Below are 57,671 nucleotides of genomic sequence, written 5' to 3'. Positions count from 1 at the left end.
CGCCACTTGCGGCAGGCCCGCTCCAGGGTCTCCTGGACCAGGTCCTCCGCGGTCTCGCGGTTTCCCGTCAAGACGAGGGCCCCGCGGAACAGTACGGCCGACCGGGCGACGACGAAGTCGTGGAAGTCGTACTCCGACTCCGACTCCGCCGGTCCGGGCCCACTGATTCCGATACGGACATCGCGCTCGGTTGCCAGGTCCACATCCCCATCCCTTCCTGTCACCCCTCCTCGACGGGAAAGCGGTCCCGTGTGCTGCACGCATATCGTGAGACCTGGGTCACAGCGCCGGACCGCCAGAAGGAACGGGCCCGGCCGGGCGACCGCTGCGGACCATGTTCGAGGCGGAAATGGACGCCGCCCGTGTCCCGCTTGCGGGCTCGCCCGGCCCGTCGTGGGGGAGTGTCCATTCAACGGCCCTGGCTCACATCCGGTGGTGACGTTAAGTAGCCGTCATGGCTGACAGTAAGCACCGCCAGTCCAGCATGGGTGAAGCGACTGTCGGCACCGTTCACGCCTAGCTCGACGACGCGTCTGCGACTGCTCTCCCCGGAGCTCGGATCGGACCTGGCGCACTAACGGTGACGCTCTGTCACCACCGAATGTGAGACAGGGCCCACTCAACGGCGCGCGCCGTTGAATGGACACACTGAGGTTCCTCTGCTGTGCGGGGGTGGCTGACTAGCTGGTCAGGGCAGGTTGAGGTGGTTTCTCAGCGGACCGCCAGATGACCTCCCTGGCACGATCACGCTCGTGACATGCGCGAGCAGCCCGACCGCCCGTCACGCCAGAGCCGTTGACCTGCGCGAAGCGCGATGGAACGTCCTCAATGGCGGCGGGGTGTCCCTGCGCCAGTGGCTTACAGACATCCGGGACATCGCCATTCATCGAGATCCGCGCAGCTGAGCCCAAACCGCCTCTGTGACGTGCGCGGTCTGCCGATTCGAGGGTGCGGCGGGCTTACCGTTGCTCGACAGCCGGCGGCGGTGCGTCGAGTTCGTGGCGCCGCGTGCGCCGATACGGCGTCAGAGGCCGAGCCTCCCTTGCGCGACCACGACCGTATCGTCAGTGGTCGACTCGCCCCTCGGACACATCATTGCCCCCTGGGTCCCGTTTCACGGGCGGGGCAGACCGACACCCGCCTCCGGCTTCCGGCCGGGCGCGGGTGTTCTGTCGTCTCGGCAGGCCTTTGGCTTCCCGCCTTATGCGCTTGCGTGTGCCGCTGCGGCGCCGGTCGGCCGATGGCGATCCTTTCTCCTCTCTCCTCGTGGGGTGTCTGCGGTCAGGGTCCGGGAGGTCGGGTCGAAGATCGTGCTGGAACGCCAACTCGGCAAGGCGAGAGCACGGTTCGCCCCGGGCGACCGGGCGTTCCTGGCCGCGCTGCTGGGCCGTCTCCCGCGTGGCGTGCAGCGCCGGGTGCGGCTGCTGGTGCGCCCCGATACGGTGCGGCGGTGGCACTCGACGGCAGCCAGGCCAGTTACAGCGGCTGTCATCGCGGCGGCCGTGGCAGCACCGCCGTACCACCGGTCGATCCCGTCCGCGCACCGCGGTCAGAGGGCGTCGACGCCGCTCACCTTCCAACCGTCGGAGGTGCGGGTGAGCGTCATACGCACCCGGTTCAGGTCCAGCCGGGGCTCCGGGACCTGGGTGCTGCTGGTGACCTGGTTGACGAAGAGCAGGACGACGGCCCGGTCCGGTGTGGCCGACACGACGGAGACCGCCGGGGCGCCGCCGTCGGCGGGTGTGGCGACGGTCGCCTTCACCACGCCGTGGTACTTCGTCGCGGTCGGGGCGACCACCGCCTTCGTGGTCTTGCCGTACTGGTCGCGGAAGTGCCCGGTCAGCAGGGCGCGGGCCCGGGAGAAGTCCGGGTCCAGGTGCCGGTAGTCGTACGACAGCACGACCGGCGCCGCCTGCCGAGCGGCCGCGAGGGCCTCGCCGCGGGCCTGTTCCGCCTGCCGCCCCTGCCGGTACTGCCACCCGAGTACGGCGGCCGCGACCAGGGCCGCCACGAGGACGACGCCCAGCACCGCGGTGAGCACGCTCCGCCCGGCCTTGCGCGGGGGCGCGCCGTCCTCCGGCTGCTCCCCCTCGGACGGCTCGGACGACTCGGGCGCCTCGGGCTCCGGCGGGTCCTCCCAGCCGTTCGCCGGGGGCTCGACGAGCAGGGTGCGCCCGGAGGACGGCTGTTCTTCCTGGCCGGCACCGTGCTCGGGGCGCGCGGGCCGTCCGGCGCGCTTGGCTGCCGCGCGGGCGGCCGCGGTCATGGTGCGGCGGGCCGGTGAGCCGGTGCGGGAGGTCGGGTTCGCCATGGTGTCTCTTCTCATCGATGGCCTCACGGGCGGGTCAGCCCACGAACGCGACGTCGGAGGTCAGCCAGCGGCCGTCCACGCGCGCGAGGTCGAGCTGGAGCCGGTAGGTGCGCGCCTGCCCCTCGGGCGCGGCGCTGTTGGTCACCTTGCTGTCGGCCACGACCAGGACCCGGGCCGAGCGCGCGTCGGACCGCACGATGCCCGCGTCCAGGACCTGTCCCTCGGACACCGACTTGTTCTGCGCAACCAGTTTCGTCAGCTGTGCGGTCTGCGCGGCGAACTCCTTCTTGAACTGGCCGGTGGCGCCCTTCAGCACATTGCCGCTGTCCCGGTCGTAGTGCCGGTAGTCGAGCGAGGTGAAGTTCAGCGCCGACTGGCGGGCCGCCGCCAGGATGTCCTGACGGCGCTGTTCCGCCGCGCGCTGGTCGGACAGCTTCAGGCCCAGCCAGACACACAGCACGGTCGTCAGCACGGTCGCGGCGACGAGCCCCGCCGACAGCAGCCTCATGCGTCCGCCTCTCATGCCATCGGTCCCACGAGCAGCCATTGCCACGACTCCTTTCCGAACACGGTCTGTTCCCCGCCCGTCGAGCCGATCTCGAAGGGCGATCCGTCCGGGCCGGTCACGGTGCCGGTCTCCGGGTCGTACGGGGCCACGAACGCGCTCTGGCCGGCGCCGTACCGGCCCGTCGTCGCGCCGGGCGCGTTCTGCGCTCCGCGCACCGAGGTCCTGCCGCCGCGCGGCACCGTGCAGCGCGCGTCGGTGTTCGCCGGGCGCTTGCCGGTGTCGGCGGGGTCGCGCCGCTGGGTGCCGTAGCCCTGGGTGCATGCGGGAGGGTCGTCGGCGTTCACGGTCATCCCGAAGTGGGTGGTGCCGTCGCCGGGGATGACCGTGTAGCTGCCCGCGACCGTGAGCGGGAGTGTGACCAGGGCCTGTTCGACGCCGGGGAGCCGGGCCAGGGTGATCTGGCCGCCGCTGATGAGGTTGGCCAGCAGGACCGGCACCTGCGGCCGGGTGGACTTCAGCAGGGAGTCCAACTGCTGGGCGGCGGGCGCGGTGTTGTCGATGAGCCTGCGCAGATCGCCGTCGCTCGACTTCAGCTGCTCGGTGAGCGTGGCCAGGTCGCGGGAGAACGACTTGATGGCCGAGCCCTGGTCGGCCTGGGTCTTGAGCACCTTCCGCGAGTCCTCGATCAGCGAGACCGTCTGGGGGAGCGACTCGGACGCCGACTCCACCAGCGCGTTGCCGGAGTCCACCAGCCGGCTCAGGTTCGGTCCGGTGCCGGCGAAGGCCTTGCCCAACTCGTCCACGGTGACCCGCAGATCGTCCTTGCCGACCGAGTTGACCAGCCGGTCGAGGCTGAGGACCAGGTCGGTGACCGGCAGCGGGGTCCGGGTGCGGCTGCGCGGGATCGGGCTGCCGTCCATGAGGTACGGCCCGCCCGACCGCCGTGGCTGGAGGTCGACGTACTGCTCGCCCACCGCCGAACGGTCGGCGACCACCGCGAGTGTGTCGGCGGGGATCCTCGGGGCGCCGTCCTCGATCTTCAGCGCCACCGAGACCCCGGACCCGGTCAGCCGCAGTTCGCCCACGCGGCCCACCGGCACGCCCCGGTAGGTGACCTCGGCGCCGGGGAAGACGCCCCCGGACTCGGCGAAGTCGGCGCGCACGGTGTAGCCGCGGTGCAGGACGTCGTCCACCAGGCCCGTGTACCGGGCGCCGACGTAGGACACCCCGAGGGCGGTGACGGTGGCGAAGGCGAGCAACTGGGCCCTGACCGTACGTGTGATCACGGCAGTATCCCCTTCAGCATCAGCTCGGCGAGGCCGAGATCGACCCCCGGCGGGAGGCGACGCGAGCCGTCCCCGGTGCCGTACGCGGCCGTGCACACCGGCGGGCACAGCAGGGTGCTGCCGTCGGAGGGCACGGCGGGCACGGAGGGCGCGGGGGGCACGGGGGGCACGGACGGGATGCCCGGCAGGGACGGGACGGACGGGAGAGGGGTGGGAGTGGGGACAACGGGAAGATGCGGTGTCCCGGGGGCCGGGGACTTCCCGCCGTTGCCCGGCTTGCCGGTGACGTTGCCGTACAGGTCCGCCAGGTCGAGGTCGGCGGTGATCCCGAGGTTGACGTAGTCGCCCTTGACGGCGTCCGTCGCGTTGCGCGGGAACGGGTAAGTGGTCAGGAGCTCAAGGGAGTCGGGCAGGTCGTCGCCCGCCTTGTTCAGCTGCTGCAGGATGGGCTGGAGCTTCTTCAGGTTGGCGACGGTGTCGTCGTGGGAGGCGTTCACCACCCTGGTGCCGGTCTTGCCGAGTGCCGAGAGGGCGGTGAGCATCTTCGTCAGGTCCTTGCGCTGGTCGGCGAGGGCCTTCAGGGCGGGCGGAATGGTGTCGACGGCCAGCGCGATCGTCTTCTTCTCGTCCTTCAGCCGCTTCGCCAGCCGGTCGACGCCCTTGAGCGCGCGCACGATCTCCGCCCGCTGGTCGTCGAGGCCGCCGAGGAACGTGTCGAGTTGCTTCAGCAGGGACCTGACCCGGTCCTCGCGGCCGTTGAGGGCCTTGTTCAGCTCGACGGTGATCGTCTTCAGCTGGGCCACCCCGCCGCCGTTGAGCAGCGCGGACAGGGCCGACAGCACCTCCTCGACCTCCGGGTTGCGGCCGCTGCGGGACAGCGGGATGCGGTCGCCGTCGTGGAGCCGTCCGACGGGCCGCGTGCCGGTCGGCGCGGACAGGGCGACGTACTTCTCGCCGAGCATGCTGGTCTGCCTCAGATCGGCGACGGCGTTGCCGGGCAGCTTCACCGAGTCGGCGATGCGCAGCCGTACCCGCGCGTGCCAGTCGTCCAGTTCCACCCTCTCCACCGCGCCGACGGTGACGTTGTTGACCTTGACCGCCGACTGCGGCACCAGATCCAGGACGTCCCGGAAGTCGACGGTGACGTGGTAGGCGTGACCGTCCGAGGCGGCGCCGCCGGGGAGCGGAACGTCGTACCAGCCGTTGAACTCGCAGCCGGTCAGCAGCAGCGACCCGACCGCCGCCCAGGCGGCCACCCGCCCCTTGCGCTGCACGCTCATGCCGGTGCCCCCAGAATCCCGCCGAGGGTCTTGTCGACCGTGCCCGTCGACGCCGGGGCCGACGGAACCTCGGGCAGGGAGTCGAAGAGCTTCTTCAGCCCGGCACAGTTGTCGTGGTCGTCGCCGGTCGTCTTCAGGATCGAGCAGAGAACGGAGGACGGATCCTGCGAGGTCTGCGCGTTGTTGCGGGTGTCGAGGGTGCCGGCGGCGGGGTCGTAGGCGTTCTGCAGGTTCGACAGGCCCGTGGGGGCGACGGTCAACAGCTCCTCCAGAGCGTCCCGTTGGGTGACGAGGACCTTGGTGACCTTGGCCAGGCCCTGCACGTCCGAGGTCAGCGCCTTCTTGTTGCCCTTCACGAAGCCGGACACGTCGCCGAGTGCGGCGGCCAGGTACTTCAGCGCGGCCGCGAGATCCCTGCGCTCCCCGGCGAGTTGCCCGGCCACGTCCGCGAGGTCGGTGTCGAACGACCGCACGCTGGTGTCGTCCGCCGCCAGTGCGGCCGTGAACACCTGAAGGTTCCGCACGGTCCCGAACAGGTCTCCCCGGCCGTCGGACAGCGTGGTGACCGCCTGGGACAGGTCCTCCACCGTCTGGTTGAGGTTCTCGCCCTGCCCTTGGAGGTTGTCCGCGCTCACCCCGAGCAGCCGGGACAGCGCCCCCTTCTTGTTGGCACCGTTCGGGCCGAGTGCCTCGGCGGTGGTGTGCAGACTGTCGAAGATCCGGTCCAGCTCGACGGGGACGGCCGTACGGGACTCGGGGATGACGCCTCCGTCCCGCAGCACCGCGCCCTTGCGGTACACCGGCAGCAGCTGCACGTAACGGTCGCTGACCACCGAGGAGTTGATGATGGCGGCCTGTGCGTCGGCGGGGACCTTGCGGCTCCGGTCGTATTCCAGTTCCACCCGTACCCGGTCGCCCTCCGGCGTGATCTTCTTGACCTCGCCGATGCGGACGCCGAGGACGCGGACGTCGGAGCCGGGGTAGATGCCGACGGTGCGCGGGAAGTACGCCGTGACGCGGACGGGGGCGGGGCCCGGCCAGAGGACGACGGCGAGGCCGATGACGATCGCGAGCGCGGTGAACAGGGCCAGGAGTCTGCGGGTCATCGGGTGCCTCCCGTCCGTGGCGTGACCGGGGCGGCGACCAGGTTCTGGATGTAGGAGTCGAACCATCGGCCGTTGCCGAGGGTGTTGGTGAAGAGCCGTACGTAGGGGGCGAGGAGCTGGAGGCTGCGGTCGAGGCTTGCCTGGTTGCGTTCGAGCATCGTCACGAAGGTGTTGAGGTTCTTCAGCGCGGGCCCGATCTCCTTGCCGTTGTCGTCGACCAGGCCGGACAGCTCGATGCCGAGCAGCGCGGAGCTCTTGAGCAGCTTGTGGATCGCCGCACGCCGCTCGTCGATCTCCTTGAACAGAGCGTCACCGTCCTTCACCAGCGCGGAGAAGTCCTTCGTGTGACCGGCCAGCACCTTGGTGACTCCGTTCGCATGGTCGAGGAGCCCCCGCAGCGCCTGGTCACGGGCGGCGACGGTCCGGGAGATCCGCGACAGCCCCTTGATCGACGCCCGCACCTCCTCGGGGGAGTCCTGGAAGGTGACGGAGATCGTGTCCAGTGCCTTCGCGAGCCGGTCCGTGTCGATCTCCTCGGTGGTGGTCGTCAGGTCACTGAAGGCCTGGACGACGTCGTACGCCGACACGGTCCGCCGGATCGGGATCTCCCGGCCCGGCCTCAACTGGCCGGGCCCCTTCGGGTACAGGGCCAGGTACTTCGCGCCGAGGATCGTCTTGACACGGATCGACGCACCCGTGTCGGTACCGAATGCCGGACGACCCTTCACTTTGAAGGTCACCCTGACGTGATCGCCCTCCAGGTCGACGCCCTCGACCTTGCCGACCTTGACCCCGGCGATCCGTACCTCGTCGCCCGGCTTGAGCCCGCCGGCCTCGGAGAAGGCCGCGCTGTAGGTGTCGCCGCCGCCGATCAGCGGCAGGCTGTCGGCGTTGAAGGCGGCAACGGTGAGCAGCGCGAGGACGGTGAGGCCGACGGCACCCACGACAACCGGGTTCTGCTCGCGGAACGGCTTGAGGCGTGGGCGCCTGAGCCGGATCCTGGGCAGCTTGGGCGGCAGGACGCGGACTTTCACGAGGGGTTCGGGGCGGGGTTTGCGCTTGGGCAGCAGTCTGGGGAGTCTCGGCAGCCTGGGCGGCAGGACGCGGACTTTCACGAGGGGTTCGGGGCGGGGTTTGCGTTTCGGCAGCAGTCTGCGGAGTCTCGGCAGCCTGGGCGGCAGGACGCGTACCTTCACCAGCGGCTCGGGGCGGCGGACCTTGCGCCGCCTGATGCGCATGCTCATCCGCCGCACCTCGCCTGCGCCACGTGCAGCTCCGGGCTGATCACCTGCTTGGTCCTCGGCAGCACGATCCGGCCGTCGAAGTCGCAGAGGTAGAAGTTGAACCACGAGCCGTACGAGGCGGTCCCCGTCAGCTTGTCGAGCTTGTTCGGCAGCCGCTTCAGGACGCCCTCCACGGTGTTCTCGTTCTTGTTCAGCGTTCCGGCGAGATCGCCGAGCCCGGCGATGTCGTCCTTCAGTGGTGGACGCGCGTCCTTCAGCAGCCCCGACGTGACGTCCGTGAGGTCGCCGATGCTCACCAGCGACTCCCCGATGGGCTTGCGGTCGGCGGACAGCCCCGAGACCACCCGGCGCAGCTGCGTGAGCAGCCCGGAGAAGCGGGAGCCGCGCTTGTCGAGCGTCTCCAGGACGGTGTTGAGGTTGTCGATCACCGATCCGATCAGCTTGTCGCGGTCGGCGAGGGTGCTGGTGAGCGAGGCGGTGTGCGCGAGCAGGCTGTTCACCGTGCCGCCCTCGCCCTGGAGGGTCTGGACGATCTCGGTGGCCAGCTGGTTGACGTCGCTCGGGCTGAGCGCGGCGAACAGCGGCTTGAAGCCGTTCAGCAGGGCGTTGAGGTCCAGCGCCGGCTGGGTCCGGGACAACGGGATCGTGCCGCCCGGCCGCAGCCGCGCGGTGACGTCCCCCGCGCCCTCGGTGAGCGCGATGTACCGCTGCCCGACCAGGTTGCGGTAGCGGACGACCGCACGGGTCCCGGCGAGCAGCGGCCGGTCCGCGCTGACGGTGAACGTGACCTCCGCCAGGGTCCGGTCCTTGATCCGGATGCCGTCGACCTCCCCCACCCGCACTCCGGCCACCCGGATGTCGTCGCCGGTCTCCAGCCCGGTGACGTCGGTGAACACCGCGTGATAGGTGTCCTTGGGGGTGAAGGAGACGTTGACGATGGTGGCGGCGAGCAGCGCCGTCGCCGCGATCGTGACCAGCGCGAAGAGGCTGAACTTGACCAGCGGGGCGGCGGTCTGCCGGGCTCCTGACCTGCTCATGCGACACTCACCGCCGTTCCGCGCGCGAGCGGCCCGAACAGCAGGGTCGCGACGGGCGGCACCTGGTCCGCGGGGACGCCCATGACGGGGGCCACGAGCGAGCCGACGGCCCGCTGCTCGGCCCGGGTGGCGGACACGCCGACATCTCCGGGGAGGGCGCCGGCGCCGGAACCTCCGGCCGACGTACCGTCGTCGAGGTGCGGCTTCGGCCCGGGTACCCGCGGATGCGGCAGGCCGCGGCAGTTCGGACCGGACCGCTCGCCGTACACCGGCTCCTCACCGGGCCGGTACGCCCCCTGCGGCCGGACGACCTCAAGGGTGATCCGCATCTCGCCGCCCCGGAAGGCGTCCTCCGACGCCTTCTCCTGCCGGACCAGGCCCTGGAACAGGCACGGGTACTCGGGGGAGTAGTGGGCGAACAGCTCCAGCGTGGGGCGGGAGACCCGGCCCAGGGTGATCAGCCGGTCGCCGTTCTCGGACAGGAAGTCGTTCGCCGTGCCCGCCACGGAGGCGGTCGCGCGCAGAGCCGAGGCCAACCGGTCCCTCTTCTCGACGATCGTCCGGCTGGTGGTGACCGTGTTGCGCAGGATCCGCATCAGGTCGGGGGCGGCGTCGCCGTACACCTCGGCGACGTCCGCGAACCGTGTGATGTCCTCCTTGAGGGAGGGCATGTGCGGGTTGAGGCGGCGCAGATAGCCCTCGACCCGGACGAGGTTGTCGCCGATCCGGTCGCCGCGGCCCTCCAGAGCGGTGGCGAACGCCGAGAGCGTGGCGTTGAGTTCGCCCGGCTGGACCGTCCGCAGCAGCGGCAGCAGGTCGTTCATCAGCTGCTGTACCTCGATGCCGACCGTGGTGCGGTCCTGAGTGATGACGTCCCCGGCGCGGATGGGCCGGGCCGCCGACCCGGCGAGCGGCACGAGATCGACGTACTTCTCGCCGAAGAGTGTCTTGGGCAGCAGCCGCGCGTGTACGTCCGAGGGGATGTACGCGACGTACTCCGGCTTGAGCGCGATGTCGAGCGTGGCCTTCGTCCCGTCCGCGTGCGCCGCCCGGACCTCGCCGACGAGCAGCCCGCGCAGCTTGACGTCGGCGCGGGGCTCCAGCTGGTTGCCGAGCGCGTCGGCCTGCAGCGTGATGTGCACGACCGGCGTGAACGCCTGCTCGTAGACGGCCACGGCGAGCGACAGCAGCAGCGCGAGCACGGCGATGAACGCGACGCCGTACAACCTGAGTCTCCGTGCTCTCATCGGCCTCACCCCGCGATCCGTACGGTCGTGTTGGCGCCCCAGATCGCGAAGCTCAGGAAGAAGTCCAGGACGTTGATGGCGACGATCGAGGTCCGCACCGCACGGCCGACCGCGACGCCGACGCCCGCCGGGCCGCCGCTCGCGTGGTAGCCGTAGTAGCAGTGCACCAGGATGATCAGGACGGCGAAGACGATCACCTTGCCGAAGGACCAGAAGACGTCTACCGGCGGCAGGTACTGGTGGAAGTAGTGGTCGTAGGTGCCCGTCGACTGCCCGTAGTAACCGGTCGTGACGGTGCGGGCGGCGAGGTACGAGGACAACAGCCCGATCACGTACAGCGGGATCACCGCGACGAAGCCGGCGATCATTCGCGTCGTCACCAGGAACGGCAGCGACGGGACGCCCATCACCTCCAGCGCGTCGGTCTCCTCGCTGATCCGCATCGCACCGAGCTGCGCGGTGAACCCGGCGCCGACCGTCGCGGACAGGGCGAGTCCGGCCACCAGCGGGGCGATCTCCCGGGTGTTGAAGTACGCCGACAGGAACGCGACGAAGTTGGAGGTGCCGAGCTGGTTGAGGGCCGCGTAGCCCTGGAGGCCGACCTCGGTTCCGGTGAAGAAGGAGAGGAAGGCGATCACGCCGACCGTGCCGCCGACGACGGCGAGGGCGCCCCGGCCGAAGCTCACCTCGGCGAGCAGCCGCAGGATCTCCTTCTTGTAGCGGCGGACGGTGCGGCCCGTCCAGGCCAGTGAGCGCCCGTAGAAGGAGAGCTGGGATCCGAGCTCTTCGAGAGCGTCCAGTGGACGGCTGAGAAGTCGCATTGGCTAACCCCTCTGCGGGACGACCTGGAAGTACACCGCGGTCATCACGAAGTTGGTCACGAACAGCAACATGAAGGTGATCACGACCGACTGGTTGACCGCGTCGCCCACGCCCTTCGGGCCGCCCTGCGCGGTCAGCCCCTTGTAGGAGGCGACGATCGCGGCGATCGCCCCGAACACCAGCGCCTTCAGCTCGGCCGCCCACAGGTCGTCCAGCTGGGCGAGGGTGGTGAAGGAGGCCAGGTAGGCGCCGGGTGTGCCGTTCTGCAGGATGACGTTGAAGAAATAGCCGCCCGCGACGCCGACGACCGACACCAGACCGTTGAGCAGCACGGCCACCACCATCGAGGCCAGCACGCGCGGCACCACCAGCCGGTGGATCGGGTCGATGCCGAGCACCTGCATCGCGTCGATCTCGTCCCGGATCTTGCGCGCCCCGAGGTCCGCGCAGATCGCCGTGCCTCCCGCGCCCGCGATCAGCAGCGCCGTGACGATCGGCGAGGCCTCGCGCAGCACCGCGAGGACGGACGCGGCCCCGGAGAACGACTGGGCACCGAGCTGCCGGGTCAGGCTGCCGATCTGGAGCGCGATGACCGCGCCGAAGGGGATGGACACGAGGGCGGTGGGCAGGATCGTGACACTCGCGACGAACCACGCCTGCTGGATGAACTCCCTTGCCTGGAAAGGCCGTCTGGGCAGGGTCCGGACGACGTCCAGGGCCATCGCGAACAGGTTGCCCGAGTGCCGCAGCGCACCGGTGGGGGACAGGCTCATGCGTCGGCCACCTCCTTGCGCTGCAGCTCGGCCTCCCGTGTCGCGATCGCCTCCCAGCGGGGCGGTCGGGTGATGCCGGGGCCCGGCAGCAGGCGGGGGGTCAGGGGCCTGCTGCCGGGAGGACCGGTGGGTTCCTGGACCTGGGCGAGTTCCTGTTCGACCTGGGCCGCGTCCTTCTCCTCCGCCATGCCGATCGGCCCCTGCATCCGGCCGTTCAGGAACTGGCGGACGACGGGCTCGTCGCTGGTCAGCAGCTGTTCGCGGGGCCCGAACATCACCAGCTCGCGCCGGAACAACAGCCCGATGTTGTCGGGGACCTGGCGGGCGGAGGCGATGTCGTGGGTGACGATGAGGAAGGTCGCGTCGATCTGCGCGTTGAGGTCGACGATGAGCTGGTTGAGGTAGGCCACGCGCACCGGGTCGAGGCCGGAGTCCGGCTCGTCGAAGAGGATGATCTCCGGGTCCAGGACCAGCGCCCGGGCGAGCCCGGCGCGTTTGCGCATACCGCCGGAGATCTCGCCGGGCAGCTTGGCCTCGGCACCGAGCAGCCCGACCAGCTCCATCTTCTCGAGCACGATCCGGCGGATCTCGCTCTCCGACTTGCGGGTGTGCTCGTGCAGGGGGAAGGCGATGTTGTCGTACAGGTTCATCGAGCCGAACAGCGCGCCGTCCTGGAACAGCACGCCGAACAACTTCCGCACCTCGTACAGATCGTGCTCACGCAGTGTGGTGATGTCCCGCCCGGCCACCGTGACCGAGCCGCGGTCCGGCTTGAGCAGGCCGACGAGCGTCTTGAGGAACACCGACTTGCCCGTCCCGGACGGGCCGAGCATGACCGAGACCTCCCCGGCGGGCAGCGTCAGTGAGACGTCCTGCCAGATGACCTGGTGACCGAAGGACTTGGTCAGCCCTTCCACACAGATCTCGACACCCATCCGGTCCCGCCCTTCGCCCGTGCCCTCGCCCGTGAACAGCTCCGACGACTGCTCTACGGGGAGGGGCGGGGCGTCCGTCGCGGCGGACCCGGATTTTTTTCGGACTGGTTTCGCGGGCCCTACGGCAGCTGCACGGGAGGCGTACTCGCGGTGGGCACGACGCGCGGGGCGGACGGCACGGCGTCAGGGGCCGGGACCGGCGCGACCGACGGCGGCGAGGGGACGGCCGACGCAACCGGAAGGTCCGGAACCCGCGGGACCGCGGGAGCCGACAGGCTCGGAAGCGAGGCCGCCGGGACGGCAGGCAGGGCCGGCACGGATGGCAGGGATGTCTTCGCCGACGACCCGTCGGCAGTGGACGCGGCCGGCCGGTGCACGCGGCCCGCCGGCCTGCGCGCGCCTTCGGGCGTCCCGGGGATCCGCACCCGGGCCGTGCTGTCCGACCGGATCGCCCCGGCACCGGCGGACACCGCCGGCCGGGGCGCCGGCCCCTGCCCGCCCCCGCCCAGCGCGTACGGCAGCGCGAAGCCCGCCACCACCAGCGTCGCCGCCGTCGAGGCCATGGCCACCGCCTGCGCCTTGCCGCCCGCGTGCGGCCGGCCGCGTCCCAGCAGGAACAGCACGAGCCCGAGCGTCCCGGCCAGCGAGGCGCGCAGCGTTCGCCGGGCGCGGGCCAGCAGGGACTCGACGGTCCGGTAGCTCAGCCCCATACGCACGGCGACCTGGCCGACGTCCAGGTCCTCCGACTTCAGCCGCAGCGCCTCCGCCTGCCGGGCGGGCAGCTCGCCGCTGCGCACGGCGAGCCACTTCGCCTCGGCCCGGTCGCACACCGCATCCTCGACGGGTACCGGGCCCGGCGCGACGAGTGTGGGGCGGCTGCCCACCTCGGCCTCGCGGTTGACCTGCCGGTGCCGGTCGACGCACAGCCGCATCGTCACCGTCGTCAGCCAGGCGCCGAGCCGTTCGTCGTCGAGGTCCGGGCGCTCCGCGGCCCGCAGCATCGCCTCGTGAACGGCGTCCTCGGCGTCCTCCTGGCTCACGGACCGCCGCCTGGCCACCCTGAGCAGCTGCTCGCGTTGGCTCCACATGCGCAGCCAACGCTCGTCGGCGGCCGCTGTGTCCGCAGGCATGTCCGTCGCCATGAGGGCCCCTTCGCACTCACCCGCCGGTCCTGTGCTTCCGGCGGGTCGCGACATTACCCCCGAGTAGTGGCAGTTGTGGAGGGGGAGACGTCCATCGTGTTCCAGCCGTTGCCGGTGGTCAGCGGCCCCGCGTCGGGCAGCACACCGCCGCCGGGCAGCGTGAGGGTCGGTTCGGGGACGGGAACCAGCGGCGGCCCGGACTCCGTGGGGACGCCGGCCTTGGGGGACGGGCTGGGGGTGAGCGAGGCGGGCGGGGCCGACGGCGTGTGCGAAGGATCAGGGCCCGGCTTCCGGTCGTCCGACGGCTTCGGCCTCCTCGGGTTCTCCCGGCGGGAGGGCTTCGGCCGGTCCGACCGGGATCCGCCGGACGCGTCCGGCACCACGCGGTGTCCGGTCAGGTAGTACGCGTACCACGCCTTGACGGTGCGCAGATAGGCGTCGGAGTGGTTGTAGCCCAGGATCGCCCGGTCCAGGTCGGCGGGGTTCGACAGGTCCCGGCCGCCCGCGCACAGGTAGCGGCCGGCGGCGAGCGCCGCGTCGTAGACGTTGTTCGGGTCGGTCCGTCCGTCGCCGTTGCCGTCCGCTCCCCAGCGGGCCCAGGTGGACGGGATGAACTGCATCGGGCCGACCGCGCGGTCGTACATCCTGTCCCCGTCGTACGCGCCGCCGTCGGTGTCAGCCACGACGGCGAAGGCGCCGCCGGTCAGCCGCGGGCCGAGAATGGGCGTCACGGTCGTCCCGTCCGGGGTCACCCGGCCGCCCCTTGCCTGCCCGGACTCCACCTGGCCGATCGCGGCCAGCAGCTGCCAGCGCAGTCCGCAGCGCGGCGCGCTGCGCGCCAGCTCCTCCTCGGCACGCCGGTACGCGGCGAACACGCTCGCGGGCAGGGCACCGCCGCCCGTCACTCCCCGTGCCGAGCCCTTCTTCCGCGTCCGCAGCGGAGGAAGGCCGGGGCGGTACGGGGTGTCGCCGGACACGCTGAGGCCGTGCCCGGCGGGAGCCGCCGCACGCGCGGGCTCCACGGCCTCGGCCGAGACCGCCCTCGGCGCCTGCGACGCGGTCAGCACGGCCATCGCGGCCGCCGCGATCGCCGTACCCCTGGCACCCCTCAGTGCCCCCTTGAGTGCACGCGCTGTCACTGTGCAGTCCCCTCCATCCTCTCCGTGGCGAATCCGTCGTCTGCTCTACGCGGCCGGAGGGCGCGTCCGTCGCGCGAAACCGGGGGCACGGGAGGCGCATGCCGATCGACCCACAGGGGGATGCGGAAGCGGACGAAGGCGGGGAAGGTGTTGTCGAACTGGTTGCCGTAGAAGGTGCGCTGCGGTTCGCCGGTCACGACGGCGTGGAATGCGCGGTGGGGGTTGCGGAGGGCTGGGAGGAGTTCGTTGGCGCGGGGGCGGCGCTGCCAGGGCAGTTCGGGCATCAGCCCCATCCCGGCCACGTCGGACCGATGACGAGAACGCCGGAGTCCTGGCGCAACGGCTCCGTCTCCTCCCACCGGCCCGCACTGACACTGCTGTGAGAGTCGGGACGAGGTCCTGCCCTCACGGCAGTGTCCTTCAAGTCAGACCTTCAGCGGCTGTCTGCCGGACGAGTTCGGTGGCTTGTTCCAGTCCGGGGAGACGGCGAACAGCCACAGGCCGTTCTGCTTGAAGACGGTGAAGTTCTGCTGCTGTCCGGTGCGGCGGAAGCAGATCGTGCCGCCTCGGACGTCGTAGGGATCCTCTTCGGTCATGTTGATCGAGACCGGTCCTGCGGCGCCCCTGCCGTAGCTGCGGATGAACCAGCGGGCGCCGGCTGCCTCGCTGCGGCGGGCGAACCAGGAGTGCCTGGACAGATCCTCCAGGCCGTCCGTGTCACCGTCACGCACTCGCTCTATGAAGAGCTGCATGTAGAGCTTGAGGGTGTCGGGGGCGGTCTTGTCGCCGGTGAAGGTCACCGCGGGCAACCCCGCCCGGCTCGCCTGGCGGTAGTCCCACTGGTCGCGCGGCGCGCCCCAGGCGGCTGTGCCTGCGGCCAGCAGGACAACCAGGGCCGGCGGGGCCCACAGCACATAGCTGCGTTTCATCTTTACCTCAGTACCAGTGCGGGGTGATGTGGGCGATGTGGACCGTGACGCCCTTGCGGTGCTTCATGATCACGGAAAGGGTTGTCTTCCTGTACTTGCTGGAGTGCTGGCAGACCAGCACGGAGCCGGTTGTGGAACCGGCGTAGTAGATCACGCCCGCGTGGTCGAGGTTGGAACTCGTGCCCGCGTAGTCCAGCAGCATGATGTCGCCAGGCACGATGCAGGTCCGGGCGGATGCAGCTGCGCCGGTGCGTGCTGCCTGAGGCACCGATCTTCAAAGTGGCTGCTGCGGAGCCGGTGCTCGACCGGCAGCTGCACTGCCTTCTCGTCGTCCCAGTACATATCCGGGATCTTCAGTCCGATCACCGCGAAGCCCCCCAAGTCGCCTTGCCGCCGGTGGCGCGCGCGGTGCACGGTGCACACACCAGCTCGGACCCTCTGCGTGCCCGACAGCGACGACGGCGGTTCGGCCAGCGGGCCAACTGCGCGGCGAGCCCCGGCTGGTGGGTGGTCCGCGAGCACGGCATGCTCGTCAGCGGGTGTCTCAGCCCCAAGGTGTCTCAGCCCCAAGGTGTCTCAGCCCCAAAGTGCCTCAGCGCCAAGGTGTCTCAGGCGGCGCATCTCCCATAGGCGGGACGTGACGGGCGTCCCGGCCACGTGCCGCAGTGGCCGCTCAGAGGTGGTCGTCCAGGAACTTCCGTACCTCGGTGATGGTCATGGGCCCCGTGCCGTGCGCCACCGCCTCTCCCTCCTTCAGCAGGACGTAGGACGGGGCTCCGGTGATCCCGTATCGCTCGGTCGCGGCCGGACAACGCGTGATGTCGGCGCGGACGGCCGTCAGGCGGCCCGTGTAGTCGTCGGCGATGCCACCGATGACGAGGTCCATCACCCGGCAGGGCTCGATTGCCTTGGGCCATGTCCCGGTGAAGTAGGCGAGGACCGGAACTCCGCTCATCCCGAGGATGAAATTGAACTCCGCGTCCTCACGGGGTCGGTGAACCCGCTTCGTCATGGAGGCTCCTGACCTCACGTTCCGTCATTGCACCCCCATCATCCCTCGCGCGGTGTGCCCGGCCGGCCCGGTCGGTCGTCCGGTTGACCTGCCGGAAGGGAGGCACGGGGCCGTCGCGGAACCACGGTGGTCCCCGGCACGAGCGGCCAGGCCCCAGGCTCCGGGCCCCCGGCCGGCCCCTGGTGACCCGGCCTGGCCGCCCCCGCGTCAGCTGACCTGGAGACCGACCGCCAGCGTCAGTTCGAGGACCCGGTGCGGCGATGCGAGATCCGGAAACAGCTCCCGCAGCTGCGACATCCGGTACCGGACCGTCTGGGGATGGACGAACAGCGCCGCCGCCACCTCGTCCCGCCTGCCCTGGTGCAGCAGCCACGCCCGCAACGTCTCCTCCAGCCGCCGTGCGGTCGTGACAGGCAGGGTCCGCAACGGTGCGAGGGCTCGGGCGCGCAGGTCCGCGAACGCGTCCACGTCGGCGCTCAGCACCAGCTCGGGCAGGTGGTCCTCGGTGTCGCGAATATCGGAGGAGAGGGAGCGCGCGCGTAGGGCTCGTGCGTACGAGGCGGACGCGCGAGTCCATGGCCGGGCCGGCCCGACCACGGCGGTGCGGTCGGTCAGCTGCCGCAAGAGATGTGACCGGTCGGCGTCGGGGACGAGCAGCACACCGGTGGCGTCCGGCAGATCGTCGAGGACGAGGGTGCTGGGGTCGAACGCGCGGTAGGCGGGCCGGGCCTGGGCGTTGGGCAGCAGGACCGCGGTCAGCGAAACCGGAGGCTGCCACCCGGCCCGTTGAGCAGAGGCCAGCAGCACGTCCGGGCTCGCTCCGGCGAGGAGGTCGCGGGCCAGGTGCTCCAGGTGACGCTCGTGATCCCTGCCCCGGGCGGCCAGTTCGTCGGCGTGGCCCGCGGCGCTCGCCGCGGAGAGCTCGTCGATGTAGGCGAAGGTCAGCTCAGCGAACTTGGCGACCTCGGCGGCGGGCAGACCTGCGGGTACGGCCCCCGCTGCCAGGCATCGCCAGGCCACGCGGGCACCGACGCGGTAGGCGCTGAGCAGGGCGTCCATCGAACGGCCGTCGCGCACCTCGCCGCGGCCGAGCTCGTAGGCCGCGTCACCGCCGTCGCCGCCCGTGGCGTTCCCGCTCGCGAGGTCCAGATAGTGCCCCAGGGCGGTGCGGACGGCTCGGCGGATGGTGGCGCCCATGTGGCCCGTAAGGGCGTTGGCGTAGGGAGGGACCTCGTCGATGATCGCCTGGACGACCTCGTCGGCGGTGGCCTTCAGCCCCGCCCGAAGTACGGCGACCGTCGTCTCATCCAGGGCCAGTTCACTGGCCCTCCGGATCACGTGGTTCACGTTTTATTCCCTGCGAACAATTCTGCCGTCCAGATTTACGTCCTGCGGTTAGGACCTTACGCCCTGAGGCACAGCAAGCTGGAGCCATGACGAGTACAGCCCTCCGCACCAGGGCGTGGAAACTGCTGGAGATGGCCACGACGCCGCTCCTGCCGTCGGACTACCTCGACCTGGTCAGTCCGCTGCGTGCGGGCGCCGACCTGCGCGGGCGCATCGAGGCCGTGCACCCCGAGACGGGTGACGCCGCGACCATCGTGATCAGACCGGGACGGGGATGGCGCGGCCACACAGCCGGTCAGTACGTGCGGGTCGGGGTTGACGTCGACGGGGTGCGCCTGTGGCGCGCCTACTCCATCACCTCGCCGACGAACCGCCGGGACGGCCGCCTCACGATCACCGTGAAGGCGATCCCGGACGGCAAGGTCAGCAACCACCTGGTCCGCAGGGCGACTCCGGGCACGCTGATCCAGCTCGACCAGGCGACCGGTGACTTCGTGCTGCCACAGGCCACGCCCGCCAAGGTGCTCTACCTGACGGCCGGCAGCGGCATCACGCCCGTGATGGGCATGCTGCGCGACACCGAGTTCGACGACGTCGTCATGGTCCACTGCGCGCCACAGCCGCAAGACGTGATCTTCCGCAACGAACTGCACGACCTGGTCGCGGACAAGAAGCTGCGGCTCACCGAGGTGCACACCGACACGGACGGCATGCTCGACATCGCCCGTCTCGACGAACTCGTGCCCGACTGGGCCGAGCGCGAGACCTGGGCTTGCGGGCCCGCGGGCCTGCTCGACGCCGCCGAAGAGCACTGGACCGAGCACGGAGTCCAAGAGCGCCTGCACACCGAACGCTTCCGCCCGACCATCGTCGCCGCCGGCGACGGCGGCGAGGTCACGTTCAGCGCCACCGGCAAGACGGTCGACGCGGACGGCGCCACGCCGTTGCTGGACGTCGGCGAGGAGGCCGGCGTGCTCATGCCCTCCGGGTGCCGCATGGGCATCTGCTTCGGCTGCGTCACGCCGCTCAAGGCGGGCGCCGTCCGCGACCTGCGCACCGGTGAGATCACCGAGGCCGAGCCGGGCGTCCTCATCCAGACCTGCGTGTCCGCCGCGGCGGGCCCCTGCGACATCGAACGGTAGGAGCACCTTGACCGCCATCGACCCCACCGCCCACCTGACCGCGGAGCAGATCGAGGAGCTCGGCCGCGAGCTGGACGCGATCCGCGACGAGGTGATCGCCGGCCGCGGCGAGAAGGACGCCGCCTACATCCGCAAGGTGATCTCGGCGCAGCGCAAGCTCGAGCTGGCCAGCAGGGCTGTGCTGCTGTTCTCGATCTTCCCGCCCGCGTGGCTGCTCGGCACCGCCGGGCTGTCCGTGGCGAAGATCATGGACAACATGGAGATCGGCCACAACATCCTGCACGGGCAGTGGGACTGGATGCGGGACCCGAAGATCCACTCCACCACCTGGGAATGGGACCACGTCTCGCCGGCCGACCAGTGGAAGCACTCGCACAACGAGCTGCACCACACGTACACCAACGTGATCGGCAAGGACAACGACCTCGGCTACGGCATCATGCGCGTCGACGAGGACCAGAAGTGGCACCCGTTCCACCTCGGCCAGCCGCTGTGGAACTTCCTCAACGCCTGCTTCTTCGAGTACGGCATCGCGGCGTACGACCTGGAACTCGGCAAGAACCTGAACAAGCGCCGCCGCAAGAACCCCGAGTTCCGCGCGCGGGCCAGGGCCGTGGGCCGCAAGATCCGCAAGCAGGTGCTCAAGGACTACGTGATCCACCCGCTGCTGTCGGGCCCGTCGTTCCTCCCCACGCTCGCCGCCACGTTCACCGCGAACCTGGTCCGCAACCTCTGGTCCCACTCGGTGATCATGTGCGGGCACTTCCCCGAGGGCGTGCAGGTCTTCGAGCGCCGGTCGATCAAGGGCGAGACGCGCGGCCAGTGGTACCTGCGCCAGATGATGGGCTCGGCGAACATCAGCGGCAGCAGGGCCATGCACTTCATGACCGGCAACCTGTCGCACCAGATCGAGCACCACCTGTTCCCGGACCTGCCGAGCAACCGGTACGCCGAGGTCGCGGTGAAGGTGCGCGCGCTGTTCGAGAAGTACGAGCTGGAGTACGTCACCGGGCCGCTGCCCAAGCAGGTGTACTCCGCGTGGCGCAAGGTCTTCCGGCTCTCGCTGCCGAACAAGAAGCCCGTAGTCAGGACGCCGGACCGCGAACAGGAGCTCGTCGCGGCCTGATTCCGGTACTGGTTCAGATCTCTCAGCCGGTTGGACAACTTTGCAAAGGGGAGGCAGGGGCCTGTTCGGGATATGCCTGATGAGCAGACCATGTGCGACGCCTTCAAACGCTGGGGTGCCGGCGCAGGGCAGCTCCCGGCGCGAGGTCCAAAGATCCCTGAGATGTGTCGACTTGAGGATGGCACCGTAATCCAGTGGAGAACGGCGTCGGCATCGGGCGGTGCGACGACAGAAATACCCGTACGGGGGGCGTCCGTCGAGGTAGCGGTCTTGGGGCTGGACCTGGGAGTTCATGGCGGTCCGGACACGGATCTTGATGCGGTTGCGTTCCGCCTTGCTCATGCCGCCGAAGACGGACATGACGAGGTCGTGGGCCTCGTTGTCCGGGTCGCTCGGGCCGCCGGTCGCCGGGACCCACAGGGGATGCGGAACTGGACGAAGACGGGGACGGTGCTGCCGAACTGGTTGCCGTAGCTGCTCTCCGGTGCGCAGGTTGGTGCCCTCGGCGGGACGCTCGGGGCATGGGGGCAGGTGGAACCGGGCGCGCGGCTCGAGAGGCTCACAGTGCGGCTGCGCTGCGCACCGGTAGTCCTCATCTCCCGCCCCCACCCGACCAGACCCTGACCGTCCTGGCGCAGGACGGTCCGACCAGACCCTGACTGTCCTGGCGCAGGACGGTCCACCGGCGGCGCTGCCTCTGGTGGGGACAGGTTCCTGCCGGTCGGGAGGCGCGCTAGTGTACGGCGGCGCTTTGCCTGCCCACCCGGAGTCTCCGCTGCCGAATCGCTTCGAGCAGAGGAATCCACCGGACATACGCGTGCAGAACGCCGGAGTGGGGGGCTGAAGGGGTGTCCGGAAGAGTGAGTCCACGGGGCTGGATCGGAGGCGGGGATGACCGCAGCGAAGGGCGCCGGCGTGCCGGCGCGCCGACCTGACCTCGGCGTACCCCGTCTGGTCGGCCGCGGCCGCGACCTCTCACTGCTCGACCACGCCCTCGACGAGAGGGCGGGTCTCGTCGTGATCGCGGGTGAGGCGGGGATCGGGAAGACCCGGTTGGTCCACGAACTCCTCCGGCGACGTCCGGAGACGGCGGTGGTCGCGGTGTGCCCGCCGTTCCGGGAGCCGTACACGCTCGGCCCGGTCGTCGACGCCGTACGTCGGTTGGCCGACCGTGTCGCCGGTCTGCAGCTCACCGGGCTGGCGGGAGCGCTGCGGCCGCTCTTCCCGGAGTGGGCCGAACAACTGCCGCCTGCGCCCGAGCCGCTACCCGACGCCGCGGCCGCCCGGCACCGTCTGCTCCGCGCGCTCGTCGAACTCGTCGACGCCCTCGGCATCGGGCTGTTCGTGGTGGAGGACGCCCACTGGGCCGACGAGACCACGCTCGAACTCCTGCTGTTCCTGCGGTCCCGGCGGGAGCGGAGCCCGCGCCTCGTCCTCACCTACCGGCCCGAGGACGTCCGCCGGGAGTCGCTGCTGCGCCGACTGGTCGCCCAGACCGGCGTCACCCGCCTGGAACCCGGGCCCCTGGACACGGCTGGGACGGCGGACCTGGTGTCCTCGATGCTCGGCGGGGAGCCGGTCTCGGCGGAGTTCGCCGAGTTCCTCCGCGCCCATACCGACGGGCTGCCGCTCGCGATCGAGGAGTCCGTCCGTCTGCTCCACGACCGTGCGGACCTGGTCTGTGAGGACGGCGCCTGGCTGCGGCGCGACGTCGCGGAGCTCGACGTCCCGCCCAGCATCCGCGACGCCGTGCTCGAGCGGACCTCCCATCTGGCGCCAGCGGCCGGCGCGGCGCTGGCCGCGCTCGCCGTACTTGAGGGGGAGCGGGCACCGGGGCTGGTCGCTGAGGTCGCCGGTATACCCCTGTCCGAGGCGGAGAACGGTCTGGTCGAGGCGCTTGCCGGCGGTCTGCTGCACGAGGACCGCGACGCCCGGGTGGGGTTCCGTCATGTGCTGGCCGCGCGCAGCGTCTACCACGCCCTCGGCGCCATGGAGCGCGGTCGCCTCCACCGCCGCGCCGGAGAGGCCCTTGAGCGGGAGCCGATACGCAGCGTCGCCGAGCTGGCCCGGCACTTCCGGGAGGCGGGCGACCCGGGCCGCTGGGCTGCGTACGCCGAGCAGGCGGCGGACCACGCGATCTCGTCGGGCGACCCGCGTACGGCGTTCGGGCTGCTTCTCGACCTCCTCACCGGCGGTGCCGTCCGCGGCGCGGCGGTGTCTCGTCTGGTTCGGCGCATGCCGCTGTACGCCGCACCCGGTAACGGGCCACTGCGCGACATCGTGACAGTGCTACGTGAGACCGCCGCCGGCGAACTCACGCCGGAGGAGCGGACCGAGGCGACCTGGCAGCTGGCCCGGCTGATGTTCCACGTCGGTGACGTGGAGGGTGCCTCGGCCGAGATGGAGCGGGCCGTGCCGGGGCTGGTCCAGGACCGGCCGGTCGCCGCGGTCCACGCGATGATGATGCTCGCCCGCCCGCTGGGTACCGCGCACCCGGCGGCGTATCACCGTGCCTGGCTGGAGCGCGCCGGGCGTCTCATCGAGGCCGGGCCGGGCCCGTCGTCCGAGGAGCGGCTCGCCTTTTTCATGGACCGTGCCGCCACGCTCCTGGTACTCGGCGACCCTGCCGGCTGGGCGGCGGCGCGCGATCTGCCGGCCGGCGGGGAGACCCCCGGCGAGGTGCTGCAGCGCGCCCGTGGGTACGCCAACCTCGGTGAGGCGGCGATGCTGTGGGGCCGCTACGACGACGCCCGGCGTCGGCTCGACGCGGCCGCTGCCCTGGCCGAGCAGCACCGATATCTGCGCCTGCGCGACCTCGTCGGGGCCACCCTCGTTCATCTCGACTGGCTCACCGGCGGGTGGAAGGGCCCCATGAAGTGGCAGGCCTCGGCCCTTGACGCCGACGAACCCGTGCTGCGTGCCGACGCGTTGCTGCTGGCCGGTCTGCTCGACGCGGCCCGCGGCGACCACCGTCGGGCCCAGGAGCAGGTCCGCGCCGCGATCGCGGTCGGGCGTCCGCGCGGCCCCGCCGACGGGTCCCGCGATCCGTCCGCCGCGCTCGCACGACTGGCGATCTCCGCCGGCCGCCCCGAGGAGGCCCTGGCCGCCACCGACGCCGCCTGGCGGCTCGTCGAGGCCAAGGGACTCTGGCTCTGGGCCGCCGAGATCGCCCCGCTCCGGATCCGCGCCCTGCTCGAAGACGGGCGCGTCGGGGAGGCCGTCCGCGCGGCCGAGGCCTTCGCGGCGGGTACCCGCGACCTGGATGCGCCGGTGGCCACGGCAGCCCGCCGGCTGACCGAGGCCCTGCTCGCCCGCGCCGGCGGTGACCTCACCGGAGCTGCCGGGCTCTTCGAGGAGGCGGGCGCTGCCTGGACCGCCCTTCCGAGGCCGTACGACGCCCTGCTGGCCCGCGAGGCGGCGGCCGACTGTCACCTCGCCGTCGGCGAGCGGGACCGGGCCGTCGCCCTGCTCCGCGAGGCCTTCGACCACCTCACCGCCCTCGGCGCGACCGAGGACGCGGACCGGGTGCGGCGCACCCTCGCGGACGAGGGGGTCCGGACGGGAGCACGGTCGGGTCGCCCCGGCTACGGCGACCAGCTCTCGCCGCGCGAACTCGATGTGGTGCGCCTGCTCGTCGAGGGTCGGACCAGCGCACAGATCGCCCGGGTTCTCGGGCTCTCGCCCCGCACCGTCGAGAAGCACGTCCACTCCGCGATGCGCAAACGGCAAGCGCCCTCGCGGACCGCGCTCGCCGTCGCCGCGGTGGAGTCCGGTGACGTACCGCTGCCGGGGAGCATGCCGCAGCCGTCGGCATAGACGGAGTAGCCGCCGATAACCGTACGGGGGTTTCCCGGGTAGTTCTGCGCATTGCCGCCTGATCACTGTGCGGCGTTCACTGCTGGCTCTGGGACAGAACGGAGCAGCCACGATGGCTTCTGGCAACGGCGTCGAACGGTCTGGCGAGGAGATCACGGTCGGCCCCGTCGACGGATCCCTCGAGGGTTCCACCGAGGACCCCGACAAGGACTCCAACGACGGCGAGGACATAACCGTCGATCCGGCCCCGGCGGCGAGCGCGGACCGACCGCGTGAGTACCGACGCAAGGCCGGCGTGGTGTACCGGCCGGTCTGACCAGCACCCACTCGAGTCGGCCCGGCCGACGCACCCTCCCGAGAAGAGCGATGCACAAACCAATACGCATATGGGCCGCCGGGATGGCGGTCGCCTGCGCGGTGGCGTCCGGCCTGATGGCCGTCGCCCCGGCGCAGGCGGCGCCCACCCTGGCCGGCGGTACCCCGCAGAGCACGGCGACCTACAAGCCCGCCGGGTGCGCCGTCCCCCTACCCGCCTCCGAGCGGAAGGGGGACGCGCCCTACGCCACCTGCGACCTCATGGGCGTGACCGACAGTCACGGCGCCCTGGCCGCCGGCTTGTCGACCCCGCCCGCCACCGCCCTCGCCCCGAATGACCTCAGGACCGCGTACGACCTGCCCCCGGGCGGCTCGGGCGAGACGGTCGCCATCGTCGATGCCGGCGGCTATGCGACCGCCGAGGCCGACCTGGCCGTCTTCCGCAGCACCTACGGGCTTCCCGCGTGCACGACGGCGAACGGCTGCTTCACCAAGCTCGACCAGGGCGGCGGCCACAACTACCCGCCGGAGGACGGCGACTGGTCCATGGAGACCGCGCTCGACCTCGACGCTGTCTCTGCCGCCTGTCCGGCGTGCCGCATCCTGCTGGTCCAGGCCGACTCGGCCGGCATCGACGACCTCGGCCAGGCCGAGGACACCGCTGCCGCCCACCACCCCGCTGCCATCTCCAACTCCTACGGCATCCCCCGCGAGGGTGGCGGCTTCCCCGCGGCGTACGACCACTACTACGACCACCCCGGTATCGCGGTCACCGCATCCACCGGCGACTACGGCAACATCGTGAACTGGCCCGCGTCGAACGGGAACGTCGTTGCCGTCGGCGGGACGACGCTGACCCGCGACGACACCACCGCCCGTGGCTGGACCGAGGCGGCCTGGGCATCGGGCGGCTCGGGCTGCTCGGGATTCGAACCGAAACCGGCGTACCAGCAGGGCATCGACACCGGCTGCGACAACCGTGCCATCGCCGACGTCTCCGCGGACGCCGACCCGGCCACCGGTCTCGGCATCTACAACTCGACCCCGGCGGTCGGTGGCTGGCTCCAGGTCGGCGGCACTTCGCTCTCGTCGCCGCTCGTCGCCGCGATGTACGCCCTCGCGGGCACTCCGACGCCCGGTACCTACCCGGTGACCTACCCGTACGCCGACACCCACGCCGGCGACCTCACCGACGTCACCGCCGGCTCTGACGGCTTCTGCGGCAACCAGCTCTGCGACGCCCGCCAGGGCTGGGACGGCCCGACCGGGCTCGGTACGCCCGTCGGCGTCGGCGCGTTCCGCCAGGGTCCGCACGGTCTGGTGGCCGGCACCGTGCGCGGCGCCGGCTCGACAACGGCCAACGGGCCGGTTCCGGGTGCCGCGGTCACCGCCACCGACGCGGACGGCCGTAGCTACAGCGCCACCACCGATGCGTCGGGCGGCTTCGACCTCGCCCCGGTACCGGGCACCTACAACCTGACCGTCGCGCAGTTCGGCTATGCGACGACCACCGCCACGGTGAAGGTCACCGAGGGGAGCACGGCGAAAAAGTCCATCACCCTGCACGCCCTGCCCACCCACGTCGTCTCCGGCACCGTCACCGACGCCTCGGGCCACGGCTGGCCGCTCGCCGCGGCGATCACCGTCGACGGCTACCCCGGCGGCGTGGTCGACACGGACCCGCTCACCGGCCGATACGCCGTCCGGCTGCCGGACGACGGGCACTACAAGCTGCACGTCTCGGCGACCCTGCCGGGCTACAAGACGGCGGACGACACCCTTGCCGTCGGCTCCGGCGACGTACGCCATGACGTGTGGCTGCCCGTGGACGCCGGCGCCTGCACCGCGCTCGGCTACCACTTCGGGTACAAGGGGACCACGACCCGCTTCGAGGGCTGGCCCGGCGGAAAACCGCAGGACGGCTGGACGGTCACCGACGACAGCGGCTCCGGGGTCACCTGGCGCTTCGACGACCCGGGTCACTACGGCAACGACACCGGCGGCACCGGCCAGTTCGCCGAGGTCGACTCCCGCTCCGGCGACATCGGCAGCCGCGTGACGAGCAGCCTGGTCTCGCCGCTGCTCGACCTGAGCGGCGACGCCACGCCGATCGTCTCCTTCGACAACTCCTTCTTCAGGGGGGTTCACACCCCGGCCAACGCATCCGTGGAGGTGAGCGTCGACCGCGGACAGACCTGGACCTCGGTCCGGAACTTCACGCTCCCCTCCATCGGACCCGAGGCCGTCGCGATTCCCCAGGCCGCCGGCAAGAGCGACGTACAGGTGCGGTTCCGGTACGACGCGGCCCACTCGTACTTCTGGAAGGTCGACAACGTCTTCATCGGCAACCGCTCCTGCGATGCCACCGCCGGCGGGCTCGTGGCCGGCACCGTCGACGACGCCAACACGGACAAGGCACTCTCGGGTGCGACCGTCAGCGTGGCCGGCACCCCGACGGCCTCAACGACCGACGGCGCCTACGAGCTCTTCGCGTCCGCTTCGGCCGCCGGCAGCTCCGGCCGGACCACGCTGGGGGTCGTCGACGGCGCGTACACCGGTTCGACCGCGCAGGTCACTGTCGCCCGCGATCAGGTGACCCGTAAGAACTGGCGCCTGGGCGCCGGCCGGATCAGGGTCTTTGGCGACTCACTGCGGGTCGCCCAGCCGCTGGGCCGTTCGACGACCCGGACCGTGACGCTTCGCAACACCGGCACCGCCCCCGTCCACGTCGTCCTCAACCCGCAGGATGGCTCGTACACGCCCAACTCCCGCCCGGGCGGCCCGAGTCAGTCTCGCAGTGGGGCACCGGTCCGGCACGTCGGCGGCACCTTCACCCCACGGCCGCTGGTCGCCGACGAGACGCACAGGGTCGCGGCACCGACGGGCTCGACTGACGCGACCGCTGTGGCGAGTGCCACCGCCTGGACGACCGCCGACGATCTGCCGACGCCGGTGATGGACAGCGGCTCGGTGACGCTCGACGGGAAGGTTTACGTCTTCGGCGGGACCGACGGGGCGAACCTGCTGTTCAAGTCCTACGTCCACGACCCGGCCACCGGCGGGTGGCAGCGGCTGGCGAACATGCCGGAGGGGCTGGAGAAGCCCGGCGTGGAGGCGGTCGACGGCGAGATCTACGTCGTCGGCGGCTGGAACAGCACTCGCAACGCCTCGGCAACGGTGTACCGCTACGACCCGAAGCACGACTCGTGGTCCTCGGTGGCGTCGCTCCCCGCGGGCGTCGCCGCCGGCGGCACGGCGGTCCTCGGCGGCCGGCTCTACGTGGTCGCCGGCTGCGGCGGCGACTGCTTCCCGGCCTCGCAGGCGACCTACGTCTACGATCCACAGGCCGACGCCTGGAGCCAGGTGGCGAACTACCCGATCACGGAGCAGTGGCTCTCCTGCGCCGGCATCGACGGCCAGGTCGTCTGCGCCGGCGGGTACGATCCGCTCAGCGGCGAGGACACGACGGCTACGTACGCCTTTGACCCGGTCAGCGGCAAGTGGACCGCGCGGGCCGACCTGCCGTACCCGAACTGGGCGATGGCCTCCGCGTCCTCCGGCGGTCGGCTGCAACTGGTCGGCGGAGTCAGCGGCGGACAGCTGACCAACCAGGCCGAGGAGTACGACCCGGCCACCGACTCCTGGTCGGCTCTGCCGGCGGCCGACGCGCTGGTCTACCGCGGCAGCGGCGCCTGCGGACTGTACGTCGTCGGCGGCTCGGACGCCAACCACGCGGTCACCGGCGTCGAGCAGCTCCCGGGCTACGGCGACTGCGGCACCTCGGGCGCCGCCACCTGGCTGTCGGCACCGCATACCGTCACCGTCGACCCGGGCGTCACGGTGAAGGTGCGGGTCACCCTGAACGCGGGCGCGGTCGACCAGGACGGCACCTACACGAGCGGGCTCACCGTCGACACCGACTCGCCGTACGCCGTCCCGGCGCTCGCCGCCACGATGAAGGTGGTCGGCACACAGTGACCGCGGACGGCTGACTGCCCACGGGCGGCCGAATGGGCACGACCTGACGGGGTTCCCGGGAACCTGGACCCGGGAGCCCCGTCCCGCGACAGTACCGCGCCCGAGGGCATCGCCGTCTCCCTCATGGTGGGGACCCGTGCCCACAGCCGGAGAGCTTCGGCAGCGCGCCGTGGCAGCAGCGGGGTCGGCACCATCGGGGAGGGCCTGCCGTGGTTCAGGTCGATCCGGCCGAGTACGAGCCGGCCCCGCTCGGGCTCGCGGCGGACTCCGATCCCGTGGTCGCTGCGGGCAACGTTTTCCCGCTGCTTGCTGCCGGCACTGGGGTGACGGTGGTCAAGCGCCCGGTTGCGGACCTACGCCCGGGCGGTCCGATGGTCGCGGGTTTCGGCCTGGACGAGGCCCACTTGCCGGTGCCGCCCGGCATCACCCTGCCGGAGTATGACGAGTGTTGCGTCGCAGCCGGCCTTACCCTGGTGGACCGCTTCGCCTCCTGGGACGCGGTCCTTACGTCGGCGGCGGCTGCGCCGTCAGCCTCCACCGTCGGTGGGGCTTGGCGCCCATTACCTTGACCACCGTGCCGACCGGGCGGCCAGGGGCTTCTCCGAGCAGTCCGGCGAGCAGTTCTCTTGGGTGTGGATCCGGCGACAGCCCCACGAGGAAATCTCGTGGCGTTGCAGAACGAGCAGTTGGTGCCGCAGGGCAAGGATCTCGATGTCTTCGTCCCGGTCGCTCATCGGCGGTAGACGCAGGGGCGACACCAGGGTGTTGGTCGCGGCGAGGGAGGCCAGGCGCGGCAGCACGGTAGATCATGGTGCCGTCCGCGTCTGTCCACGTGAAGACATCGGAGTTGTCGGCGACGCGGCCTGAGTGGTCGATCGAGGCATCCACCTGGGAGGATGACGTATCGGCACCCGCATGGTCACCGAGAACCGCGATCTTCTCAGCGGCCCTGCGAGCGCGCTCGCGGGCGCGTCCCCATGAGAGTGTGGACAGGAAGCAGCGGGTGGGGATCCGCTGTCGCGTCGGATCGAGGAGAAGCACCATGTCGAAGCCCCCGCTCACCCCCGAAGCGGTCGCCATGATGAAGAAGGCGAACCCGGCGGTCATCGCCACGCTCCGATCGGACGGTCAGCCGGTTTCGACCGCCACCTGGTATCTGTGGGAGGACGACGGCCGCATCCTGGTCAACATGGACGAGGGCCGCCGGCGCCTGGAGCACCTGCGCAACGATCCGCGGGTCACCCTCACGGTGCTGGACGAGGCCGACTGGTACAACCACATCAGCATCATCGGCCGAGTCGCCGAGATCCGAGAGGACAAGGATCTCACCGGCATCGACCGGCTCAGCATGCAGTACACCGGTAAGCCCTACCCGCAACGGGACCGGGCGAGGTTCAGCGCCTGGATCGAGGTCGAGCGCTGGCACGGCTGGGGCACCCACAAGGACAGCAACCAGGCGGGGTGACGGAGGCGTCGCTCGCGCTGCGGCAGCGGCGGCTCCGGGCGGTCTCACGGCTCGGCCGACACAATCCGGGGCCCCTGATGACGACGCCCGGTACTCGTGAACACCCTCGCAGGCCGGGGGCGAGCGGGGCGACGACGCCTGGCCCCCGTGGGCCCTCATGGTCGACACCGTCGCCGGGGACCGGGGAGGGTGCGCTTTTTCCGGCGCTGTCACCGGTTCGCGGCCCGCCTGCCGTCCAGCATTCCGTGCAGGTGCGCGGCGGCGTTCTCGATGTCCGCGTATTTCTGCTGTCCGGCGCGCACCTCGGCGGAGAGCACACCGCAGCGGTGGACGCGCTCGAAGTCGCCGTAGGGGAACTTGTACCGGCCTTTGGTCTCCTCTCCCATCTCGTCATCGATGCCCAGGTACCACCTGGCGTACTCGTCGAACCCGTGCTCCTCGAGGTAGGCGTTCTCGTCCGCTGCCGAAGGCCGGTGCTCGCTCCACTCGTCCCGGTCGTCCAGGACGATGCGGTCCTCTTCGGTCAGTTTCTTTGCGTGGTTGAACGCCCTCGCGTTCAGTTTCACCGTCATGCCGTTCACCGCCCTCTCGACAGTCGTGGTCAGATGTCGGCTGCCGCCGCCCGGACATCCTGTCGAGCCTGCTCCATCAGCTCGCTCAAGTCGCCGACCTCAGGGCTGAGTTCCCGCGCGCGCGGCGCGATCTGCTGCAGCCATGCCGCGGTGGCCAGGGCCAGTTCGACGGCCTCCCGGGTCCGCTCCTCGCCCAGCAGTTTCTCGACCTTGAAAGCAATGCTCGCGAGCGTGTCGTCACCGGTGGCAGGGACCAAGTAGGGCTCCAGGCCCGGCGGATACGGTGTCCGCTCCCGGTACTCACGCATCGCGGTCACGACCGGGGGCACCGCGCTGTACCTGTCGAGGAGGCCTATGAAGACGTACAGGCGGGCCACCAGCCGTGGCAGGCCGGGGTGCCGGTCCAGCCAGGACATCAGCTCACGCTGATCACCGACGTGGGCCATGAGCTGCGACATCTCCTCCGCGACCCGGTTGGGCCAGGTCCAGTGGAAGGGCAGCAGCCGCGCCACCTGATGGGCGAGCGCCGCCTCGCCCTCCGCGTCCAGCGTGCCGGCGACGAATGCGGCGACCTGCTCGTGGTCCAGTCCGTAGTCGGGCGGCGCCGCCCGGTCCTGTGAGCTCTGTGACGAGTCGTGGCGCAGGCGCAACAGCTCTTTGCCGATCTTGCTCAACGTCCGGTTCCGCATTGTTCCTCCCAGCTCGCGATGTGTTCTCGGGCGGCGCGGCGCGGGAAGCCGTCGCCGACACTGGGCAGCGCGGCGTCCGGGACGCACACGGCGACTGAGCGCGATGTACCCGTCCCCGGGCGGTCCGGCCCGGGGACGGATCAGGATGGCGGCACTGGTCAGGAGGCCGGTGCGGTTCCGCCGCCGGCCTCGCTGATCTTGATGCGGACCACCACGTCTGCCGCCTCTTCCAGGCTGTGGTCGAGGTTGTTGAGGAACCGCTCGTCGTCGGTGCGGATGCCCCGGAGCATGTCGGTGTCGAGGCTGTCGCCGATCTCATCGGCGAAACGCTCTGCCGCGCGGGCGGCCGCCGCCGCCTTGGCCGCGACGGCGAACTCCTCCTCGATGTCCTTCAGGAGGCGTTGCGGAGTGTGACCATCGTGCCCGCTCCGCACGGCTGACGGCAGCTCCGACACCTGCCGCAACAGCACGCGGCCGGTGCTCACGGCCTGACCACCCAGGGTGATGAAGGCCTTGCCCAACGGTCCTCGGTTGCTCAGCTGCTCCAGTCGGCGATTGAGCTCGTGGATGTGGTCATCGACTTCCTGGATGTGGTCCTCCAGGGTCTGCCGGTGGTCCCTCGCGGGTTCGGCGGCCAGATCCGCCCGCAACTGGCCGACGACCGCCTCCTCGGCATCGCGGACGTCGCGCAGCAGCGGGATGACCGCCTCAACGGTGACTGCCATCAGAACTCCTCACATGGCGGTGGACAAAGGTGGCCGGAGGGCCGCCTGCCTGGGTGCCGCGGGGGCAGCGGGCCGGCGCCCGGCCTGGGGACCGGAGGTCAGTCCCCCTTCTTGATCTCCACGGACGCCTTTGCGCTCGCGATCCTTGATGTCTCCGGAGATCGCCGGTTCCCGGTCGTTGATCTCCATGTCGATGTCCTCGCTCCTGACGCCGGGAAGCCGGGCGGCGGCGAATGTGTTCGACGCGCTGTCCATGGGGCGTTCCGATGTCCGCATGGCGTGCGAGGCGGATCGCTTGGCCCTACTCGGTGTCTTGTGGCAAAGGGAGTCCCTGTTCTTGTGGAGGGAGCTGTACCCTCCCTGCTGCTTCGCCGCATCGGCGGAGGCGATGGCAGACTGGGAAAGCGACCTGGAGTTCCAGTATCCGAGCCATGAGGCGACGATGCACTTCCAGCACCCGCCGGCCAAGCGCGGCGGGCTTCGGGCGGGACGCGAGGTGTCCCGCCCGTCCGGCCTCTCCGTGCTGCGGGAAGCCGCCACGACACCTGTGCACCTCGCCGAACCGCCGGCACCCTCAAGTCCTGGCGGCTCCTACATACACCCGGCTGCTCGACCACCCGCATCACAAGTCTCGTTCAGGCTGTCCTCACCCTGCATCCGACCAGTTCAGAGGGAGGACGGATACGGCTCACTCTCACGACCCGGAAGGGCGGAAAGCCCTGCCCGTCAGGAGAGGTGAGGAATGTTGTCTAGACCTCTGTGGGATTGGGGTCGAACGCGCCACGTCTTCGCCGCAACAGTCGGTCGCGGTGGGGCACCGCGACCTGCTTCGCCGCCGCAACGCCGAGGCCTCCCGACCCGAACGTCCCAGGTGGCCGCGCGCCGTACGTTCCGTCAGTGGGTTCGGCGTGCTTGGCAGCACGGTCGCCGCATCCCCTGTGTGGAACATCCTCGAGGAGCACGGCATCGGCACCGCACCCGAGCGCACCTGCACAACCGGCGCTGCATTCCCACGCCGTCAAGCACAGGCCATCCGCGCCGTCGATTTCTTCGCGGCCAAGACCTTTGCCGGGGCGACCTCGTATGTCCTCGCGACGGTCTAGCACGCCACCCGGCGTGTGCGGATCACCGGTGCGAGCGCGCACCGGACCGCGGCATGGGTCAGCCGACTCGCGCGGAATACGCTCATGGACCCTCAGGACACGGACGCCGGCGTGGCACCCTCGATGAGCAGGGCAGGGACCTTGCCTGCCTGCTAGTTGCCGGTCGTGCGACGCAGGACGCCGGCGTCGTCGAACTCCGGCCTCGGCAGCCGTAGCGTCACGTCGGCGCGGTCGGCCAGAGCCACGTCGGCCTTCTTGAACATCTCGTCGAGCTGTGTCCCGGCTCACACGCCGGACGGGCAGATCGAAGCGAGGATAAGGACAACGGTTCGATCTCTGTGCCTGTCAGAGGCTGGACACCGGAGTCCAGGTGCGCGGTAACGTGCCCGCTCGGCCTGATCATCGTACTGTCCAGGGACTGTTATGCCCGATCCTTTCACGCCGCCGGACGACCGGCCGGCAGCGCCCGTGACCGCCCGTGTGACGGCCGAGTCGCGAGCCGGATCCTTGAGGCGGCGTCAGTTGCTGTGGTCCGTGCTGCCGCCGGGCGTGGTCGCCGTGGTCGGTGCGGTGGCCACCGCGCTGGTCAGTGATGGCCACCTGGACCGGGCGGACCAGGTGGCGATGTCCGGCGGTGTGGTCCTCATCGGCGCCGTGGCGGCAGGAATCGCGGGTGCGAGGGCTTCGGCGGAGGCGCGAGCGGTCACCAAGCGCTGGACGGAGCTGTCCCGTGCGGCCGACCGGGACCGTGCCGAGCTGGCCGAGCTGATCCGTGTCACAGCCGAGGGCAGAGCCGAACTGGAGTCACTGTTCCATCGGCTGAGGGCCGGGGAGCCCCCGGTGCGGCGTCGGCCGGAACTGCCCCCGCAGACCGGCCCGGACGAACTCTCCCGCCTCGGATTCGAGATCGCCGCGGCCCGGCACGAGGCGGAGGCAGCCCTGCTGGAGACCGCCGTTGGTGCGCTCGGCGCGGAACACACCGCCCGGCTCGAGCAGTTCGAGGTGTTCGCCAACCTGGCGCGTCGACTCGAGTCACTGGTGCACCGCGAGATCGGACTGCTGGACAGCCTGGAGAACGAGGTCGAGGACCCCGACCTGCTCAAGGGGCTGTTCCGGGTGGACCATCTGTCCACCCGGATCCGCCGCTACGCCGAGAACCTGGCCGTGCTCGGCGGCGCGAACACCCACCGCCAGTGGACCCGTCCCGTCGGCCTGACCGACGTGCTGCGTTCCGCCGTCGCCGAGATCGACCAGTACGCCCGGGTCAGGCTGGTCCCGCCCATCGAAGGAACGGTCAGCGGCCACGCCGTGGTCGACGTCGTCCATCTGCTGGCCGAGCTGCTGGAGAACGCGACGGTCTTCTCACCGCCCCAGACCACCGTGCACGTGCGGGTCGAACCCGTCGCTGCCGGGGTGGCGATCGAGGTCGAGGACCGAGGCCTGGGCGTGTCGGCAGCCGAGCGCAACCAAATGAACACGGTGTTGGGCGCACCCGACAAGGTCGCCCTCGGCGAGCTGCTGCAGGACGGCCGGATCGGCCTGTACGTGGTCTCGGTCCTGGCCCAGCGGCATGACATCGCCGTGCAGTTGCAGAGCAACGTCTACGGCGGCACGCAGGCCGTCATGGTGTTGCCCACGGCACTGCTCGGCCCGCAGCCGGCAGCTCCCGCGCCCGAGCACCCCGCTGTCGCGACCCCTGACGCGGTGCCGCACGACCCAGGGGAACCCGAGGCGACGGACCCCCCGGCGACAGTGCCGACCGTCGTCGCGGATCCGCGCGTGTCCGATTCCGAACCCCCGCCCGCCCCGGTGCCCTCCGACGGCGAGGACGACCGTCCGCGGCTGCCTCAGCGCCGCCGCCAGGACCACGCCGCCGAACAGCCGCACCCGGTCCCCGGCACCGGTGCCGCCGAGGACATCGCACACGACCCGGGCCTGATGGCCGCGTTCCAGACCGGACTGCGCAGAGCCGAGGAAGCGGAGACGCACTGACAGCCGAGCCGCCCTGAAGGCCTCCGGGCCCCGTCCAGCAAGCCGTTTCCTTCCGTCGAAGAGGAGTACACGATCGTGGCGAGCGAAGACCTTTCCTGGCTGTTGACGGGTCTGGTGAACCGGGTGCCACACACCCGAAGTGCCTTGTTGCTGTCCTCGGACGGACTGGTGAAGGCAGCGGAGGGGCTCGACGGCGACGCCGCGGACCAGTTGGCCGCCCTTGCCAGCGGGCTGTACTCGTTGGCGCGCAGCGCGGGCCGGCACTTCGACGACGGCGGTGACGTGCGACAGATCGTGACGGAACTCAGCTCCTCGCTGCTGTTCGTCTCGTCCGCCGGGCACGGCGCGGTGCTGGCGGTGCTGGCCGGACGCGAGGCGGACGCAGCGGTACTGGGCTACGAGATGGGGATGATGGTGAAGAGCGTGCGCCCGCACCTGGCCACACCGCCCCGGCACCCGGTGGGATAACCGATGACGCCGGTCCTCCCCGACGGACCGCTGATCGACGAAGCGGTCGGGCGGCTGGTCCGTCCCTACACCGTGAGCGACGGCCGGACCAGGGCCACGTCCCACTTCACGCTCGTGACCGTGGTGCGGGCCACCGGCGCCCAGACGCAGGGCGCCTTCGGCCTGGACCACGCGCAGGTGCTGGCGCTGTGCGAGCGGCCGGTGAGCGTAGCCGAGGTCGCGGCCCGGATGCAGGTGCCCGCCGCCGTGGTCAAGGTGCTGCTGTCCGATCTGGCCGAGGGCGGCGCGGTGGTCGCCGGTGATGCGCCCCCGCCTGCCCCGGGCCACTCCGCACGACCTGATCGAGACCTCCTGGAAGCGGTACGCGATGGCCTCCTCAAACGACTGTGATCCGCTGCCCGCCAATGTCCTGCCGGTGGGCATCAAGGTGCTCGTCGCCGGCGGGTTCGGCGTGGGAAAGACGACCTTCGTCAACGCGCTCAGCGAGATCGAGCCGCTGAGCACCGAGGAGCTGCTGACCGCGGTCAGCGCGGCCACGGACCGGCTGGACGGGGTGGAGAACAAGGCCACCACCACGGTGGCCCTGGACTTCGGCCGGATCACGCTCAGTCCGTCCCATGTCCTGTACTTGTTCGGCACGCCGGGACAGGAACGCTTCTGGTTCATGTGGGACGAGCTCTCCGAGGGAGCGCTCGGGGCGGTGGTCCTCGCCGACACCCGCAGGCTGGAGCACTCCTTCGCGGCGGTGGACTTCTTCGAGCGGCGCGGCATCCCCTTCGTCGTCGCCGTCAACGAGTTCGACGGCGCCCACCGCTACCGCGCGGAGGAGGTGCGGACCGCTCTCGACCTCAGGCAGGAGGTGCCGGTGGTGCTGTGCGACGCCCGCGTCCAGAGCGCGGGCATCCGCGTGCTGCTCGACCTGATTCAGTATCTGCTCACGACAAGGAGTTCCCATGGCAGCGACACCGACCAACTCCTCCGGGCCTGAGTCCGGGATCGCCCTGCGACACCTGCTCCTCCCCCCGGAGGACCCACAGGTGCGTACCCGAACCGAGCGGCTGCGCGAGCTGGGCATCGAAGCCCGCCCGGATACGGAACTCGACGCCTTCGCGCGGAAGCTGGCACACCGTATCGGTGGCTGCTACGCCGGGGTCAACTTCTTCCTCGACGCCGACCGCCAGTACTTCGCGGGGTTGTACAGCGTCGCACAGGACACCACGGTCCACGTGGGACCGCCGTTGCTGGAGGACCCGGTGCCCGGCCGCGTCATGCCCCGCGACATCGACATGGGTATCTGCCCGCACGTGGTCAAGCGCCGCCGGGCGCTGGTGCTGGAAGACATCCGGGACTTCCCGCGGTTCGCCGGTAACCCCGTGGTCGACGCGATCGGCGTCCACTCCTACCTGGGCGCACCGCTGATAGACAGCACCGGCGTGGTGCTCGGCACGATCTGCGTGGTCGACCAGGACCCGCACCCATGGGGGCGTACGGGGCTGGAAACCATCAAGGCCATGGCGGCGGAACTGGTCGAACGGCTCGAGGAGTCGGCGCGCCGTCGCGGCTGACCGGCGGCCAGTGAGCGGCTCCGACCGTCGGGAGGGCGCCGGGCGCGTGGACGGGCGAGCCGGCCCGGCGGAGCCGGCGGACAGCCAACTCCTTTTGGACACGCAGCGTTTACATGCGTTCGACCCGTCGACCGGCGGGACTTGTTATGGTGTTACTCATTGGTAGCAAGTTGAGTGGGGGGCGCGGGGAGACCTGCGGCCATTTCGCCGCCGGGCTGGTGGCGAGGCGGATGACCTGGCAAGGGGGCCCGGTCAACAGCTTCTGCGCGTGCGCATCACGCGCCCGTCGAGCTCCGGTTCCCTCACCCGCTGACCCGGACAGGTGGAACTCGACGCATGGCTCGTTCCCTGGTCGAATTACTGACCGTACACGCCCAGCAACAGCCCGACCGCACCGCCTACCGGTACCTCCTCACCGGCGACTGCGACGGGGACACCCAGGAGATCTCGTACGGACAGCTGGCCCGCCGCTCCCGGGCCGTCGCCGCCTGGCTCCAGGACCGTGGCCTGGCCGGCTCGCGTGCCCTCCTGCTCCATCCGCCCGGCCTGGAGTTCGTCTCCGCCTTTCTGGGCTGCCTCGCCGCCGGCGTGGTCGCCGTGCCGGGGGTGCCCCCGAAGGGACGGTCGCAGAACCACCGCGCTCTCATCCGGATGAAGCGTCTGATGGCCGACTCCGACGCCAAGGTGATCCTCGGAAGCCGTGAAGTCATCCGCGCCTCGCGCACCTGGACCGAGCACCTGCCCGACCTGGACGCGGTCACCTGCGTCGCCACCGAGGACATCCCCGACGACGCGGCCGGCTCCTGGCACGCCCCGGACCTCACCGCCGACTCGGTGGCCTTCCTGCAGTACACCTCCGGCTCCACCTCCGCTCCGCGCGGTGTGGCGGTCACCCACGGCAACCTGCTGGACAATGAGCGGATCATCACCGAGCGGATGGGGCACACCCCGGACGTTCTCGCGGAGCACGACGGCGAATTGATCCTCAGCTGGCTCCCCGTGTACCACGACATGGGTCTCATGGGCCCGGTGCTGAACACGCTGTACCTGGGCGCCACGGCCACGCTCTTCTCGCCGCTGCACTTCCTGCAGAGCCCCGATCGCTGGCTGACCGCGATCAGCCGCTACCGGCCGCACACCAGCGGCGGCCCGAACTTCGCCTACGAGCTGTGTCTGAAGCACGCCACCGCCGACCTGGTCGACAGCCTCGACCTGAGCGCGTGGAAGGTCGCCTTCAACGGCGCCGAACCGGTGCGCGCGGCCACGCTGCGACGATTCAGCCAGGCCTTCCGCGCGGCCGGCTTCCGCCATCAGGCGTTCTACCCCTGCTACGGCCTGGCCGAGGCCACCTTGATGGTCACCGGCGGTGCGGTGGACGCCCCGCCCACCCTGCTGGAGGCCGCCGAGACCGGCCCGCACGCCGGCGAGGCGGACGCGGCCGCCGTGGGCTGCGGCCGGCCCGGGGCCGGGATCACCGTGGTGATCGCCGACCCCGACCGGCAGGAGGAACTGCCCGAGGGCGAGGTCGGCGAGATCCGGGTCGCCGGCGCGAGTGTGGCCAAGGGTTACTGGCGCAACACCCTTGCCACCCGCGAGACCTTCCGCGCCACCCTGTCCGGCCGCGAGGGCCGCTTCCTGCGCACGGGCGACCTCGGCTTCCTGCGGGACGGCGAACTGTTCGTCACCGGCCGCCTGAAGGACCTCGTCGTCATCGACGGGCGTAACCACTACCCGCAGGACCTGGAGCTGTCCGCGGAGTTGTCCCACCCGGCACTGCGGCCCGGCTGCACCGCGGCGTTCTCCGTGGACGCCGGCGGCGTGGAGAGCGAACAGGTCGTCGTGGTGGCCGAGGTGGCGCCCGAGGCGGCCGGCGAGGCCGAGAAGATCACCGACCTGGTGCGCAGCGCGATCGGTCAGGCCCATGGCCTGTCGGTGAGGGACGTGGTGCTGGTCCGCCCCGGCACCATCCCGAAGACGTCCAGCGGGAAGATCCAGCGCCACGCCTCCCGGGCGGCCTACCTCGACGGCACCCTCGCCTCGGTGGACGTGCCCGTCACGGGATGACCCCACCAGCCGCCGGCGCGCCCGCCCGCGCCGGCCGCACGTCCGTCGACTTCGGCCGTACATCACCCGATCTCAGCCGTACGCCGCTGCCGCACGCGGTCGTGCGGAATCCGCCCGCGTCACCGCTGCCTGAGGACACCTGCCCAGATGCCTGCGAACGAGCCCCGGAAGCAGTCCACCATCATGCCGCTCACCACTGCCGAGGACGTACGGGCCTGGCTGGGGTCGGCCGTCGCCGAGGCCGCCGGGCTCGACCCGCGAGCCGTCGACCCGGACCGGCCGATCGCGGAATTCGGGCTGGGGTCACGCCGGTTGGTGACGCTGGCCGCGGAACTCTCCGCACGGACCGGCCGACCACTGGAGCCGTCGCTCGTCTTCGACCACCCCACGATCGCCGCGCTGGCCGAGGCGGTCCTCGGCGGGCCGCCCGCTCCGACGGCCGGCCCGGTCTCCGCCGGGGCTCCGCCGCGGGCGGCGGACGGCGACATCGCCATCGTCTCCATGGCCTGCCGCTTCCCCGGTGGCGCCGACGATCCCGAAGGGCTGTGGCGACTGCTCGCCGCCGCCGAGGACGCCATCTGTGAGGTACCGGCGAGCCGTTGGGACACCCAGAACCTCTACGACCCCGACCCCGAGGCCACCGGCAAGGCGTACACACTGCGCGGCGGCTTCCTCGACGGCATCGACCGCTTCGACGCCGCCTTCTTCGGGATCTCGCCACGAGAGGCCGACGCCATGGACCCGCAGCAGCGGCTGCTGCTGCAGACCAGCTGGGAGGCGATCGAGCGGGCCGGGATCGTCCCCGCGACGCTGCACGGCAGCCTCACGGGCGTCTACATCGGCCTGTACGACAGCGGATACCTCGCCGCCGCCTCGCTGGCCCAGCTCGACGGGCACGTCGGCACGGGCTCGGCACCCAGCGTGGCCTCCGGGCGCATCGCCTACACCCTCGGTCTGCAGGGGCCGGCGGTCACCGTCGACACCGCCTGCTCCTCCTCCCTCGTCGCCCTGCACCTGGCGGCCCGCGCGCTGGCGGCAGGTGAGTGCGACCTCGCCCTGGCGGGCGGCGCGAGCCTGCTGGTGACCCCGCGGGGACACGTGGAGTTCAGCAGGCTGCGCGGGCTGTCGCCGTCCGGGCGGTGCAGCCCCTTCTCGGCCGACGCGGACGGCGTGGTGTGGGCGGAGGGCTGCGGTGTGGTGCTGCTCAAGCGGCTGGCCGACGCTCGCCGCGACGGCGACCGGGTGCTCGCCGTGGTCAAGGGCTCGGCCGTCAACCAGGACGGCCGCAGCCAGGGGCTGAGCGCCCCCAACGGCCCGGCGCAGGAACGGGTGCTGCGCGCCGCCCTCGACGCCGCCGGACTCGCACCGGACGACGTGGACCACGTCGAGGCGCACGGCACCGGCACCCGGCTCGGCGACCCCATCGAGGGTCGCGCACTGGCCGCCGTGTTCGGACCGGGCCGCCCCGCCGACCGGCCTCTCGGCCTCGGCTCGCTGAAGTCCAACATCGGTCACACCCAGGCCGCCGCGGGCATCGGCGGCGTGATCAAGACGGTGCTCGCGCTCGGGCACGAGCTCATGCCACCGTCCCTGCACGCCGAGCCCCTCACGGAGCACGTCGACTGGGCCGGCAGCGGCCTGGCCGTGCACGGCAGCGCCCGGGCGTGGCCGCGCGACGCCGCCCGCGTGCGGCGGGCCGGGGTGAGCGCGTTCGGCATCAGCGGCACCAACGCGCACGTCGTGCTGGAGGAAGCACCACAGGACGTCGTCCCACCGGCCGGGGCGGAGGCGGAGTCGCGCGGCCCGACCCTCTTCCCGCTCTCCGCCCGCACGCTCCCCGCGCTCCAGAGCCAGGCCGGCCGACTTCACGCACGACTCGTCGCGCGGCCGGAGCTGCCGCTGGCCGCCGTGGCCGCGACGCTGGCCCACCACCGCACCCACTTCGAGCACCGTGCCGTCGTCCGGGCGGCCGGCCGGGACGAACTGCTCAGCGCGCTGCGGGCCCTCGCGGAGGGCCGGCCCGATCCCGACCTGACCGCCGGCCCCAGGCGGACGCTGCCCGCGGGCAAGGTGGCCTTCGTCTTCCCCGGTCAGGGCGCCCAGTGGGCCGGCATGGCCCGTGACCTGCTCGAACGCGATCCCGTGTTCGCCGACGAACTCGACCGCTGCGACGCCGCCCTGCGACCGTTCACCGTCTGGTCCGCGGCTGCGGCCCTGCGCGGTGAGGCGGGAGCCCCGTCCCTGGACCGTGTGGATGTCGTCCAGCCGGTGCTCTTCGCGGTGATGGTGTCCCTGGCCGCGGTGTGGCGGGCCCGCGGCGTCCGGCCGGACGCCGTGATCGGGCACAGCCAGGGCGAAGTGGCCGCGGCCTGCGTCGCCGGCGCGCTCAGCCTCAACGACGCGGCCGCGGTGGTCGCCCTGCGCAGCCGGGCCCTGACCGAGCTGTCCGGCACCGGCGCCATGGCCGTCGTCGGCCTGCCGCACACCGAGGTCGTCACCCGTCTCGAGGGTCTCGGTGGCCGGGTCTCGGTCGCCGCCGTGAACAGCGGCCGGGCGACCGTGATCGCCGGTGACGTGGAGCCGCTGGAGGGCCTGCTCGCCGACCTCGACCGGGAACAGGTCTTCGTCCGTCGCCTCGACGTCGACTACGCCTCCCACAGCGCCCGGGTCGAGCAGGTGCGCGCGACGATCCTCGACGAGCTCGACGGCGTGACCACGTACCCCACGTCGGTCGTCTGGTACTCCACCGTCACCGGTGAGCCGGTCACCGAGGAGCTGGAGGCCGACTACTGGTACACCAACCTGCGCGAGCCCGTCCGCTTCGCGCCTGCGGTGGAGCGCATGGCGGCGGACGGCTACCGCCACTTCGTCGAACTCAGCCCGCATCCGTCCCTGCTCACCGCGATGCACACGAGCGGCGAGGACCTGGGCCACGAACTGGTCGTCGTCGGCTCCCTCCGCCGCGACGAGGACGGACCCGCCTGTCTGGACCGCGCCGCCGCCGAACTGCACGTCCACGGAAAGCGCTTGGACTTGCGGCGCATGGTCGCCGACACCGCGTGGGCGGACCTGCCGACCTACGCCTGGGACACCCGGCGCCACTGGATCGCACCCGAGTCCGCTTCGGGTGGTCCGGGCCTGTTCGACCGTGCCGCGCACCCGTTGCTCGGCGTCCAGTTGCAGTCGGCCGACGAGACCCGCTGGACCTTCCGCAACGAGTGGTCCCCGGCCACCGCCGACTGGCTGTCCGACCACACCGTGTTCGGCCGGACCGTGATGTCCGGCACGACCCTGCTGGAGCTGTGCCGGGCCGCCCTCGCCGTGGCCCGCCCGGACGAGCCGGCCGACGTGACCGACCTGCTGTTGCTCGCACCCCTCGTGCTGCCCGCATCCGGCACGGTGGAGGTGTCCGTCGAGGTGGTCACCGCCGGCCCGGCACCCGAGCTCACCGTGCACAGCCGCCCGCGCGGCCAGGAGGCCACCTGGACCCAGCACGCCACCGCCTCGGCGGCCGGGACGACCCCGGTGGCGGGGCGGCCGCCGGTGTGGCCTCAGGCGGCGGAGCCCGCCTGGAGCCCGGACACGTACGAGCGGCTGACCGGGCTCGGCCTCGGTTACGGTCCGGCCTTCCAGGGCGTACGGGAGGCGGTGGTGACCGGCGCCGGCGAGCTGCTGGCCCGGCTGTCGCTGCCGTCCGTGGCCCACGACCTGGCCGACCCCTACCCGGTCCACCCCGCGCTGCTGGATGCGGCGCTGCACGTGGCCGCGGCTCTCGAAGGAGGCGCCGCCCCCGATGGCCGGGTGCTCCTTCCGGTCGCGGTGGGCCGCGCAGCGCTGTCGCACCGCGGCGCCGACGACCTCACCGTGCTCGTGCGGCGCACCGGCGTCACCGAAACGGATCTCACGCTGGACGTGACGCTGTGGGACGCCGACGGCTTCCCCGTGGGCCGGCTGGAGGGGGTACGGCTGCGGGCCGCGAGCCCGGCGGATCTCGTCGGCGGTTCGGGCAACGGGCGGCACCTGTACGAGGTGGCCTGGACGGCCGCGCCCGAACCGAGCGTCCGGCAACCGGCCGGTGACTGGACGGTCGTCGGCGATCCGTCCGACCCGGACGTCGTCGCGGCCCTGCGCGGCCTCCAGGCCGCGGGGATCCCATGTCGTGACACGGGTGGCGACGTGCTCGTACGGTTCTGGCCACCACCGGCCGAGGACGCCGAGACGGCCGCCGCCGCACGGCAGGTGACGGAAGCCGCGCTGGCCGAACTGCAGACACTCGCCGCACAGGAGAAGGCACCCACCCGGACCGTCTGGGTGACCCGCGGCGCGGTCGCGGCCGACGACCGGGACACCGTGCCGGGCCTCGCCCAGTCGGCGCTGTGGGGCCTGGCCCGCAGCGCCCGTGCCGAGCATCCGGACCTCGGGCTGACGCTGCTCGACCTCGAGGACACCGATCCCGCGGCTGCCCTGCTCGCCGCCGTCGCGCACCGGGACGAGCCCGAACTCGCCGGACGCGCGGGCAGCTTGCTCGTGCCCCGGCTCGTGCGCGCCCGCGCCGCCGACACGGACCGTGCACGGACACCCGTCGACGGCACCGTACTGATCACCGGAGGCCTCGGCGCAGTCGGACGCCACATCGCCCGGCTCCTCGCCGAACGGGGCGTGCCCCGCCTGCTGCTGACGTCCCGGCGCGGAGCCGACGACCCGCGCGCGGCGGAGGTCGTCGCGGAACTGGCGGCGCTCGGCGCCGCGGTCGAGGTGGCGGCCTGCGACGTCGCCGATGCCGCGGCCTTGGCCGACATCGTCAATCCGGTCGCCGGCGAACTCCGCGGCGTCGTGCACTGCGCCGGCGTCCTGGACGACGGAGTGGTCGCCGAGCTGACCCCCGAACGCCTCACGCGGGTGCTCAGCCCCAAGGTGGACGGCGCCACCCACCTGCACCGGCTCACCGCGGACGCGCAGCTCGACCTGTTCCTGCTGGTCTCCTCCGCCGCCGGTGTCGTCGGCAACGCGGGCCAGGCCAACTACGCCGCCGCCAACGCCTTCCTCGACCAACTCGCCCACCACCGGCGCGCCTCGGGGCTGCCCGCGGTGTCGATTTCCTTCGGCGCCTGGGCGGGCGAGGGTCTCGCCGCCGAACACGCCGACCTGGAGCGGATGGCCCGCCTCGGCCACCGCGCCCTGCCCCCGGAACAGGGCCGCGACCTCGTCGAACTCGCGCTGCGCCGGGACGCCCCGCACCTGGTCGCCTGGGCGCTCGACCTGCCCCGCCTGCGTGAGACCACGGCCGGTGCGGCCGCGCTGTGGCGCTCCCTGCTGCCCGCGCCCCGCACCGGGCAGGACGGCGCGGACGGCCTGGCGGACCGGCTTTCGCGGCTGCCGGAGGCCGAGCGCGCCGACCGCGTCCTGGCCCTGGTCCGCGAGGAGGCCTCCCGCGCCCTCGGTCTGCGCTCGGCGGAGTCCGTCCGCGCCGACCGGCCGCTGCGCGACCTCGGCATGGACTCGGTGACGGCGGTGGAGCTCCGTAACCGCATCGGCGCCCGCCTCGGCTCCCGGCTCCCGGCCACCCTGCTGTTCGACCACCCCACCCCCGCCCGCCTCGCCGAACACCTGCTGGCCACCGTGATCGCGACGAGCGGCCCCACGGCCCGCCGCCCCGCCGCCGCGCCGCACCCCCGCACCGCGGCGCACGACGAGCCGGTCGCCCTGGTGGCCATGGCCTGCCGCCTGCCGGGCGGCGCGGGTGACCCGGAGGAGCTGTGGCAGCTGGTCGCCGAGGGCCGTGACGCGGTCGGCCCGTTCCCGGCCGGGCGCTGGGACGTCGAGTCGCTGTACGACCCCGACCCGGAGGCGCCGGGCAAGTCGTACGCCCGGGAGGGCGGCTTCCTGGACGACATCGAGTCCTTCGACGCGGGCTTCTTCGGCATCACCCCGAAGGAGGCGGCCGCGATGGACCCGCAGCAGCGGCTGTTGCTGGAGACCGCGTGGGAGGCGCTGGAGCGCGCCGGGATCGTGCCCGCCGAACTGGCGGGCAGCACCGCCGGCGTGTACGTCGGCATGTTCGGCAGCGACTACCTTTCGGGCTCGCGGCTGGACCAGCTGGACGGGTACGTCGGCACCGGGTCGGCGCTCAGCGTGGCCTCGGGCCGGCTGGCGTACGCGCTCGGGCTGCACGGCCCGGCGCTGACGGTGGACACGGCGTGCTCGTCGTCGCTCGTCGCGGTGCACCTGGCGGCGCAGGCGCTGCGGTCGGGCGACTGCGACCTGGCGCTGGCCGGCGGTGTGACGCTCATGGTGACCCCGCAGACCTTCGTGGAGTTCAGCCGGCTGCGGGGCCTGTCCCCGACCGGCCGCTGCCGTTCCTTCTCCGACGACGCCGACGGCGCCGTCTGGGCGGAGGGCGCCGGCATGCTCGTACTGAAGCGGCTGAGCGACGCGCGGCGGGACGGCGACGAGGTGCTTGCGGTGCTGCGCGGCACGGCCGTCAACCAGGACGGTCGCAGCCAGGGCCTGTCCGCGCCCAACGGCCCGGCGCAGGAACAGGTGATCCGGCGGGCCCTTGAGCTGTCCGGCCTCGAACCCGCCGACATCGACTACGTGGAGGCGCACGGCACGGGCACCACGCTGGGCGACCCGATCGAGGCGAACGCCCTGGCGCAGGTCTTCGGTGCCTCCCGCCCCCGGCACCGCCCGCTGTACCTGGGCTCGCTCAAGTCCAACCTCGGGCACACGCAGGCCGCCTCGGGCATCGCAGGGCTGATCAAGGTGGTGCAGTCGCTGCGCTACGGGATACTGCCGGCCACCCTGCACGCCGGCACACCGAGCCGGCACGTCGAGTGGTCCGACAGCGGCCTGCGGCTGCTGCAGGAAGCCGTGCCGTGGCCGGCGGAGAAGGCGCGCGTCCGGCGGGCCGGCGTCAGCGCCTTCGGGATCAGCGGGACCAACAGCCATGTGATCGTGGAGGAGGCCCCGTCGTCCGCGCCGGAGCCCGGTCTCGCGGGTGAACCGCCGCCCGGCAAGCGGCTGTTCACCCTGTCCGGGCGGAGCGAGGCCGCGCTGCGCGGACAGGCCGCCCGGCTGGCCCGGCACCTGACCGGGGACACGCCGCTGCCGGACGTCGCCTACACCCTGGCCCGGCACCGCAGCCACTTCCCCTGGCGGGCGGCCGTCACGGCGGGCGACGTGGACGAACTGCGCGCCGCACTCGACGCGTTGAGCGGCGGACGGGCGCAACCGGTCACGCCGCGGGAGGAGGAGACGGGCAGGGTGGCCTTCGTCTTCGCCGGGCACGGCGGCCAATGGCCCGGCATGGGCATGGAGTTGCTGGCCGGGTCGGCGGCGTTCCGCGAGGAGCTGACCCGGATCGACGAGGCGGTGCGGCGGCACGTCGGCTGGTCGGTGCTCAACGCGCTGCGGGCACCGGAGGAGTTCTCCCCGCTGCATCGGACCGAGTGCCTGCAACCGGTGCTGTTCGCGGTCGACGCGGCGCTGGCCGTCGCGTGGCGGGCCCTCGGCGTGGTCCCGGACGCCGTGGTCGGGCACAGCCTGGGCGAGATCGCCGCCGCGTACAGCGCGGGCGCCCTCGGCCTGGACGACGCCGTGGCTGTGGTGACCGGTCGGGCCGAGGCCGTCGTCCCGCTGGTCGGGCAGGGTGGCATGGTCGCGGTGGAACTGCCGCGGGCGCGGGTCGAGGAACTGCTCGCCCCCTACGCGGGCCGGCTGTTCGTCGCCGCGGTCAACAGCGCGGGCTCCACGGCCGTCTCCGGCGCCGCCGACGCGCTGGCCGAGCTGCGCCGCGGGCTCGAGGAGCGTGGGATCGCCGTACGACGGCTGTCGACGCCGTTTGCCTCGCACACCCCGCTGATGGAGCCCCTGTGCGAGGAGCTGCTCGACCGCTTCTCCGGCATCCGGGGGGCGCGGGCGTCGACCCCGCTGTACTCGACGGTGCTGGCCGAACCCGTCTCCGGCGACCGGCTGGACGCCGGGTACTGGTACGCCAACCTCAGGCAGCCCGTCCGGTTCGCCGACACCGTCCGACGGATGCTGGACGACGGCTACCGCTACTTCGTCGAGCTCAGCCCGCACCCGTCGCTGCTGTCGTCCATCGAGGCGGTTGCGGCCGAAGCCGGCATCGACGTGGCCGGCGTCGGCTCGCTGCGCCGTCAGCAGGACGGACCCGGCATGCTGCTGCGCGGGGCCGGCGAGCTGTACGTCGCGGGCCACACGCCCGACTGGCCCGCGCTGTTCCCGCAAGGCCGTCGCGTCGGTCTGCCGACGTACGCCTTCGCCCGCGAACGCCACTGGCTCACGCCCGCCCCGGCCACGACCACGGGCTCCTCACCGCTCCTCGGCACCCACCTCGAGTCCAGTGACGAGCCCGACCGGCACCTGTTCCAGAGCGACATCGACCTGCGGGACAGCCGCTTCGCCTATCTGAGTGACCACCGGGTGGACGGCGAGGTCTGGCTGCCCGGCGCCGTCTTCCTCGACATGGTGCTGGAGGCGGCCTCCGCGGTGCAGGACGGGCGCCAAGTCCAGCTGAGCGAGATCGAGTTCGTGCAGCCGTTGCGGATGGATCCCGAACGGCCCGTACGGGTGCAGCTGGTGCTGCGGCCCGCCCGGGACGGCTTCCGGTCCTTCACCGTCGCCTCCGCGGGCGCCGGCGAGCGGAGCCCGCGGTGGGTGCGGCACGTCGGCGGACGCGTCGCGGTGACCGGCGAGCAGCCCCCGCCCGACGCACGGCTCGACGACTTGCGGCTCAGCACCGTGCGTGAGCAGTGCACGCAGGAGGCGGACCTGCCGGCGGTGTACGCCGGGCTGAGCGCCCTCGGCATCGACCACGGCCCCGCCTTCCGGGGCCTGGAGCAGGGCCGCCGCGGCCACTCGGCGGCCCTGGGCAGGCTGGCCGCCAGGCCCCCCGCGGGTCATCTGCTGCATCCCGCGGTCCTCGACTCCGCCTTCCACACGGCCGCCCTGCCTCAGGACGCGCCCGAGGGCCGGGCGTTCGTGCCCGCCGGGGCGGGGCGGCTGCGGTTCACCGGCCGGCGCACCACGCCTGCCTGGGCCGGCTGCGCACTGCGTTCCGTGTCCGGCGACACCGCCACCCTGGACATCAGGATCTGGGACGAGGACGAACAACTCGTCCTGGAGATCGAGGAGTTCCGGCTGGCCGCGCTCTCGCCGCCGGACGGCGCCCTCTTCGAGACCCGCTGGCACCCGCGCCCGGTGGCGCAGGAACCGCCGGTGAAGGGAAGCTGGCTGATCCTGGCCGACGACACCGGGGTGGCGGATGCGCTCGGCGAGCGGTTCGGCTCCTCGGTGCCGCACGTCGTCGCCCGCCGGGGCACCGCCTTCGCCATCGAGGGACCGGGACGCTACGTCCTCGATCCGGCCGACCCCGGCCACCTGGCCCGGCTGCTGGAGGAGGCCTTCGCGGGCGGACCGCCCGAGCAGGTGGTGCAGCTGACCGCCCTCGACGCCCCGGCGATCGCCGACGCCGGATCGGCCGAGCAGGCGGCGCGACTGTGCTGCCTGAGCACCCTGCACCTGGTGCGCGCCCTCGTCGGCCGTCCGCAGGGCCGGGCTCCGCGCCTGTTCGTGGTCGTACGCGGCAGTCAGGCAGCCGGCGACAGCACCGGGGTGACCAACCCGCAGCAGGCGCTCGCCTGGGGCTTCGGGCTCACGGTGGCGCAGGAGTACCCGGAGCTGTCGACCACGCTGATCGACCTGCCGCCCACCGACGGCGTCGACGCCCTGTGGACCCAGCTCAGGCACGCCGACGACGAACGGCTCGTCGCGCTGCGCGGCACCGGCCGCCTGGTACCGCGCCTGGCCCACACCCGCCCGGACGACGGCCACCAAGGCGAGACCTCAGTGGACGGTGTGCACCTGATCACCGGCGGTCTGGGCGGCCTCGGCCGCGTCGTCGCCGAGCGGCTGGTCCGCCGCGGCGCCCGCCGACTGGCTCTCCTGAGCCGGGGCACACCCGACGCGGAGGCCGGCAACTGGATCACGGGTCTGGAAGAGCGAGGCGTCACCGTGCACCTGGCCCGCGCCGACGTCGCCGACCGGGAGAGTCTCACGGCCGCCCTGGACGCCGTACGGCACGCCTGCGGCCCGGTCGCCACGGTCGTGCACACCGCTGGTGTGCTCGACGACGCCACGGTGGCGAACCTGACCGACGAACGCGTCCTGCGCGTCCTCGCCCCGAAGGTCCTGGGCACCGCTCTCCTCACCGAGCTGATCCCGGAGGCCCGGAACCTGGTCCTGTTCGCCTCCGCGGCAGGACTCCTCGGGTCGGCCGGGCAGAGCCCGTACTCGGCGGCGAACGCCTTCCTCGACGCCTGGGCACACCACCTTTCCCACGCGAACCGCCGGGCGCTGAGCCTGGACTGGGGTGCCTGGGCCGGTGTCGGCATGGTCGGCGAGTCCGGCGTCCGGGCCGCCGAGACCAGCCGCTCGGGCCTGGTCGCGTTCTCGCCGCAGGAGGGCGGCGAGCTGTTCGAGCGGGTCCTGGCCACCGCCCGCCGCCAGCTCGCGCCGATCGCCCTGGACCGGGAGGTGCTGACGCTCGTCCCCGACGCCGTGCGCACCCGCCCGATCCTGGGCGACCTGGTCACCGTCCCGGCGGGCACGGCCGCCTCGGACGACCTCGTCACGAAGGTGTTCGCGGCGACGACCGACCAGGACCGGGCCACCTGGCTGGAGGCGTACGTCCGGGCCCGGGTCGGCGAGGTCTCCGGAGGAGCGGTCGACGCGTCGGCGAGCACGGCCCTGAAGGAACTGGGCCTGGACTCCCTGATGCTGGTGCGGTTGCGCAACGCCTTCGTCCGCGAACTGGGCGTGGACCCGTCGGCCGCGGACGTGTTCGCGGCGTCCGACATCCGCGGCCTCGCCCGGGCTCTGGCCGAGGGCCTTCCGGAGCGGGGCGCCGTGGCGCGGCAGGACTCCGGCGACCCCGCCCGGGAGGTCCCGGAGACCGAACTGCGGCCCGCGACGCGCGACGTCGTACGACTGCTGCGCAGCGCCCGGCCGGGCATGCCGGACGCGGCGCACGGCATCGGCCTCGCCGTACGGCTGATCGCGCCGACCACACCGGAGACGCTCACCGGCATCCTCACGCGGCTCGTCGCGCGACACGCGGCCCTGCGCACCGCGATCATCACCGGGGAGGACGGCGTCCGGCAGCTGCGCGTGGACCGGGAGCCGGCGGAGCCGGTGCTGCGCTGCACGGCCGTCGAAGGCCCACTCGACGGCGCCGAGCGCCTGCGCGCCCTGATGGAGCCGCCGTTCGACCTGGCGACGACACCGCTGTGGCGGTTCGAGCTGGTGGACGGCGGCACACACGGCCAGATCCTGGTGTTCGGCGCGCACCACGCGGTCAGCGACCTGCAGTCGCTGCTGCTCGTGGCCGGGGAGATCGACGCGGAACTGTCCGGCACCCCCCTCGACGCCGCTGTCACCAACCGCGACATCGCCCTGCTCATCGAGGCCCAGCAGGGCGGCGAGGGGGCGGGCGCCGAGTGGCGCGAGCACTTCCACGGCAGCGAGCGGCTCGACCTGGAGCTGGACCGCTCGACCCCGGCGACCCGGTCCTACCGGGCCGGCAGCGTGACCGCGACGATTCCCGACGGGCTGATGGAACGGGTCGCGGCGGCCGCGAGCAGGCTGGCCGTCACTCCCGCCGCCTTCTGCCTCGGCACCCTGACGGTGCTGCTGGCCAGGAAGCGGGAACGGGAGCGGTTCGTGCTCGCCGTGCCCGTGGACACCCGCATCCACGCCGACGCGTACGACGCGGTGGGCTTCTTCGGCGTGCCGGTGCCGTTCCCGGCCGAGGCCCGCGCGGGCGAACAGGTGGCCGAGGTGCTGCGCCGCACCGACGCGCGCCTGCAGCGCCTCCTGGCCAAGGGCGCCATGTTCACCGACGTCCTGGCCACCCTGGCCCGGCAGGGCCTGCACCGGGAGAACGCGCCGCTCGTCGAGGTCTACTTCAACTACGTACAGTCCTCGCGCCACCTCACCCGGCTGGAGGTGCTGCCGGCCGGCACCGGCTACTCCGACCTCGACCTGATGATCACCATGACCCCGAACGCGGCACGCGTCCGGCTCGACCACAACGTGGACATCCTGGACGCCGCGGCCACCGCCGAGCTGGGGGAGGAGTTCCTGCGGTTGCTGGGGGAGGCCGCTGAGGACCCTGCGGCACCGGCGCGGGCCGGCACCTCGGCTCCCGCGGGTACGGCGCCCGCACCTCGCCGGTCCCTGGCCCTCGCCGCCACCTTCGCCCTCGGCAACCTCCCGCTGATGTGCGAGGCAGCTGTCGAGAACGGGGCCGGGGCCGGCGGACCGGCGATCACCGAGGCGCCGTACCACCACGTCCTCGCGAGTCTCCAGGACCCCTCGGGCGTCTTCGCCGACCCCGCGACCGCGGTGGGTGCGGTGCTGCTGCGGGCGGTGGACCTGGAGCGCTTCGGCCCGGTCGACGACGCGCTGCTCGCCGAGCTGCGCACCGCCTACCCGACCGCGCTGAAGGCCCTGTCGGCACGCACCCGCAAGCCGCTGATCGTCGGCTTCCTGCCCGCCGCCCGTCAGGAGGACCGACTGACGCGGTGGGAGCGCGAGGTCGCCGCCGACCTGGCCGGGCTGCCCGGCATCGCGGTGCTCGGCCCCGACGACTGGACCCGGCACCACCCGGGCGGGGAGCGCTTCGACGAGCGGACCGAGCGGCTGGCCCACCTGCCCTTCACACCGCCCTTCCAGGCGGCCGTGGCGCTACGGCTCGGCGAGGTCGTACGGGCGGTGCTGCGCCCCGCGCCCAAGGTGATCGCGGTGGACGGCGACGAGACCCTGTGGGGCGGGGTCGCCGGCGAGATCGGCCCCGAGGCCGTCGACCTGTCCGGCCCGCGTGCCCTGCTCGCGCGCAGGCTGCTGCAGTGGCGCGAGACGGGCGCGCTGCTGGCGCTCGTCAGCAACAACGACGAGGTCACGGTCCGCGCCGTCCTGGAGCGCCCGGACAGCCTGCTGAGGGCGGAGCACTTCAGCGTGCTGTCGGCCGCCTGGGAGCCGAAGCCGGGCCGCCTGGCCGAGGCCGCACGCACGCTCGGCCTCGGCCTGGACAGCTTCCTGTTCCTGGACGACAACCCCGCCGAGATCGCCAAGGCGCGCTCCGCGCTGCCGCAGATGCTGTCGGTGACCTGCCCGGCCGCGGACGAACTGGAGGAGTTCCTGGGCCGGTTGTGGCCGCTGGTCCCGGCGGCGGCGACCGCCGAGGACGCGCTGCGGGCCGGGTTCTACGCGCAGGAGCGGGAGCGGGAGACCGTCCGCGAAGCGGCCGGCTTCGAGGAGTTCCTCGCGCAGCTGGAGCTGGAGGTCGACGTCCGGGCGCTGTCCGAGGCCGACGTACGGCGGGCCGAGCAACTCGTCCGCCGCACCAACCAGTTCGCGCTCCACTCCCGGTCGGCCGACGGCGGCGACGTCGCCCGGTGGCGGGAGCGGGGCGAGGTGTGGACGGCGGCGGCCCGGGACCGGTTCGGTGACTACGGGCAGATCGCCCTCCTCGCCCTGTGCGCGGACCGCGGCCAACTCGAGGTCATGGGCTGGCTGATGAGCTGCCGGGCGCTCGGCCGAGGGGTCGAGGAACGCCTGTTGCAGTGGCTGGCCGACCGTGCCGAGGAACTGGGCTGCACGAAAGTCCGGCTGACGGCGGAGCGCACGGAGCGCAACGTACCGGCACGGCGACTGGTGGCCGCGCTCGGCGGCGGTGACCAGGACGACGAGCGCCTGGAGGCCGTGGTCGCACCGGACCACCTGAGGGCGTTCCGGTCCTGGGAGCAGCCGTGAGGACGTGCCCCAGCAAGCAGGCGAGGACTTCCTCGGATGTCGGAAGCAAAGGATGAGGACGCGCACATCGTGAAGGGCTCTCATGCGTGACATGACCGAGGAATCCGGGCAGCGGGCCACCGCCGAGGCGATCGAGCGCGGTGGTGGCGGGCTCGGCGTGGACGACCTGCTGGCCAGGGTGATGCAGGCCGCCACCGGTGCGGACTCCGGTGCCGCCCCCGCCCCGCTCCGGGACGTGGACGGCGTGGCCGCGGCCATCGCCGCCGCGGCGGGCCGCCATCTGCCCGCGGGACACCTGGCGCCCGACGCCGACTTCTTCGACGCGGGGGGCACGTCCGTGCACGCCGTGGAACTCGTCGCGGAGCTGGAGGGCGAGCTGGGCATCGAGTTCGACCTGGACGAGGTGTTCGCCGACGCCCGTCCGGTCAGTCTCGCCCGGCGCTGGCTGCGGGCGACCGGGGCCGAAGCGTCGAGCGACGCCACCCCGCGGGCCGTGCACGCGGGCACCCCGGCGCCCACCGCCCAGGGCACGCCGCCGGCTCCGGTCGCCGGTGCGCGGCCGGCTGCCGGCGCAGGTGCTGTCGCGGCTCCGGCACCTGGCACGCTGCCGCTCCCGGCAGCGGGCGCCCGTCCGGCTCTCGCCCCGCGCACCCTTCCGACGCCGACTCCGCGCACCTCACCGGCGCCTCGCCCCCGTGCCGGCAGTGGCGACGAACGGTACAGCAGGGCGCGCCCCGAGGACCTTGAGCAGATCCTCGCCGATCTGAGCCTCGCCGACCGACTGCCGTTCGCCGACGTGCCCGAGCCGCTGCCGCCCCGCCGGATCCTGCTGACCGGCGCCACCGGCTTTCTCGGCAGTCACATGCTGCTCGACCTGCTCCGGCACAGTGACGCGCACGTCCATTGCCTGGTCCGTGCGGCCGACGAGGAGACGGCCGTCGCCCGGCTCGGCGAGGCGCTGAAGAGTCACCGACTGCCCTGGTCGTCGGAGGTGCGGCGCCGGGTGACCGTGCTGCCCGGCGACATCCGGCGGCCGCGGCTCGGCCTGTCCGACGAACTGTGGCACACGCTCGCCCACGCACTGGACAGCGTCGTGAGTGTGGCCGCGGCCGTGGACTTCCTGCGCGGCTACCAGTCGCTGCGGGCGAGCAACGTCCTCGGCGCGCTCACCCTCGCCGAACTCGCGGCCACCGGGCGGCCCAAGCCGCTGCACCACATCTCCTCGATCGCCGTCTTCAACGAGGTCGGCATCACCTCCATGGGCGAGGACGACCCACTCGCCCACGTCGACCGGCTCGTCTCGGGCTACGACCAGTCGAAGTGGGCCGCCGAGGTCGCCCTGCGCCGTGCCCGCGACCACGGCCTGGTCGTCACCGCGCTGCGCCCCGGCGGCATCGGCGGCCACACGAAGACCGGCGCCTGCAACCCGCAGGACCTCAGCAGCGGCCTCGTCTCGGCCTTCGGCCGCTTCCGCACCGTACCCGCCTTCCGCTACCTGAACGCGGCCCCGGTGGACTGGGTGAGCCGGGTCGCCGTCGCCGCGATCTGCGAGCCCGACGCCTGGGGCTACGACTACAACCTCACCGGTGTGCCGAACACCCTCGACGACGTCGTCCGTGACATGGCGCTCGGAGGTATGCACGTGCGCGTCCAGGACTGGGACGAGTGGCGCACCGACGCTCTGGCCCGCCTGGAGGCCGAGCCGGTCCCCGAACTCGCCTTCCTTTCCAGGGTGTTGCAGAGCCCTACCGCTCTCAAGCTGTGTGAGGCGACCCTGAAGGGCCCGGCGGCCGGAGGCGCACGCACCGCCGCGCTGGTCGCGGCGCTGGGGCTGCCGCCCGCAACCCGCTACGACGCGCAGGCCCAGCTCAGCACCTTCGAGCGGCTCGCCCAGGACGGCCTCGCCAGGCTGCCGCACAAGGACGACCAGCCCTACTTGTGGTTCTCGGAGACGACGGAGGGCAGCGTGGGACCGGTCGGCGCCCCCGCCGACACCCCCTGCTCCATGGCGCTCACCCTCTCCATCGCCGGCATGTACCAGCTGGTGAAGGAGCGCCGGGTGGACGTGACCGGCGAGGTCGTCTGCACCGCCGTACATCCCGAGCCGCTGACCGTCGAGCGCGGCGACGTCTGGATCCGCCCCGAGGAGGGGATCCCGCAGCAGCACGGACTCAGGCACCAACTCCTGCGCTACCGGCTGCGGTTGCGCGACGCCGACGGCGGCCACTGGTGGCTGGAGGGGCACAAGTACGCCCGGGCCCGCCGCGACCTGTGGCGGCAGACCCGCGCGCTGACCGTGCGGATCGGCCGCGAGGGCGAGGCGGCGAGCCTGGCGGGCGAGGTCGTCGTGCCCGCGGACTCCTACGTCCGCGACCAGATCGACGGAATCAAGGTCGACCCGCGTCTGACCAGTCAGGAGAAGCGGGCGGCCAAGCTGACCTGGCTCGCCTGGTTCGGCCTGGAGATGGGCCGCGGCCTGCTCGGCCCCTTCGCCCGCGCCGCCGCGGACCTGCTCGACCTGCGCCGCACCCCGACCCTCACGGAGCGCCACCGATGATCTTCAGGACGACCACCTCCCGCGCCGGCGGGTCGGCGCTGCCCCGGGTCAGGACCACCGCGGCCCTGCGCCCGCTGCACCACCGCCTCGACCCGGCCCGCGTCGAGGAGATCCCCTTCCGGGCGGGCGACGGCGTCCGGCTCGGCCTGACCCGCGTACACACCGGCGCCGCGGACCGCCCCGCCGTGCTGCTCCTGCACGGACACACCGCGTCCGCCGACATGTTCCTGCTGCCGGAGACCCGCAATCTGGTCGACGTTCTCCTCGACGACGGCTACGAGCCCTGGCTGCTGGACTGGCGGGGCAGCTGCCGGCTGCCGTACAACGAGACCGGCCAGAGGTACACGTACGACGACGTGGCCCTGTACGACATCCCCGCGGCCGTCCACCACGTCCGCGAGCGCGTGGGCGACCGTCCGGTGTTCGTGGTCGCCCACTGCATCGGCTCGCTCACGCTGTCCCTGAGCATGGCGGCGGGCCTGGTGCCGGGCCTCGCCGGCGTGGTGTCCCAGGGTGTGTTCCTGACGCCGAAACTGGCCGGCCGGACATCGCTGCGGATGTCACTGGCGGGGGAGCTGCTGAAGACGCGGATCGACCACGTCCCGGTCGACTTCCGCAAGGTGGGCCTGTGGTCGAAGTACACCCCGTTGTTCGCGCTGGCCTCACGGAAGGCGAGCTGCCCGGACCCGACCTGCCAGATCCTGCACAATTCCGCCTGGGGCACGGGCGCCTCGCTCTTCGTGCACGAGAACCTGTCCGAGGCCACCCACGACCGCCTCGCCGACCTCCTCGGCCCCGCGCCGCTGTGGATCCTGCCCCACCTGCGCCGCATCGAGCTGGCCCGCAGCGTGGTCCGCTGGCACGAAACCGACCACCGCTACCGTCAGCTGCCGCCCAATGCGCTGGACGCGGCCGGCCGGATCGACACCCCCGTGCTGCTGCTCGCCGGCAGCGACAACGGGCTGTGGCTGGACTCCCAGCGGCTTTGCCACGACGTACTCGCCGAGCGCCAGCCCCAGTTGGACGTGTCCTACACCGAGATCCCCGGTTACGGCCACCTGGACACGTTCCTCGGCCGGGGCGCCGCCCTGGACGTCTTCGGTCACATCCTCGATTTTCTCGGCGGACGGCGGTGACGGCCGGCTGGCCTGCCGAGGACAACCAGGACACCGTGTTTTCGTGGTGCGTCGGTCAGCCGGCGGGATCGAGCACGACCGGGAGCTCCGCGAGGCCGCGGAAGGCCGGGAAGGGGACCTCCAGCCAGCGTGCTTGGGCGCGAGGGTCGGCCAGGGCCATCCTCGGGAACCGGTCGGACAGGGCGGTGAGCGCCAGTTGCGTCACCAGCCGGGCCAGCGGGGCTCCCAGGCAGTAGTGGCTGCCGTGCCCGAACCCCAGATGCGCGTCCTGCGCGTTGCCCGGGCGCGTCACGTTCAGTTCGTCCGGGGCGTCGAACTTCAGCGGATCGCGGTTGGCCGAACTGATCGCGATCTGGACCAGGGCGCCCTTGGGGATCCGGGTCCCGCCGTACTCCACGTCCTCGGTCGCGTAACGGAACGTCGCGGTCTCCACGGAGCCGTCGTAGCGCACCAGTTCCTCGACCGCGGCACGCATCAGCTCCCCGTTCTCCCGCACCGCGCGCAGTTGTCCGGGATGGGACAGGAGGTGGTGCACGGCGTTGCCGATCTGGTACGCGGTGGTCTTGTGACCCGCGAACATCAGCAGGAACGCCGTGGAGACCAGCTCGTTCCCGGTCAGGCCGCCGTCGTCGTCCCGGACCGCGGTGAGCGCGCTCAGGAGATCGTCACCCGGACGCCTCCGCTTGGCGGCGATGAGATCGGAGAAGTACGCGTGCAGGTCCTCCTCCGCCTTCTGCTGGGCCCGCTTGGCCTCCTCGTAGAAGCCGCTCTGGGCCACCGCGGAGGACAGGTTCTGCATCCGCGCCCGCTCCTGGGGCGGTACACCGAGCAGATCGCAGATCACGATGATCGGCAGCGGGAACGCGAAGGCCGGCAACAGGTCGAACGGCTCCCGGACCGGGCACTCGTCGAGCAGGCCCCGGACGACGTCCTGGATCTTCGGCCGCAGAGCCTCCACCCGCCGTGCGGTGAACGCGGAACTGACCAGTCGGCGCAGCCGCGTG

At 72.1% G+C, this 57,671-nt stretch carries 40 protein-coding genes and 2 pseudogenes (2 of these 42 cut by a window edge); 19 read left to right on the top strand and 23 right to left on the bottom strand.

Annotated elements, in window-relative coordinates:
* The 14 genes from BLW82_RS07270 to BLW82_RS07205 all read right to left on the bottom strand — a co-directional run.
* Positions 1-203, bottom strand: the beginning of a protein-coding gene (locus BLW82_RS07270) for a SigE family RNA polymerase sigma factor (RefSeq protein ID WP_177232865.1). The gene continues 379 nt to the left of window position 1, outside the view; 203 of the gene's 582 nt are visible here — the first part of the coding sequence; it begins with the start codon at positions 201-203; its stop codon lies off the left edge, out of view.
* Positions 204-1,549: 1,346 nt separating this feature from the next.
* Positions 1,550-2,311 (bottom strand): hypothetical protein, encoded by a 762-nt coding sequence (locus BLW82_RS07265; protein ID WP_093498036.1) that lies wholly within the window; start codon positions 2,309-2,311, stop codon positions 1,550-1,552.
* A gap of 34 nt (positions 2,312-2,345) precedes the next feature.
* On the bottom strand, positions 2,346-2,819 hold the full coding sequence (locus BLW82_RS07260; RefSeq protein ID WP_093498035.1) for a hypothetical protein: 474 nt from the start codon (positions 2,817-2,819) through the stop codon (positions 2,346-2,348).
* Positions 2,820-2,830: 11 nt separating this feature from the next.
* Complete coding sequence (locus tag BLW82_RS07255) at positions 2,831-4,105, bottom strand: MCE family protein (protein ID WP_093498034.1); 1,275 nt, start codon at positions 4,103-4,105, stop codon at positions 2,831-2,833.
* Positions 4,102-5,385 (bottom strand): MCE family protein, encoded by a 1,284-nt coding sequence (locus tag BLW82_RS07250; RefSeq protein ID WP_093498033.1) that lies wholly within the window; start codon positions 5,383-5,385, stop codon positions 4,102-4,104. Before BLW82_RS07250 ends, BLW82_RS07255 begins: the two co-directional genes overlap by 4 nt.
* Positions 5,382-6,491, bottom strand: a complete 1,110-nt coding sequence (locus BLW82_RS07245) for an MCE family protein (protein WP_256215688.1) — start codon at positions 6,489-6,491, stop codon at positions 5,382-5,384. Before BLW82_RS07245 ends, BLW82_RS07250 begins: the two co-directional genes overlap by 4 nt.
* Positions 6,488-7,489 carry an MCE family protein gene (locus BLW82_RS07240; RefSeq protein WP_093507901.1) on the bottom strand — a complete coding sequence of 334 codons (1,002 nt, stop codon included), beginning with the start codon at positions 7,487-7,489 and terminating at the stop codon, positions 6,488-6,490. Before BLW82_RS07240 ends, BLW82_RS07245 begins: the two co-directional genes overlap by 4 nt.
* Before the next feature lie 242 nt (positions 7,490-7,731).
* A complete protein-coding gene (locus tag BLW82_RS07235) occupies positions 7,732-8,772 on the bottom strand; it encodes an MCE family protein (RefSeq protein ID WP_093498032.1) in 1,041 nt (346 codons plus the stop codon).
* Positions 8,769-10,019, bottom strand: a complete 1,251-nt coding sequence (locus BLW82_RS07230) for an MCE family protein (protein WP_093498031.1) — start codon at positions 10,017-10,019, stop codon at positions 8,769-8,771. The genes BLW82_RS07235 and BLW82_RS07230 overlap by 4 nt, the downstream gene beginning before the upstream one ends.
* Before the next feature lie 5 nt (positions 10,020-10,024).
* On the bottom strand, positions 10,025-10,840 hold the full coding sequence (locus BLW82_RS07225) for an MlaE family ABC transporter permease (protein ID WP_093498030.1): 816 nt from the start codon (positions 10,838-10,840) through the stop codon (positions 10,025-10,027).
* 3 nt (positions 10,841-10,843) lie between these two features.
* Positions 10,844-11,614, bottom strand: a complete 771-nt coding sequence (locus BLW82_RS07220; protein ID WP_093498029.1) for an MlaE family ABC transporter permease — start codon at positions 11,612-11,614, stop codon at positions 10,844-10,846.
* Positions 11,611-12,549, bottom strand: coding sequence for an ABC transporter ATP-binding protein (locus BLW82_RS07215; protein WP_093498028.1), 939 nt, complete (start codon positions 12,547-12,549; stop codon positions 11,611-11,613). The genes BLW82_RS07220 and BLW82_RS07215 overlap by 4 nt, the downstream gene beginning before the upstream one ends.
* Positions 12,550-12,668: 119 nt before the next feature.
* Complete coding sequence (locus BLW82_RS07210) at positions 12,669-13,679, bottom strand: sigma-70 family RNA polymerase sigma factor (protein WP_256215687.1); 1,011 nt, start codon at positions 13,677-13,679, stop codon at positions 12,669-12,671.
* 65 nt (positions 13,680-13,744) lie between these two features.
* Positions 13,745-14,830: a lytic transglycosylase domain-containing protein gene (locus BLW82_RS07205; protein ID WP_371131310.1), complete on the bottom strand. Its 1,086-nt coding sequence runs from the start codon at positions 14,828-14,830 to the stop codon at positions 13,745-13,747.
* A 98-nt stretch (positions 14,831-14,928) separates the two neighbouring features.
* Between BLW82_RS07205 and BLW82_RS43855 the strand changes: the two genes are divergently transcribed.
* Entirely contained in the window at positions 14,929-15,213 is a 285-nt protein-coding gene (locus BLW82_RS43855) for a hypothetical protein (protein ID WP_143063647.1), read from the top strand.
* A gap of 42 nt (positions 15,214-15,255) precedes the next feature.
* Here BLW82_RS43855 and BLW82_RS07195 read toward each other — a convergent pair whose 3' ends face one another.
* The 4 genes from BLW82_RS07195 to BLW82_RS07180 form a co-directional block, all read right to left on the bottom strand.
* A complete protein-coding gene (locus tag BLW82_RS07195) occupies positions 15,256-15,759 on the bottom strand; it encodes a hypothetical protein (protein WP_093498024.1) in 504 nt (167 codons plus the stop codon).
* A gap of 7 nt (positions 15,760-15,766) precedes the next feature.
* The gene (locus BLW82_RS44285) at positions 15,767-15,976 is read right to left on the bottom strand and encodes a hypothetical protein (RefSeq protein ID WP_177232863.1); all 210 of its coding nucleotides are present in this window, start codon (positions 15,974-15,976) and stop codon (positions 15,767-15,769) included.
* A 456-nt stretch (positions 15,977-16,432) separates the two neighbouring features.
* A complete protein-coding gene (locus BLW82_RS07185; protein ID WP_093498022.1) occupies positions 16,433-16,771 on the bottom strand; it encodes a thioredoxin family protein in 339 nt (112 codons plus the stop codon).
* 207 nt (positions 16,772-16,978) lie between these two features.
* Positions 16,979-18,118 carry a PucR family transcriptional regulator gene (locus BLW82_RS07180; RefSeq protein WP_093498021.1) on the bottom strand — a complete coding sequence of 380 codons (1,140 nt, stop codon included), beginning with the start codon at positions 18,116-18,118 and terminating at the stop codon, positions 16,979-16,981.
* Between the two features lie 86 nt (positions 18,119-18,204).
* Here BLW82_RS07180 and BLW82_RS07175 point away from each other — a divergent pair, with 86 nt between their 5' ends.
* The 7 genes and pseudogenes from BLW82_RS07175 to BLW82_RS07135 all read left to right on the top strand — a co-directional run bounded on the left by BLW82_RS07175 (position 18,205) and on the right by BLW82_RS07135 (position 29,960).
* Positions 18,205-19,260, top strand: coding sequence for a ferredoxin reductase (locus BLW82_RS07175; protein ID WP_093498020.1), 1,056 nt, complete (start codon positions 18,205-18,207; stop codon positions 19,258-19,260).
* A 7-nt stretch (positions 19,261-19,267) separates the two neighbouring features.
* Complete coding sequence (locus tag BLW82_RS07170) at positions 19,268-20,386, top strand: fatty acid desaturase family protein (RefSeq protein ID WP_093498019.1); 1,119 nt, start codon at positions 19,268-19,270, stop codon at positions 20,384-20,386.
* A gap of 891 nt (positions 20,387-21,277) precedes the next feature.
* Positions 21,278-24,202 carry an ATP-binding protein gene (locus BLW82_RS07160; protein ID WP_093498018.1) on the top strand — a complete coding sequence of 975 codons (2,925 nt, stop codon included), beginning with the start codon at positions 21,278-21,280 and terminating at the stop codon, positions 24,200-24,202.
* A gap of 112 nt (positions 24,203-24,314) precedes the next feature.
* Entirely contained in the window at positions 24,315-24,518 is a 204-nt protein-coding gene (locus BLW82_RS07155) for a hypothetical protein (RefSeq protein ID WP_093498017.1), read from the top strand.
* A 50-nt stretch (positions 24,519-24,568) separates the two neighbouring features.
* Positions 24,569-28,495, top strand: a complete 3,927-nt coding sequence (locus BLW82_RS07150; RefSeq protein WP_093498016.1) for a carboxypeptidase regulatory-like domain-containing protein — start codon at positions 24,569-24,571, stop codon at positions 28,493-28,495.
* 201 nt (positions 28,496-28,696) lie between these two features.
* Positions 28,697-29,039, top strand: a pseudogene (locus BLW82_RS07145) (SAM-dependent methyltransferase); the annotation flags it as partial.
* 498 nt (positions 29,040-29,537) lie between these two features.
* Positions 29,538-29,960: a PPOX class F420-dependent oxidoreductase gene (locus BLW82_RS07135; protein WP_093498014.1), complete on the top strand. Its 423-nt coding sequence runs from the start codon at positions 29,538-29,540 to the stop codon at positions 29,958-29,960.
* 209 nt (positions 29,961-30,169) lie between these two features.
* On the opposite strand, the gene BLW82_RS07130 is transcribed toward BLW82_RS07135, so the two are convergent.
* The 4 genes from BLW82_RS07130 to BLW82_RS07115 form a co-directional block, all read right to left on the bottom strand.
* Positions 30,170-30,532: a hypothetical protein gene (locus BLW82_RS07130; protein WP_093507900.1), complete on the bottom strand. Its 363-nt coding sequence runs from the start codon at positions 30,530-30,532 to the stop codon at positions 30,170-30,172.
* 29 nt (positions 30,533-30,561) lie between these two features.
* The gene (locus BLW82_RS07125) at positions 30,562-31,206 is read right to left on the bottom strand and encodes a hypothetical protein (RefSeq protein WP_256215685.1); all 645 of its coding nucleotides are present in this window, start codon (positions 31,204-31,206) and stop codon (positions 30,562-30,564) included.
* 173 nt (positions 31,207-31,379) lie between these two features.
* Positions 31,380-31,946, bottom strand: a complete 567-nt coding sequence (locus tag BLW82_RS07120; RefSeq protein WP_093498012.1) for a hypothetical protein — start codon at positions 31,944-31,946, stop codon at positions 31,380-31,382.
* A 9-nt stretch (positions 31,947-31,955) separates the two neighbouring features.
* A complete protein-coding gene (locus tag BLW82_RS07115; protein WP_093498011.1) occupies positions 31,956-32,201 on the bottom strand; it encodes a hypothetical protein in 246 nt (81 codons plus the stop codon).
* A gap of 315 nt (positions 32,202-32,516) precedes the next feature.
* On the opposite strand from BLW82_RS07115, the pseudogene BLW82_RS43110 reads away from it, so the two are divergent.
* From BLW82_RS43110 to BLW82_RS07065, 11 genes and pseudogenes are all read left to right on the top strand, one after another.
* Positions 32,517-32,615, top strand: a pseudogene (locus tag BLW82_RS43110) (IS5/IS1182 family transposase); the annotation flags it as partial.
* A gap of 239 nt (positions 32,616-32,854) precedes the next feature.
* Positions 32,855-33,049 (top strand): hypothetical protein, encoded by a 195-nt coding sequence (locus BLW82_RS07110; protein ID WP_093498010.1) that lies wholly within the window; start codon positions 32,855-32,857, stop codon positions 33,047-33,049.
* A gap of 522 nt (positions 33,050-33,571) precedes the next feature.
* A complete protein-coding gene (locus BLW82_RS07105; protein WP_256215684.1) occupies positions 33,572-35,041 on the top strand; it encodes a sensor histidine kinase in 1,470 nt (489 codons plus the stop codon).
* A gap of 75 nt (positions 35,042-35,116) precedes the next feature.
* The gene (locus tag BLW82_RS07100) at positions 35,117-35,509 is read left to right on the top strand and encodes a roadblock/LC7 domain-containing protein (RefSeq protein WP_093498009.1); all 393 of its coding nucleotides are present in this window, start codon (positions 35,117-35,119) and stop codon (positions 35,507-35,509) included.
* Between the two features lie 3 nt (positions 35,510-35,512).
* The gene (locus tag BLW82_RS07095) at positions 35,513-35,899 is read left to right on the top strand and encodes a DUF742 domain-containing protein (RefSeq protein WP_093498008.1); all 387 of its coding nucleotides are present in this window, start codon (positions 35,513-35,515) and stop codon (positions 35,897-35,899) included.
* Positions 35,877-36,497: a GTP-binding protein gene (locus tag BLW82_RS07090; protein WP_093498007.1), complete on the top strand. Its 621-nt coding sequence runs from the start codon at positions 35,877-35,879 to the stop codon at positions 36,495-36,497. Before BLW82_RS07095 ends, BLW82_RS07090 begins: the two co-directional genes overlap by 23 nt.
* Positions 36,463-37,074 carry a GAF domain-containing protein gene (locus tag BLW82_RS07085; protein ID WP_093498006.1) on the top strand — a complete coding sequence of 204 codons (612 nt, stop codon included), beginning with the start codon at positions 36,463-36,465 and terminating at the stop codon, positions 37,072-37,074. The genes BLW82_RS07090 and BLW82_RS07085 overlap by 35 nt, the downstream gene beginning before the upstream one ends.
* A gap of 336 nt (positions 37,075-37,410) precedes the next feature.
* Complete coding sequence (locus BLW82_RS07080; RefSeq protein WP_093498005.1) at positions 37,411-39,138, top strand: fatty acyl-AMP ligase; 1,728 nt, start codon at positions 37,411-37,413, stop codon at positions 39,136-39,138.
* A 147-nt stretch (positions 39,139-39,285) separates the two neighbouring features.
* Positions 39,286-52,974 carry a type I polyketide synthase gene (locus tag BLW82_RS07075; RefSeq protein WP_093498004.1) on the top strand — a complete coding sequence of 4,563 codons (13,689 nt, stop codon included), beginning with the start codon at positions 39,286-39,288 and terminating at the stop codon, positions 52,972-52,974.
* 91 nt (positions 52,975-53,065) lie between these two features.
* Positions 53,066-55,531: a thioester reductase domain-containing protein gene (locus tag BLW82_RS07070; RefSeq protein ID WP_256215683.1), complete on the top strand. Its 2,466-nt coding sequence runs from the start codon at positions 53,066-53,068 to the stop codon at positions 55,529-55,531.
* Positions 55,528-56,667 (top strand): alpha/beta hydrolase, encoded by a 1,140-nt coding sequence (locus BLW82_RS07065; protein WP_093498002.1) that lies wholly within the window; start codon positions 55,528-55,530, stop codon positions 56,665-56,667. Before BLW82_RS07070 ends, BLW82_RS07065 begins: the two co-directional genes overlap by 4 nt.
* Positions 56,668-56,722: 55 nt before the next feature.
* Here BLW82_RS07065 and BLW82_RS07060 read toward each other — a convergent pair whose 3' ends face one another.
* A protein-coding gene (locus tag BLW82_RS07060) for a cytochrome P450 family protein (protein WP_093498001.1) crosses the window boundary here: on the bottom strand, positions 56,723-57,671 show its 3' portion. It continues 293 nt past the right edge of the window; the window shows 949 of its 1,242 coding nt (coding positions 294-1,242); its start codon lies off the right edge, out of view — the gene reads right to left on this strand; its stop codon occupies positions 56,723-56,725.

Source organism: Streptomyces sp. Ag109_O5-10 (assembly GCF_900105755.1).
In the GTDB taxonomy this organism is placed as follows: Bacteria; Actinomycetota; Actinomycetes; order Streptomycetales; family Streptomycetaceae; genus Streptomyces.
The sequence above is the reverse complement of the archived record's forward strand: the minus strand, read 5'-3'. Positions and strand labels throughout refer to the sequence as shown.

Excerpts from the sequence above, each read along its gene's own strand:
- BLW82_RS07265 (WP_093498036.1), bottom strand. The coding sequence starts at position 2,311 with ATGGCGAACCCGACCTCCCGCACCGGCTCACCGGCCCGCCGCACCATG.
- BLW82_RS07260 (WP_093498035.1), bottom strand. The coding sequence starts at position 2,819 with ATGAGGCTGCTGTCGGCGGGGCTCGTCGCCGCGACCGTGCTGACGACC.
- BLW82_RS07250 (WP_093498033.1), bottom strand. The coding sequence starts at position 5,385 with ATGAGCGTGCAGCGCAAGGGGCGGGTGGCCGCCTGGGCGGCGGTCGGG.
- BLW82_RS07245 (WP_256215688.1), bottom strand. The coding sequence starts at position 6,491 with ATGACCCGCAGACTCCTGGCCCTGTTCACCGCGCTCGCGATCGTCATC.
- BLW82_RS07235 (WP_093498032.1), bottom strand. The coding sequence starts at position 8,772 with ATGAGCAGGTCAGGAGCCCGGCAGACCGCCGCCCCGCTGGTCAAGTTC.
- BLW82_RS07230 (WP_093498031.1), bottom strand. The coding sequence starts at position 10,019 with ATGAGAGCACGGAGACTCAGGTTGTACGGCGTCGCGTTCATCGCCGTG.
- BLW82_RS07225 (WP_093498030.1), bottom strand. The coding sequence starts at position 10,840 with ATGCGACTTCTCAGCCGTCCACTGGACGCTCTCGAAGAGCTCGGATCC.
- BLW82_RS07220 (WP_093498029.1), bottom strand. The coding sequence starts at position 11,614 with ATGAGCCTGTCCCCCACCGGTGCGCTGCGGCACTCGGGCAACCTGTTC.
- BLW82_RS07215 (WP_093498028.1), bottom strand. The coding sequence starts at position 12,549 with ATGGGTGTCGAGATCTGTGTGGAAGGGCTGACCAAGTCCTTCGGTCAC.
- BLW82_RS07210 (WP_256215687.1), bottom strand. The coding sequence starts at position 13,679 with ATGCCTGCGGACACAGCGGCCGCCGACGAGCGTTGGCTGCGCATGTGG.
- BLW82_RS43855 (WP_143063647.1), top strand. The coding sequence starts at position 14,929 with ATGCCGATCGACCCACAGGGGGATGCGGAAGCGGACGAAGGCGGGGAA.
- BLW82_RS07195 (WP_093498024.1), bottom strand. The coding sequence starts at position 15,759 with ATGAAACGCAGCTATGTGCTGTGGGCCCCGCCGGCCCTGGTTGTCCTG.
- BLW82_RS07185 (WP_093498022.1), bottom strand. The coding sequence starts at position 16,771 with ATGACGAAGCGGGTTCACCGACCCCGTGAGGACGCGGAGTTCAATTTC.
- BLW82_RS07175 (WP_093498020.1), top strand. The coding sequence starts at position 18,205 with ATGACGAGTACAGCCCTCCGCACCAGGGCGTGGAAACTGCTGGAGATG.
- BLW82_RS07160 (WP_093498018.1), top strand. The coding sequence starts at position 21,278 with ATGACCGCAGCGAAGGGCGCCGGCGTGCCGGCGCGCCGACCTGACCTC.
- BLW82_RS07155 (WP_093498017.1), top strand. The coding sequence starts at position 24,315 with ATGGCTTCTGGCAACGGCGTCGAACGGTCTGGCGAGGAGATCACGGTC.
- BLW82_RS07150 (WP_093498016.1), top strand. The coding sequence starts at position 24,569 with ATGCACAAACCAATACGCATATGGGCCGCCGGGATGGCGGTCGCCTGC.
- BLW82_RS07135 (WP_093498014.1), top strand. The coding sequence starts at position 29,538 with ATGTCGAAGCCCCCGCTCACCCCCGAAGCGGTCGCCATGATGAAGAAG.
- BLW82_RS07130 (WP_093507900.1), bottom strand. The coding sequence starts at position 30,532 with ATGACGGTGAAACTGAACGCGAGGGCGTTCAACCACGCAAAGAAACTG.
- BLW82_RS07120 (WP_093498012.1), bottom strand. The coding sequence starts at position 31,946 with ATGGCAGTCACCGTTGAGGCGGTCATCCCGCTGCTGCGCGACGTCCGC.
- BLW82_RS07115 (WP_093498011.1), bottom strand. The coding sequence starts at position 32,201 with ATGGACAGCGCGTCGAACACATTCGCCGCCGCCCGGCTTCCCGGCGTC.
- BLW82_RS07095 (WP_093498008.1), top strand. The coding sequence starts at position 35,513 with ATGACGCCGGTCCTCCCCGACGGACCGCTGATCGACGAAGCGGTCGGG.
- BLW82_RS07090 (WP_093498007.1), top strand. The coding sequence starts at position 35,877 with ATGGCCTCCTCAAACGACTGTGATCCGCTGCCCGCCAATGTCCTGCCG.
- BLW82_RS07085 (WP_093498006.1), top strand. The coding sequence starts at position 36,463 with ATGGCAGCGACACCGACCAACTCCTCCGGGCCTGAGTCCGGGATCGCC.
- BLW82_RS07080 (WP_093498005.1), top strand. The coding sequence starts at position 37,411 with ATGGCTCGTTCCCTGGTCGAATTACTGACCGTACACGCCCAGCAACAG.
- BLW82_RS07075 (WP_093498004.1), top strand. The coding sequence starts at position 39,286 with ATGCCTGCGAACGAGCCCCGGAAGCAGTCCACCATCATGCCGCTCACC.
- BLW82_RS07070 (WP_256215683.1), top strand. The coding sequence starts at position 53,066 with ATGACCGAGGAATCCGGGCAGCGGGCCACCGCCGAGGCGATCGAGCGC.
- BLW82_RS07065 (WP_093498002.1), top strand. The coding sequence starts at position 55,528 with ATGATCTTCAGGACGACCACCTCCCGCGCCGGCGGGTCGGCGCTGCCC.